63 protein-coding genes and 1 tRNA gene (2 of these 64 cut by a window edge) are annotated in these 53795 nt (G+C 59.8%); 25 read left to right on the top strand and 39 right to left on the bottom strand.

What is annotated here, in order from left to right; genetic code table 11:
* From ccoG to OOZ52_RS08410, 6 genes are all read right to left on the bottom strand, one after another.
* Positions 1 to 604, bottom strand: the beginning of a protein-coding gene (gene ccoG / locus OOZ52_RS08435) for a cytochrome c oxidase accessory protein CcoG (protein WP_274698067.1). 845 nt of this gene lie to the left of the window's left edge; 604 of the gene's 1449 nt are visible here — the first part of the coding sequence; its start codon is at positions 602 to 604; its stop codon lies beyond the left edge, outside the window.
* Complete coding sequence (gene ccoP, locus OOZ52_RS08430; protein ID WP_274698066.1) at positions 594 to 1523, bottom strand: cytochrome-c oxidase, cbb3-type subunit III; 930 nt, start codon at positions 1521 to 1523, stop codon at positions 594 to 596. Before ccoP ends, ccoG begins: the two co-directional genes overlap by 11 nt.
* Positions 1510 to 1677 carry a cbb3-type cytochrome c oxidase subunit 3 gene (locus OOZ52_RS08425; protein WP_274698065.1) on the bottom strand — a complete coding sequence of 56 codons (168 nt, stop codon included), beginning with the start codon at positions 1675 to 1677 and terminating at the stop codon, positions 1510 to 1512. The genes ccoP and OOZ52_RS08425 overlap by 14 nt, the downstream gene beginning before the upstream one ends.
* On the bottom strand, positions 1674 to 2426 hold the full coding sequence (ccoO, locus tag OOZ52_RS08420; protein WP_274698064.1) for a cytochrome-c oxidase, cbb3-type subunit II: 753 nt from the start codon (positions 2424 to 2426) through the stop codon (positions 1674 to 1676). The genes OOZ52_RS08425 and ccoO overlap by 4 nt, the downstream gene beginning before the upstream one ends.
* Positions 2427 to 2438: 12 nt before the next feature.
* Positions 2439 to 4115, bottom strand: coding sequence for a cytochrome-c oxidase, cbb3-type subunit I (gene ccoN / locus OOZ52_RS08415; RefSeq protein ID WP_274698063.1), 1677 nt, complete (start codon positions 4113 to 4115; stop codon positions 2439 to 2441).
* An 82-nt stretch (positions 4116 to 4197) separates the two neighbouring features.
* Positions 4198 to 4899 carry a helix-turn-helix domain-containing protein gene (locus OOZ52_RS08410; RefSeq protein ID WP_274698062.1) on the bottom strand — a complete coding sequence of 234 codons (702 nt, stop codon included), beginning with the start codon at positions 4897 to 4899 and terminating at the stop codon, positions 4198 to 4200.
* Between the two features lie 140 nt (positions 4900 to 5039).
* On the opposite strand from OOZ52_RS08410, the gene OOZ52_RS08405 reads away from it, so the two are divergent.
* From OOZ52_RS08405 to OOZ52_RS08395, 3 genes are all read left to right on the top strand, one after another.
* Entirely contained in the window at positions 5040 to 5708 is a 669-nt protein-coding gene (locus OOZ52_RS08405; protein ID WP_274698061.1) for an OmpW/AlkL family protein, read from the top strand.
* Positions 5709 to 5726: 18 nt separating this feature from the next.
* Positions 5727 to 6506 (top strand): DUF2189 domain-containing protein, encoded by a 780-nt coding sequence (locus OOZ52_RS08400; protein WP_274698060.1) that lies wholly within the window; start codon positions 5727 to 5729, stop codon positions 6504 to 6506.
* 92 nt (positions 6507 to 6598) lie between these two features.
* Positions 6599 to 7522: a DUF1330 domain-containing protein gene (locus OOZ52_RS08395; RefSeq protein ID WP_274698059.1), complete on the top strand. Its 924-nt coding sequence runs from the start codon at positions 6599 to 6601 to the stop codon at positions 7520 to 7522.
* A gap of 33 nt (positions 7523 to 7555) precedes the next feature.
* Here the strand turns inward: OOZ52_RS08395 and OOZ52_RS08390 are convergent, their stop codons facing one another.
* A complete protein-coding gene (locus OOZ52_RS08390; RefSeq protein ID WP_274698058.1) occupies positions 7556 to 8428 on the bottom strand; it encodes a LysR family transcriptional regulator in 873 nt (290 codons plus the stop codon).
* A gap of 75 nt (positions 8429 to 8503) precedes the next feature.
* Between OOZ52_RS08390 and OOZ52_RS08385 the strand changes: the two genes are divergently transcribed.
* Positions 8504 to 10573, top strand: coding sequence for a hypothetical protein (locus tag OOZ52_RS08385; protein WP_274698057.1), 2070 nt, complete (start codon positions 8504 to 8506; stop codon positions 10571 to 10573).
* Between the two features lie 28 nt (positions 10574 to 10601).
* On the opposite strand, the gene OOZ52_RS08380 is transcribed toward OOZ52_RS08385, so the two are convergent.
* The 4 genes from OOZ52_RS08380 to OOZ52_RS08365 form a co-directional block, all read right to left on the bottom strand.
* A complete protein-coding gene (locus OOZ52_RS08380) occupies positions 10602 to 12041 on the bottom strand; it encodes a Na+/H+ antiporter NhaC family protein (RefSeq protein WP_274698056.1) in 1440 nt (479 codons plus the stop codon).
* Positions 12038 to 13201 carry a trans-sulfuration enzyme family protein gene (locus OOZ52_RS08375; RefSeq protein WP_274698055.1) on the bottom strand — a complete coding sequence of 388 codons (1164 nt, stop codon included), beginning with the start codon at positions 13199 to 13201 and terminating at the stop codon, positions 12038 to 12040. The genes OOZ52_RS08380 and OOZ52_RS08375 overlap by 4 nt, the downstream gene beginning before the upstream one ends.
* Entirely contained in the window at positions 13194 to 14105 is a 912-nt protein-coding gene (locus OOZ52_RS08370) for an ROK family protein (protein ID WP_274698054.1), read from the bottom strand. Before OOZ52_RS08370 ends, OOZ52_RS08375 begins: the two co-directional genes overlap by 8 nt.
* A gap of 80 nt (positions 14106 to 14185) precedes the next feature.
* A tRNA-Ser gene (locus tag OOZ52_RS08365) sits at positions 14186 to 14276 on the bottom strand.
* Positions 14277 to 14451: 175 nt separating this feature from the next.
* Here OOZ52_RS08365 and OOZ52_RS08360 point away from each other — a divergent pair.
* Positions 14452 to 15681 (top strand): peptidylprolyl isomerase, encoded by a 1230-nt coding sequence (locus OOZ52_RS08360; protein WP_274698053.1) that lies wholly within the window; start codon positions 14452 to 14454, stop codon positions 15679 to 15681.
* A complete protein-coding gene (locus OOZ52_RS08355; RefSeq protein WP_274698052.1) occupies positions 15678 to 16007 on the top strand; it encodes a DUF1905 domain-containing protein in 330 nt (109 codons plus the stop codon). The genes OOZ52_RS08360 and OOZ52_RS08355 overlap by 4 nt, the downstream gene beginning before the upstream one ends.
* A gap of 3 nt (positions 16008 to 16010) precedes the next feature.
* On the opposite strand, the gene OOZ52_RS08350 is transcribed toward OOZ52_RS08355, so the two are convergent.
* Both OOZ52_RS08350 and OOZ52_RS08345 read right to left on the bottom strand, forming a co-directional pair.
* Positions 16011 to 18092 (bottom strand): RelA/SpoT family protein, encoded by a 2082-nt coding sequence (locus tag OOZ52_RS08350; RefSeq protein WP_274698051.1) that lies wholly within the window; start codon positions 18090 to 18092, stop codon positions 16011 to 16013.
* Between the two features lie 117 nt (positions 18093 to 18209).
* Positions 18210 to 20150 carry a M1 family metallopeptidase gene (locus OOZ52_RS08345; RefSeq protein WP_274698050.1) on the bottom strand — a complete coding sequence of 647 codons (1941 nt, stop codon included), beginning with the start codon at positions 20148 to 20150 and terminating at the stop codon, positions 18210 to 18212.
* 220 nt (positions 20151 to 20370) lie between these two features.
* Here OOZ52_RS08345 and OOZ52_RS08340 point away from each other — a divergent pair, with 220 nt between their 5' ends.
* From OOZ52_RS08340 to OOZ52_RS08325, 4 genes are all read left to right on the top strand, one after another.
* Positions 20371 to 21288, top strand: a complete 918-nt coding sequence (locus tag OOZ52_RS08340; RefSeq protein ID WP_274698049.1) for a hypothetical protein — start codon at positions 20371 to 20373, stop codon at positions 21286 to 21288.
* An 84-nt stretch (positions 21289 to 21372) separates the two neighbouring features.
* Positions 21373 to 22338, top strand: coding sequence for a hypothetical protein (locus OOZ52_RS08335; protein ID WP_274698048.1), 966 nt, complete (start codon positions 21373 to 21375; stop codon positions 22336 to 22338).
* Between the two features lie 45 nt (positions 22339 to 22383).
* Positions 22384 to 23340: a hypothetical protein gene (locus OOZ52_RS08330; RefSeq protein WP_274698047.1), complete on the top strand. Its 957-nt coding sequence runs from the start codon at positions 22384 to 22386 to the stop codon at positions 23338 to 23340.
* A 53-nt stretch (positions 23341 to 23393) separates the two neighbouring features.
* Positions 23394 to 24299 (top strand): glycoside hydrolase family 16 protein, encoded by a 906-nt coding sequence (locus OOZ52_RS08325; RefSeq protein WP_274698046.1) that lies wholly within the window; start codon positions 23394 to 23396, stop codon positions 24297 to 24299.
* On the opposite strand, the gene OOZ52_RS08320 is transcribed toward OOZ52_RS08325, so the two are convergent.
* Together OOZ52_RS08320 and hemF are read right to left on the bottom strand one after the other, a co-directional pair.
* Positions 24284 to 24760, bottom strand: coding sequence for a hypothetical protein (locus OOZ52_RS08320; RefSeq protein ID WP_274698045.1), 477 nt, complete (start codon positions 24758 to 24760; stop codon positions 24284 to 24286). The two genes, OOZ52_RS08325 and OOZ52_RS08320, sit on opposite strands and share 16 nt — an antisense overlap.
* The gene (gene hemF, locus OOZ52_RS08315) at positions 24757 to 25614 is read right to left on the bottom strand and encodes an oxygen-dependent coproporphyrinogen oxidase (RefSeq protein WP_274698044.1); all 858 of its coding nucleotides are present in this window, start codon (positions 25612 to 25614) and stop codon (positions 24757 to 24759) included. The genes OOZ52_RS08320 and hemF overlap by 4 nt, the downstream gene beginning before the upstream one ends.
* A gap of 115 nt (positions 25615 to 25729) precedes the next feature.
* On the opposite strand from hemF, the gene pdeM reads away from it, so the two are divergent.
* From pdeM to OOZ52_RS08300, 3 genes are all read left to right on the top strand, one after another.
* Positions 25730 to 26446: a ligase-associated DNA damage response endonuclease PdeM gene (gene pdeM, locus OOZ52_RS08310; RefSeq protein ID WP_274698338.1), complete on the top strand. Its 717-nt coding sequence runs from the start codon at positions 25730 to 25732 to the stop codon at positions 26444 to 26446.
* Between the two features lie 91 nt (positions 26447 to 26537).
* Positions 26538 to 27056 (top strand): translation initiation factor IF-3, encoded by a 519-nt coding sequence (gene infC, locus OOZ52_RS08305; RefSeq protein ID WP_274698043.1) that lies wholly within the window; start codon positions 26538 to 26540, stop codon positions 27054 to 27056.
* A gap of 24 nt (positions 27057 to 27080) precedes the next feature.
* Positions 27081 to 27623, top strand: a complete 543-nt coding sequence (locus OOZ52_RS08300) for a hypothetical protein (RefSeq protein ID WP_274698042.1) — start codon at positions 27081 to 27083, stop codon at positions 27621 to 27623.
* A gap of 5 nt (positions 27624 to 27628) precedes the next feature.
* Here OOZ52_RS08300 and OOZ52_RS08295 read toward each other — a convergent pair whose 3' ends face one another.
* Both OOZ52_RS08295 and OOZ52_RS08290 read right to left on the bottom strand, forming a co-directional pair.
* The gene (locus tag OOZ52_RS08295) at positions 27629 to 28828 is read right to left on the bottom strand and encodes a pyrophosphate--fructose-6-phosphate 1-phosphotransferase (protein WP_274698041.1); all 1200 of its coding nucleotides are present in this window, start codon (positions 28826 to 28828) and stop codon (positions 27629 to 27631) included.
* Between the two features lie 46 nt (positions 28829 to 28874).
* Complete coding sequence (locus OOZ52_RS08290) at positions 28875 to 29252, bottom strand: VOC family protein (RefSeq protein ID WP_274698040.1); 378 nt, start codon at positions 29250 to 29252, stop codon at positions 28875 to 28877.
* A 67-nt stretch (positions 29253 to 29319) separates the two neighbouring features.
* On the opposite strand from OOZ52_RS08290, the gene OOZ52_RS08285 reads away from it, so the two are divergent.
* The 4 genes from OOZ52_RS08285 (at position 29320) to OOZ52_RS08270 (ending at position 34271) form a co-directional block, all read left to right on the top strand.
* Positions 29320 to 30774, top strand: a complete 1455-nt coding sequence (locus OOZ52_RS08285; protein ID WP_274698039.1) for an SLC13 family permease — start codon at positions 29320 to 29322, stop codon at positions 30772 to 30774.
* A gap of 165 nt (positions 30775 to 30939) precedes the next feature.
* Positions 30940 to 32271: a cystathionine gamma-synthase family protein gene (locus tag OOZ52_RS08280; protein ID WP_274698038.1), complete on the top strand. Its 1332-nt coding sequence runs from the start codon at positions 30940 to 30942 to the stop codon at positions 32269 to 32271.
* 5 nt (positions 32272 to 32276) lie between these two features.
* A complete protein-coding gene (locus OOZ52_RS08275) occupies positions 32277 to 33170 on the top strand; it encodes an ATP-grasp domain-containing protein (RefSeq protein ID WP_274698037.1) in 894 nt (297 codons plus the stop codon).
* Positions 33171 to 33299: 129 nt separating this feature from the next.
* The gene (locus OOZ52_RS08270) at positions 33300 to 34271 is read left to right on the top strand and encodes a hypothetical protein (RefSeq protein WP_274698036.1); all 972 of its coding nucleotides are present in this window, start codon (positions 33300 to 33302) and stop codon (positions 34269 to 34271) included.
* A gap of 7 nt (positions 34272 to 34278) precedes the next feature.
* Here the strand turns inward: OOZ52_RS08270 and OOZ52_RS08265 are convergent, their stop codons facing one another.
* The 19 genes from OOZ52_RS08265 to hisB form a co-directional block, all read right to left on the bottom strand.
* A complete protein-coding gene (locus OOZ52_RS08265) occupies positions 34279 to 35919 on the bottom strand; it encodes a sensor histidine kinase (RefSeq protein WP_274698035.1) in 1641 nt (546 codons plus the stop codon).
* Positions 35920 to 36011: 92 nt separating this feature from the next.
* On the bottom strand, positions 36012 to 36545 hold the full coding sequence (locus tag OOZ52_RS08260) for a J domain-containing protein (RefSeq protein WP_274698034.1): 534 nt from the start codon (positions 36543 to 36545) through the stop codon (positions 36012 to 36014).
* A gap of 156 nt (positions 36546 to 36701) precedes the next feature.
* Entirely contained in the window at positions 36702 to 37220 is a 519-nt protein-coding gene (pal, locus tag OOZ52_RS08255) for a peptidoglycan-associated lipoprotein Pal (protein WP_274698033.1), read from the bottom strand.
* 70 nt (positions 37221 to 37290) lie between these two features.
* Positions 37291 to 38691 (bottom strand): Tol-Pal system beta propeller repeat protein TolB, encoded by a 1401-nt coding sequence (tolB, locus tag OOZ52_RS08250; RefSeq protein WP_274698032.1) that lies wholly within the window; start codon positions 38689 to 38691, stop codon positions 37291 to 37293.
* Positions 38691 to 39464 carry an energy transducer TonB gene (locus tag OOZ52_RS08245; RefSeq protein WP_274698031.1) on the bottom strand — a complete coding sequence of 258 codons (774 nt, stop codon included), beginning with the start codon at positions 39462 to 39464 and terminating at the stop codon, positions 38691 to 38693. Before OOZ52_RS08245 ends, tolB begins: the two co-directional genes overlap by 1 nt.
* 11 nt (positions 39465 to 39475) lie before the next feature.
* Entirely contained in the window at positions 39476 to 39997 is a 522-nt protein-coding gene (locus OOZ52_RS08240) for an ExbD/TolR family protein (RefSeq protein ID WP_274698030.1), read from the bottom strand.
* Entirely contained in the window at positions 39997 to 40695 is a 699-nt protein-coding gene (gene tolQ / locus OOZ52_RS08235) for a protein TolQ (protein ID WP_274698029.1), read from the bottom strand. The genes OOZ52_RS08240 and tolQ overlap by 1 nt, the downstream gene beginning before the upstream one ends.
* Positions 40692 to 41135, bottom strand: coding sequence for a YbgC/FadM family acyl-CoA thioesterase (locus OOZ52_RS08230; RefSeq protein ID WP_274698028.1), 444 nt, complete (start codon positions 41133 to 41135; stop codon positions 40692 to 40694). The genes tolQ and OOZ52_RS08230 overlap by 4 nt, the downstream gene beginning before the upstream one ends.
* 100 nt (positions 41136 to 41235) lie before the next feature.
* A complete protein-coding gene (locus OOZ52_RS08225; protein WP_274698027.1) occupies positions 41236 to 41613 on the bottom strand; it encodes a histidine triad nucleotide-binding protein in 378 nt (125 codons plus the stop codon).
* The gene (locus OOZ52_RS08220) at positions 41613 to 41930 is read right to left on the bottom strand and encodes a phosphoribosyl-ATP diphosphatase (RefSeq protein ID WP_274698026.1); all 318 of its coding nucleotides are present in this window, start codon (positions 41928 to 41930) and stop codon (positions 41613 to 41615) included. Before OOZ52_RS08220 ends, OOZ52_RS08225 begins: the two co-directional genes overlap by 1 nt.
* Positions 41931 to 41981: 51 nt before the next feature.
* The gene (locus OOZ52_RS08215) at positions 41982 to 42104 is read right to left on the bottom strand and encodes a hypothetical protein (RefSeq protein WP_274698025.1); all 123 of its coding nucleotides are present in this window, start codon (positions 42102 to 42104) and stop codon (positions 41982 to 41984) included.
* A 202-nt stretch (positions 42105 to 42306) separates the two neighbouring features.
* Complete coding sequence (gene hisF / locus OOZ52_RS08210) at positions 42307 to 43071, bottom strand: imidazole glycerol phosphate synthase subunit HisF (RefSeq protein WP_274698024.1); 765 nt, start codon at positions 43069 to 43071, stop codon at positions 42307 to 42309.
* Positions 43071 to 43304 (bottom strand): hypothetical protein, encoded by a 234-nt coding sequence (locus OOZ52_RS08205; RefSeq protein WP_274698023.1) that lies wholly within the window; start codon positions 43302 to 43304, stop codon positions 43071 to 43073. The genes hisF and OOZ52_RS08205 overlap by 1 nt, the downstream gene beginning before the upstream one ends.
* Positions 43301 to 43567: a hypothetical protein gene (locus OOZ52_RS08200; RefSeq protein ID WP_274698022.1), complete on the bottom strand. Its 267-nt coding sequence runs from the start codon at positions 43565 to 43567 to the stop codon at positions 43301 to 43303. The genes OOZ52_RS08205 and OOZ52_RS08200 overlap by 4 nt, the downstream gene beginning before the upstream one ends.
* A 3-nt stretch (positions 43568 to 43570) precedes the next feature.
* Positions 43571 to 43996: a hypothetical protein gene (locus OOZ52_RS08195; protein WP_274698021.1), complete on the bottom strand. Its 426-nt coding sequence runs from the start codon at positions 43994 to 43996 to the stop codon at positions 43571 to 43573.
* The gene (gene hisA / locus OOZ52_RS08190) at positions 43996 to 44721 is read right to left on the bottom strand and encodes a 1-(5-phosphoribosyl)-5-[(5-phosphoribosylamino)methylideneamino]imidazole-4-carboxamide isomerase (protein ID WP_274698020.1); all 726 of its coding nucleotides are present in this window, start codon (positions 44719 to 44721) and stop codon (positions 43996 to 43998) included. The genes OOZ52_RS08195 and hisA overlap by 1 nt, the downstream gene beginning before the upstream one ends.
* The gene (gene hisH / locus OOZ52_RS08185) at positions 44718 to 45344 is read right to left on the bottom strand and encodes an imidazole glycerol phosphate synthase subunit HisH (RefSeq protein WP_274698019.1); all 627 of its coding nucleotides are present in this window, start codon (positions 45342 to 45344) and stop codon (positions 44718 to 44720) included. Before hisH ends, hisA begins: the two co-directional genes overlap by 4 nt.
* Positions 45341 to 45625, bottom strand: coding sequence for a YciI family protein (locus OOZ52_RS08180; RefSeq protein ID WP_274698018.1), 285 nt, complete (start codon positions 45623 to 45625; stop codon positions 45341 to 45343). Before OOZ52_RS08180 ends, hisH begins: the two co-directional genes overlap by 4 nt.
* A 3-nt stretch (positions 45626 to 45628) precedes the next feature.
* Complete coding sequence (gene hisB / locus OOZ52_RS08175; RefSeq protein ID WP_274698017.1) at positions 45629 to 46222, bottom strand: imidazoleglycerol-phosphate dehydratase HisB; 594 nt, start codon at positions 46220 to 46222, stop codon at positions 45629 to 45631.
* A gap of 119 nt (positions 46223 to 46341) precedes the next feature.
* Between hisB and OOZ52_RS08170 the strand changes: the two genes are divergently transcribed.
* The 5 genes from OOZ52_RS08170 to OOZ52_RS08150 all read left to right on the top strand — a co-directional run bounded on the left by OOZ52_RS08170 (position 46342) and on the right by OOZ52_RS08150 (position 49211).
* Positions 46342 to 46854 (top strand): SspB family protein, encoded by a 513-nt coding sequence (locus OOZ52_RS08170; RefSeq protein ID WP_274698016.1) that lies wholly within the window; start codon positions 46342 to 46344, stop codon positions 46852 to 46854.
* Between the two features lie 21 nt (positions 46855 to 46875).
* Complete coding sequence (locus OOZ52_RS08165; RefSeq protein WP_274698015.1) at positions 46876 to 47310, top strand: hypothetical protein; 435 nt, start codon at positions 46876 to 46878, stop codon at positions 47308 to 47310.
* A gap of 58 nt (positions 47311 to 47368) precedes the next feature.
* A complete protein-coding gene (gene gmk, locus OOZ52_RS08160) occupies positions 47369 to 48004 on the top strand; it encodes a guanylate kinase (protein ID WP_274698014.1) in 636 nt (211 codons plus the stop codon).
* Between the two features lie 112 nt (positions 48005 to 48116).
* Positions 48117 to 48956 (top strand): 2,3,4,5-tetrahydropyridine-2,6-dicarboxylate N-succinyltransferase, encoded by an 840-nt coding sequence (gene dapD, locus OOZ52_RS08155; protein WP_274698013.1) that lies wholly within the window; start codon positions 48117 to 48119, stop codon positions 48954 to 48956.
* A gap of 102 nt (positions 48957 to 49058) precedes the next feature.
* Positions 49059 to 49211: a hypothetical protein gene (locus OOZ52_RS08150; RefSeq protein WP_274698012.1), complete on the top strand. Its 153-nt coding sequence runs from the start codon at positions 49059 to 49061 to the stop codon at positions 49209 to 49211.
* 129 nt (positions 49212 to 49340) lie between these two features.
* On the opposite strand, the gene OOZ52_RS08145 is transcribed toward OOZ52_RS08150, so the two are convergent.
* Entirely contained in the window at positions 49341 to 50603 is a 1263-nt protein-coding gene (locus OOZ52_RS08145; protein ID WP_274698011.1) for a dipeptidase, read from the bottom strand.
* A gap of 14 nt (positions 50604 to 50617) precedes the next feature.
* Here OOZ52_RS08145 and OOZ52_RS08140 point away from each other — a divergent pair, with 14 nt between their 5' ends.
* Together OOZ52_RS08140 and OOZ52_RS08135 are read left to right on the top strand one after the other, a co-directional pair.
* The gene (locus OOZ52_RS08140) at positions 50618 to 51340 is read left to right on the top strand and encodes a hypothetical protein (protein WP_274698010.1); all 723 of its coding nucleotides are present in this window, start codon (positions 50618 to 50620) and stop codon (positions 51338 to 51340) included.
* The gene (locus OOZ52_RS08135; protein ID WP_274698009.1) at positions 51337 to 51741 is read left to right on the top strand and encodes a DoxX family protein; all 405 of its coding nucleotides are present in this window, start codon (positions 51337 to 51339) and stop codon (positions 51739 to 51741) included. Before OOZ52_RS08140 ends, OOZ52_RS08135 begins: the two co-directional genes overlap by 4 nt.
* Before the next feature lie 65 nt (positions 51742 to 51806).
* On the opposite strand, the gene OOZ52_RS08130 is transcribed toward OOZ52_RS08135, so the two are convergent.
* Both OOZ52_RS08130 and OOZ52_RS08125 read right to left on the bottom strand, forming a co-directional pair.
* Positions 51807 to 52058, bottom strand: coding sequence for an SWIB/MDM2 domain-containing protein (locus OOZ52_RS08130; protein WP_274698008.1), 252 nt, complete (start codon positions 52056 to 52058; stop codon positions 51807 to 51809).
* 49 nt (positions 52059 to 52107) lie between these two features.
* Entirely contained in the window at positions 52108 to 52710 is a 603-nt protein-coding gene (locus OOZ52_RS08125) for a YbhB/YbcL family Raf kinase inhibitor-like protein (RefSeq protein WP_274698007.1), read from the bottom strand.
* Between the two features lie 228 nt (positions 52711 to 52938).
* Here OOZ52_RS08125 and OOZ52_RS08120 point away from each other — a divergent pair, with 228 nt between their 5' ends.
* On the top strand, positions 52939 to 53795 hold the 5' portion of the coding sequence (locus OOZ52_RS08120; RefSeq protein ID WP_274698006.1) for a S41 family peptidase. Its footprint extends 580 nt past the window's final position; 857 of the gene's 1437 nt are visible here — the first part of the coding sequence; its start codon is at positions 52939 to 52941; its stop codon lies off the right edge, out of view.

Below are 53795 nucleotides of genomic sequence, written 5' to 3'. Positions count from 1 at the left end.
TCAGAATACCGACCGTGGCATAGGCGACCGCTGCCGCCTCTCCCGCGAAGAACTGTGCAAACAGCGTTGGCGCGTCAGCGAAATAGAGGATCCAGGCACCGCCTGTGACAAAGCCAATGACCAGATAGATCAACCATTTGAAGCCTCGCCGGGTGACCTTCCCCCACGTCCACGGTGCCCTGTCAAGGCGCATGCGGGCGTTGCGATCTCCGTCAACGAAGCGGTCGATATGCTGGAACAGGTCCGTCCAAACCGTTTGCGGGCAGGCATAGCCGCACCACGCGCGACCTACCGCGCTGGTGACCACGAACAGACCGATGCCCGCCATGATGAGCAATCCGGCCACGAAGTAGAATTCGTGCGGCCAGATCTCGATATCGAACATGTAGAATCGGCGCCCGGCAAGGTCGACCAGAACAGCCTGATCGGGCGCATACTCGCCGCGATCCCAACGCAGCCACGGAGTGATGTAATAGATCGCCAGCGTGACGATCATCACCGCCCATTTGAAGCGGCGAAACGGCCCGTCGATACGCTTGTTATGGACTGCCCGCCGCGCTTCGTACAAGCTTTCGGGGTCTGGAGAGGCGGGGTTACTGGCCACCGCTCTCCACCTCGACCTCTGCCACTGCTTGTTCGTCAGCAGGAGGAGCCACGGCATCCTCACCGCCACCCAGCGAATAGACATAGGCAGTCAGCATCTTGACCGTGGACGGCCCCAGCCGCTCACCCCATGCAGGCATTGCGCCCATACGCGGGTGGAGTATCTGCTGTGTGATGTCCGCCGTGCTGCTTCCGCGAAGCCAGACGGCATCGTTCAGTTGGGGCGCGCCCAGATCGCGATCACCTTCGCCCATCGCTCCATGACAAACGGCGCAATTCTGCTCGTAAAGCCCGGCGCCTGCAGGGTCGGCATCGGCAATGCCACTCAGCGACTGAACATGCGAAGTGACTGCGGCAAGCTGCCCTGCATCCAGCAAGCCATCAAAGGAAGGCATAAGGCTTTGACGCTGGTCATTATTGTCGGGCTGGCGGATGCCGTACGTTATCGAATAGTGAATGTCTTCCAGTGTACCGCCCCACAGCCAGTCGTCATCGCTCAGGCTGGGGTAGCCAAGGTTCTGCACGCCTGCAGCCTGTGAGCCGTGGCACTGCGAACAATGCACCTTGAAAGCTGCTTCACCACCCGCGACGGCTCTACGGAAAAGCTCCTCATCGGCGCGCAGATCGGCGACCTCCACTTCGGCCAGTTCGGCTCGAAACGCCTGACGCGCCTCGTCAGCATTAACGAGTTCTCGCTGGAGATCGCCTCTGCTCGACCAGTTCAAAATCCCGGTTGTGGCACGATCTACCAACGGCCAGGCCGGGTAGAGCACGACATAGACGGCCGAAAACAGGATACACAGGTAGAAAGTCCACAACCACCAGCGTGGCATGGGAGTATCGAGTTCCTCGATCCCGTCCCACTCATGACCAACAGTTTCGGTGCCCGTGGGTTCGTCGATCCGCTTATTGGTCGCCATCGTCGTTCCCCTTGAAAATCGATGTGGCTGCGTGATGGTTGCGCTCGCCTGCGCCCGGCCGGAACGGGTAAAGGCACAGGAGCGTAAATAGCGCGAACATCACAATGAGTGCGTAGCTGTCCGCAAAGTGGCGAAGGGTTTCATAAAAGCTCATCGACCCAGCTCCTCCGCCAGTTCCTGCTGCGCAGCAGCGCTATCGACGTCGACCAGCGTTCCGAGCATTTGCAAGTATGCAACCAACGCGTCCATCTCGGTCAACCGATCAGGATCGCCATCGAAATCACGCGCCTGCGCATTGGGATAACGAGCATTGAAATCCGCCAATCCTGCACCAGGGAACTCGCTTCCCTGAAGGATCAGGTCCGCCATCGCCTGCGTTACGTCTTCATCGGTGTACGGGACGCCCAGCGTTTGCAGCGTTGCAAGGTTTGCGGACGGATCGTTTACGTTGAGCGTAGTGTCGGCAAGAAAAGCATAGGTCGGCATGATGCTTTCCGGCACCACCGCCTGCGGATTAATAAGGTGCTGGACGTGCCACTCATCCGAATACCGACCACCTACACGCGCCAGATCCGGCCCGGTGCGCTTCGAGCCCCACTGGAACGGGCGATCGTACATGCTTTCCGCTGCCAGGCTGTAATGGCCATAGCGTTCGATCTCGTCGCGGAACGGACGGATCATCTGGCTGTGGCAGACATAGCACCCTTCGCGGACGTAGATGTCGCGTCCGGCCAGCTCGAGCGGCGTGTAAGGCCGCATGCCGTCCACTTCCTCGATCGTATTGTCGAGATAGAAAAGCGGTGTGATCTGCACCAGGCCACCAATGGCAACCGTGATAAAGGTGCATACCGCCAGCAGCGTAATGTTGCGTTCGAGTTTCTTGTGTCGTTCGGTCATGCTCATGGCTGGTTGCCCTTATTCAGCGGGAACGGCAGAGGGTGCGGGATCGGTGATCGGCCTGTCCTTCTCGGGATCGTACGGCGTTTCGATCATGGCCTTCTCCTCACGGAGCTTGCCGGCCAGCGTCATCCAGATGTTGTAGGTCATCACCAGTGTGCCGGAGAGGTAGAGCACACCGCCAAAAGCACGCAGCACATACATCGGGAACATGGCAGCCACGGTGTCGGCAAAGGACCAGACCAGATAGCCGTCCGAACCATACTCACGCCACATCAGGCCTTGCTGGATCCCGGAGACCCACATGCTCGCCGCGTAAAACACGATGCCTAGCGTCGCGAGCCAGAAGTGCCAGTTGATCATGCGCAGCGAATACATCCGCTCGCGCTTCCACAGCCGGGGCACAAGGAAATAGACACAGGCAAAAGTGATCATACCATTCCAGCCGAGCGCGCCTGAGTGTACGTGGCCGATGGTCCAGTCGGTGTAATGCGACAGGCCGTTCACCGCCTTGATCGACAGCATCGGACCTTCGAAAGTGCTCATCCCGTAGAAAGCAAGCGCCATCACCATCATGCGGATGATCGGGTCTGTGCGTATCTTGTCCCAAGCGCCGTTGAGCGTCATCAGACCGTTGATCATACCGCCCCAGCTGGGCATCCACAGCATGACCGAAAAGACCATGCCAAGCGTCTGCGCCCAATCGGGCAGCGCGGTGTAGTGCAAGTGGTGCGGACCCGCCCAGATGTAGAGGAAGATCAGCGACCAGAAGTGAATGATTGACAGGCGATAGCTGTAGACAGGGCGTTCGGCCTGCTTGGGCACGAAGTAATACATCATCGCCAGGAAGCCCGCGGTCAGGAAGAAGCCGACCGCGTTGTGGCCGTACCACCATTGCACCAGCGCATCCTGCACACCGGCAAATACGCCATAGCTTTGCGATCCCACCATGCTGACAGGCAGCGCCAGATTGTTGACCACGTGCAGCATCGCAACGGTCACGATGAAGGCGAGGTAGAACCAGTTGGCGACGTAGATGTGCGGCTCTTTACGCTTGGCAAGCGTGCCGACAAAGACAATCAGGTAAGCCACCCAGACGATTGTCAGCCAGAGGTCCACATACCATTCAGGCTCGGCATATTCCTTCGACTGGGTGATGCCGAGCAGGTAGCCAGTTGCGGCCAGCACGATGAAAAGCTGATAGCCCCAGAACACGAACCGCGCGAGTCCCGGAAAGGCCAGCTGGGTGCGACACGTCCGCTGCACGACATAGAAACTTGTCGCGAGCAAAGCATTGCCACCAAAGGCGAAAATGACTGCGCTAGTGTGAAGCGGGCGCACCCTGCCGAAATTGAGATAGGGCTCTATATTGAGCTGAGGCCAAGCCAGTTGCAGCGCGATGAACAGACCGGCGGAAAGCCCCGCCAGGCCCCAGAACATCGTTGCAAGAACACCCCAACGCACCGGATCATCATCATAGACCGATGGCGCATCCGGCATCTTGAAGAAGCTGTTCAGGCTGGTTGTCGGATCAAACCGGGCAGCGCTCATGCACATCAGGCCAAAGCAGACGATTGCGACAATCGTGGCATGCGCGGCAAAGCCGGAATCAGCCGCCGCGACTGCGACAGCAAGAAAAACGAAAAACAGCAGGAACCATAGCCCCGCCCGCCCCAAGGCAGTTTCAGCTTGCATTAGAATTCACCCTCCAGTCGCGATGAAGTTAGCGGGCTCAGGAACAACCGCATTGATGCAGATCAAATTTCGAAGAAAAGCCTCATGCAGCATCGCGCAGGCTCCCGGAGCGTTGCTCAAGTGCACCACACGACCGGATCAGAACACCCGCTCGCCCATGAGTTTCTATCACCTTATCACCTCGCAGAATCGAGAGCTGGCGGCTGATTGTTTCGATTGTCAGGCCGAGGCTGTCTGCGATATCGCGCCTCGACATCGGGAGTTCGATCTCAACGCTCCCTCCGCGCGGGCGGCCGATGCGCTCTGCCATCGAGAGAAGAAAACTCGCTGTACGCTCCAACGCGGTCTTTCGACCGAGAGCAATGGTCTTTTCCCGACTGCGGTGCAGCGACAGTGCACTTCGGTCGAGAAGATAGCGCAGGATGGCGCAATCCTTCTGCGCCAGCGCTGCAAATTCCTCATACGGGAAAATCAGCACTTCGCTGCGCTGGAGGGCTTGCAGGGAAAAGCTGTGCTTGCCGTCCTCTGGAAGAATAAAAAGGTCATCAGAGAAATAGAACGCGATGACCTGCTCACGCTCCGCAGAGGCATGGGCAACCAGCTTGACTGCCCCGCTGCTGATAAAGACCAGACTGCTGACCGACGCGTCGAGCGGTTTGCCGCGTGCCGGGTCGAGCACACGCGATTTCGCCAACGCCGCGAAACGCTTGCGTGATTGTTCGGCAATCGCATCGGGGAAGACCAGCCGCGAGAACGCGTCGAAAGGCTCGCTTTGTATTTTCATGCGATCTTATTCGACCAGATCGAGTTTCTTCGCCTTGATCTGGATCAAAGCGAGAGCCTTGGATTGCCGCCAATGTTCGATTGACGCTGCAATCAACCTAGACCGCATGGTGCGGCCACTGCAGCGCCAAGGACAGACTGATGAAATGGATGATGACAACAGCCGCAATGGGATTGGCAATGGCTGCTGTACCGGCCCTTGCACAAGACACCGAAGGTCGCTGGCAAGTGCGAGCTTCCGCCACCGCTGTACTGCCTGATGGTGAGATCGAGCAGGTAAACACCGATCTGGTCGGCCTTCCTGCAGACACGCAAACTGAAGCCAATGACAATTTCGTTCCGACTCTGGCCGTATCCTATTTCCTGTCTGAGAATGTATCGGTCGAGACGATCTGCTGCCTGACTCAGCACGATGTCGATGGGACGACCGGCTTGCCTGGGGCAGAGCTGGTTTCCAACGCAACGCTTATCCCGGCTACGGTCACGGCAAAGTATCATTTTGATGCTGGTGGCATCACGCCCTATGTCGGAGCTGGCGCGACCTATTTCCTATGGGTGGACGTAGACCCGGGCGCGGCGACAATCCCGCTTGGCGTAACCGAAACCACGCTCTCGGATGAGTTCGGGTTCGTCCTGCAGGCGGGTGCCGACATTCCGCTGAACGACAATGGCTTTGCCCTGTCACTTGATGCGAAACGCTATTTTGTTGATACAACAGCGCGCTGGTTTGCCGGTGATACTCTGGCAATCGAGACCGAACACAATCTCGATCCGTGGGTCCTCAGCGCAGGTGTGAGTTTCCGCTTCTAACAAGAAAACGAGCAACATATGCACGAAGAAAGACAGGCCGAAACGCAACACATCACGGTTTCCAATAGCCTCACGATGGGCGACCTTGGTCGGGCCTTGAAGGCTGGCTGGCAGGATTACCGTGCGAAACCGGCGTTCGGCCTGTTTTTCGCCTCGCTTTTCGCAATCGGCGGCCTCATGCTGACCTACCTGCTCGGGAGTCGCGGTGAAACAGCCTGGCTGATTCCCGCAGCCGCCGGGTTCCCGCTCCTCGCGCCCTTCACCGCAGTCGGCCTTTACGAGGTCAGCCGACGAAGGGAGTTGGGGTTACCACTCACCTGGTCCAAAGTGCTGACCGCCGTGAAAGGGCGAGGTGACGACCAGATCCTGAGCATGGGCGTTATCATCTTCGTCGCATTCGGGTTCTGGATGATTGTCGCCCATGGTGTCTACGCGATCTTCCTCGGTGAAAGCGGACTGGGATCCGATCCGACGGAGATAGTGAACAGCATGGCCGGGCTTACCATGCTGGCTGTTGGTAGCGTCACTGGAGGATTGATGGCCCTGGCATTCTATTCCATCACGGTCTTCAGCTTGCCGATGCTGGTGGACCGAGATGTCGACTTCCTGACAGCGATCATCACCAGCCTTCAGGCGATGAGAGACAACAAATACGTGCTTCTGGTATGGGCGTTTCTGGTAGCAGCGATACTGTTCGTTGCGATGATACCGCTCTTTCTCGGATTGCTCGTAGCCCTACCCGTGCTCGGCCATGCGACATGGCACCTCTACCGAACAGCCATCCGCCCACAGAACTGAGAATTCCGGACTCTTGACGAGGTCTGTAAGACCTCAGCTCGTCTGGCAAAGGAAGGCTGACAGAAAAGACGATGTAGGATCGCGCACTGGATTTGAGCAGAAGCAAACTGTTCCTTCAGCCTTGTGGTGGTGGTGAGAATTCGAAACACACGACTTCAAAAACGATCCGTTTGTTCGCGCAGAAGCCAGGTATCTTCGGCCTGAAGCGTCCAACGGAGACAAGCATGAAAACCTACAGCCTTAAGCCTTCCAATCTCGTCATTGCCTGCGCGGCACTCCTTGCGACAGGATGCGCAACAACCGGAGGCACCCAAGCCGTAAGCGCGGTCCAAAATGAAGCGGAGCAGGAAACAGTGACCTCGGTCACGATCGATCTCCCGCCGCAGGCGCTCTTCACCTTCATCGGCTTCGATTACAAGAGTTCCGCAGCCGAGAGCGAGGAGCGTGAAATTTTTCAATCGCGCGCTTTGCCGATGGCAGCCGAATACGGGTTCGCGCGTCACGGAGCTCTCATACTGAATGGCACGGGCGTAGGATCCTTCCAGCCACAAGGATTCCTGTTGGCCAGCTGGCCCAGCCAGGCGGCATTTGATAACTTTCAGGCTGACCCGAGGTGGCCCGAATTCGACGCTCTTCGACCCGAGATCTGGAACGATATTCGGTACTATCGCGATGTCCAGGAGGATGGCTTGCAGCTCACCCTTCGGAGCGACAAGTTCTACACGCTCGCGATTGCCCATATCAATCAGGATAACCCCGACGATTACCAGACGTACCTTTCCAGCCTTGGCGGAGAAGTGGCCAGAAACGGCGGCGAGTTCATCTTCATCATGCGCGATCCAAGCCTGGAATCCCTTTCGAATGCCGCAGCTCCTGATCAATTGACGCTCATTGAATGGGATGATGTGAACGGGTTGGATAGGCTACTGGCTTCGGACGTCTATGCTGCGAACAGGCATCTTGCCGCGTCCGGCACGACAGACTTTGCGTTCTATCGTCTGCGCCCCGCTCTTTGAGCGGTGAACCTGCCTCATGTCCATCTTGATGGACTACGATAGATCGCCTTGAATAAGCGCGCGGTGCGACTGCATCACTTCAGCAAAATACTTCATTGCCACCCTGGCTCGTGAAGTCTTTGCAAAGTCGGGATGGGTCAAAAGCCAGAACGGGTCGGCTTTCATAACCGGGGCATCGGGTAGGCGTACAAGGTCCGGGTCGGGGTCCGCCATAAAACAGGCGGCCCACCCGATGCCAAAATGCTGCTTCAACGCGCCGAAACGACCGGAAATTCCTGCGACAGTCGGGCCGACAGGGTTGTTGCGATACGGCGTTTCCTTGAGCCAGAGCCACCATCTTGTCGCTCCTTCCGGTGCACCGATCCATGTAAGGTCATCCGTGCGTGTCTGGGCGAGATAGTCTCGGTGTGCGTAAAGTGACACCGCATATCGAAACAGTCGTCTGCCCACCCAGTGCTCTGGCGGGTTAGCGGAGGTCCGTAAAACGATATCGGCTTCAGCCCGATCGAGATCAACGAGGTTATCTGTTGAATCGATAGTCAGGTCGATATCCGGATATTGCTCCGCGAAATTCGCAACATCATCGAACAGGAAATGCTGCAGTACCAGCACGGGAAAGGAAATGGATAGTGGTCCGGACAGGTTTTGCTCGACCGCGCGCAGCTTCCGCAGCGCCTCTTGGCTATTCAGCTCCATCTTCTCCGCGGCTTCCACAATGGCTTCGCCCGCTCTCGTCGGCCAAAACCCTTGCGGCGATTTTTGAACCAATGGGCCCGATGTTCCACGGTTCAGATGGCTAAGCCGCCGGGATATCGTTGCATGGTTGACGCCAAGGCTGCGCGCTGCACCCCGAATGGTTTTCTCTCTTACGACGGCCAATACCAGCCGATAGTCATTCCAATCCATTGGTGCGCATTCGCACCATTCGCCGCGAATTACAATCCGCGACGCCCATGCGCCTCCTGATTAAGCACACCCTGATTGGAAAGTGTCATGTCCTTACGAAAACTGGTTCTTCTGGCATCTGTTGCCAGCCTCGTGCTGCAGGGAGACGATGTGCATGCTCAGGAAGAAGATCAACGCGTTTACGAACGATCATTCTTCGATCAGTTCGCACCCCAGAACGCGTTGGAGATGGTTGAGCGTCTGCCGGGCTTCAACCTGCAACAGGCCGATGAAGCGCGCGGTCTGGGGCAAGGAGGAACCAATGTTCTTATCAATGGTGAGCCGGTTACAGGAAAAGGAGAGACCGCAACAACACGCATCGCCCAGATCGTAGCGGGCAATGTCATCCGGATTGAGATCCTCGACGCGGGCACATTGGATCTCCCCGGCTTCAGCGGATCGGTAGCCAACATCGTAACCCGTCGCTCCTCGATCAGCGGAACAGTCCTTTGGGAGCCGACTTTGCGCGGTAGGGCGGATCCCGCCTACGGCAACGGCAGTGTAAGCGTGTCGGGAAGCAGCGGGCAAATCGACTATTCTGCAACCCTAAGCCACGCAATGGTCCGCATTGTTCTAGACGGGCCTGAAACCTTGTCCGATCCTGACGGCAACGTCTTCGAGACCCGCGACGAGGAATGGGCACTGCGTGGTGATCAGCCGCAGCTTTCCACCAGTGTCACCTGGAATCGGCCGAATGGGCATGTTTTGAATGCAAAGACATCGTTTGATCGACTGAGTTCCGCAAGAAGACAAACGTCAGTCAGCACCGCCACCTCCTCACGAGGGGATAATGGTTCAAGCATTGCCCAGAACTTCGGCGTCCAGAACAACCTTCGCTTCGATGCCGACTATTCATTGCCGGCACTCGGCGGCGACCTGAAACTGATCAGCCTGTTCGCTCGGCGGGACAGCAACGCCGACACGCGCCTGACAGCCGCGGATATTTCCGGAAACACTCTGGTCGATCAGGCCTTTGAAGAGGCCAGCACCGCCAGCGAAGCGATTTTCCGGTTCGAGCAGCAATGGAGCGGTTCTGATAATCAGAGCTGGCAGCTAGCGGGCGAAGGCGCCTTTAACTCGCTTGATCTCGAGGCCGATTTCCGGACCTTCAGTAATTCGGACCCGACAGAAGTAGCTACTCAAGCATCTACGCAAACGACCATAGAGGAACTTCGCGGCGAGGCGACACTGGCACATCGCCGGCGAATTGGCAGGAATGGTAGCCTCCAGATCTCGATCGGTGGCGAGCTGTCGCAGATCCGTCAGGGCGAATTCGAGAGGATTTTTTTCCGGCCCAAGGGCTTTGCGTCCTACACGCTTCAACCTTGGGAAGGCTGGACCGCCACAGCCCGGATTGCTCGCGAGGTCGGACAGATCAATTTTCGGGATTTTGCCGCGACCGTTTCCCTTTTTGACGGGACAACAAGTCAGGACAACCTTGAACTCGTGCCGCAGCAAAGCTGGGTCTTCTCCGGCAGGGCGGAGCGTGTCTTTGCAGACGGACATATCGCCTCGTTCTCCGTCACGCATGAGCGAATAAGCGATCTGGTAGACCGCATTCCAGTTGGAGAAAGCGGCGATGCTGTTGGCAATATTCCCAGCGCCCGCAGGTCCGGTGTGGAAGCGAACATCACTCTGCTCGGCGCGCCGTTCGGCTTGCGAGGCGCGCAATTGGATTTCAACGGCGCGTGGCAATGGTCATCGGTGACCGACCCTATTGAAGGCTTCACAAGAGATATCGGCGACCTGCGATTGCGCGATCTGACACTTAGCTTCAGACATGACTTGCCGGATACAGATTGGGCCTATGGATTTGTGCTTCAGGACATAAAGCTGGCACCTGTATTTCGGTCGACTTTAGCGGAGTATCGCAACGTACCACGCGGCGGGCTTACACCCGGAACAAACGCCATTTACGTAGAACACAGCGATCTTCTCGGTCTACGGGCCCGCCTTCAGGTATCCGAATTCCTTGGCCAACAAAGCCGGTTCAGGCGCGACATCCATGCCGGACGCCGCGATGTAGCTCTGCTCGACCGCGTTGAGGAGCGGGAGCGCTCTTTGAACGGCCCCGTTATCACTTTGAGTCTGGGACGAAGCTTCTAGCTCTTGGAGAGGGCGCACCCTGCGGCGATCATGCCGGGCGACGATCTCTGGCGATCACAACGGCGGCGAGCAGCGATGTCACCGGCCCCAGCCAGCAGAAGATCGCCCAAGGGGCAAGCGCAAGCGTCGGAACACCGAGCGTCGATGCCATGAACACTCCGGACACCGTCCACGGCATCAGCGGTTCGGTGACGGTCACCGAATCCTCTATGGTACGGGACAGATGTTCCGGGGCCAGATCTCGCTCGGCGAACGGCTTACGGAACAATCCGCCCAGGATCAGTGCGCTCACTCCACCATGGCTGGTCATGGCCACCATCATCATCCCCGCAACGATAGTCGCGCCCACCAGGCTGACGACCGAGCGCACGATGCCAAGCAGCGCGGCTAGCAAGCGATCGATTGCGCCCGAAACTTTCATCCCCGCAGCCAGCAAGAAGGCGGCAACGATGAACAGCAGCGTCCCCGCCATCGACATCAGCCCGCCACGGTTGAGAAGATTTTCCACGCTGGGCGAGAGTGACGTATCTGGCAGGTTCGTTTCAGCTGCGAAACCGTCGACAAAACTCGCGACCGCGTTAGCGAAAGAGAACCCCTGGCCCACGATCCCGATGAACAGCGCAAGCAATGACGAGAGAAGGATAACCAGCGCCGGCGGTTTGCGCATGACGATTCCCGCAAGCGCGACCAGCAACGGCAGTGCCGGAAGGAACCCCAAGTCGAACGCGCCGGAAAGTTCGCTTCTGATCAGAGCCGCATCGGAAGAGTCCAGCGCTGCACCGGCATCACCAGCAAAGCCGAGCGCCGCAAAAGCGAGGAGCGCTACTGCAGCTGCAGGCAGGCTCGTCCACAGCATGCAGCGTATGTGCCGGTACAGGTCCGCCCCCGCACCGATGGCGGCGATATTGGTCATATCCGAAAGCGGGGACAGCTTGTCGCCGAAGTAGGCACCCGAAACGACAGCCCCTGCAACGGGTGCCAGCGGCAGTCCCAGAGCTTCCGCCGCTCCCATTAGCGCCACACCGATTGTCCCGGCAGAACCCCAGGACGTGCCAGAAATGAGCGACATCAGAGCCGTCGCGACAAATGCCGTAAGGACCATGAAGTCCGGGTTGATCAGGTCGATACCCAGAACCACCATCAAGGGGATTGTGCCGCTGAACATCCAGCTGCCAATCAGCGCTCCGATCGTCAGCAGGATCAAAATGGCGGGTAGAGCGTCGGCAATTTGCCGCCCTGTCTCCTGCTGGATGGCATCCCAGCCCGCCCCCGCATGCTTCGCGACCAGGCCGGCCGTAGCAGCCGCAAACATGATCGACAGCAGCAGGGCTCCACCGCCAGTGCCCACTGTCGCCATGCTGATGCCGATGGCGGCGAACAATGCCAGTATCGGCAGCATAGCAAGTCCCAACGAAAGCGGCAGGCGTGCCTCGGTAGCCTTCATTTCCGGCGTGTCGGGTGTCGTCATGTCAGCGCTCGATCCAGATCTTCTACCAAAGCATCCACACCCTCGAAACCGATGGACAGGCGGAGCAAACCTGCGGGGATGCGCGGCGCGCTATCACCCCGTTCAACCGGATCGTTTTTGTGCCCGGTGATGACCAGGCTTTCCGCACCACCCCAGCTGACCGCATTGCCGAACAGGCGCAGGCGATTGGCGACCTCCACCGCGCTCGCAAAACCGCCTGAGGCGAGTTCAAAGGCGAACAGGCCGGAATGGCCGCGCCAGTTGCCCGACACGGTCTGCACGTCATCGCCTATCAGCGGGTGGAATACTTGGGCGACAGCCGCGTGACCGTGCAGGTGCTGCGCCACTGCCAGCGCGTCGTCATGATGCCGCCGAATGCGCGTCGGCAGCGTCATCAGGCCGCGCAGAAACAAGAAAGCTTCGAGCGGCTGCATGATCGCGCCCATCAGCATGTAGGCATTGTAGAAAACCCGCTCCACCAGTTCAGCTGATCCGATCAGTGCGCCGCCCACGGCATCACTATGGCCGCCGATATATTTCGAACAACTGTGGATCACCAGATCCACGCCCTGTCCAATCGGCTTCTGCAGCAGCGGTGTCGCAACCGTATTGTCGATCACGCTGATTGCGCCGTGTTCTCGCGCCAGCTTGGCGATGGCTCCAATGTCGAGCATCTGGAACAGCGCGGAACCCGGACTTTCCATGAATACCACGCGCGTTTCATCACGCATTGCTTCGGCTATCGCAGACAGGTCTGGCGAAAACACCTGGTCATGCGACACGCCAAAATCTTGCAGGCGACGCGCCAGTTCCAGCGTCGGGCCATAGGTATCGTTAACGAACAGCACATGGTCGCCTGCCTTCAGGAGGCCAAACAATGTCGCCCCGATTGCGCCCATGCCGCTTGCAAAGCACTTGCAAGCCTCGCCCCTCTCAAGCTCGGCAAGCGTATTTTCCAGGATCCGGACTGTGGGATTGGTGCCGCGGGAGTAAACGTTTGCTCTATTCTCGATCGCGAGATCGCGGTGTAATTCCTCCATCGCTTCCTTGCGGAAGATAGATGCCTGCGCAATCGCGGGCAGCACCATTCCCCCGCATTCCGCCAACGGTTCCGCCGAACGCAGACAGATCAGCTCGTCGAGCGGGTCCAGTTCAAGCATTCACGCCTCCGGTAACAGCGAGGTGATGCCGGGCTACTGCAGCACCGCCAATGGCGCCCGCATCGTCACCCAATCCCGCCCGGACGATGTAGGTCGATGCATCAAGCACCTCGGGCCGCGAGGCATAGCCGCCGACCACAGCATCGAAGTCAGAGCGGATGCGCGCTAACAGGCTGTCTCTCAGCATCAGTCCGCCGCCCAAGATGATCCGTTGCGGGGCAACAAGGCAAGCAATCGCATGGCACAGCTGAGCCAGGGCGCTACTGACCTCGACCCAGCATTCATGATCGTCGGGCAGTTCATGCGGCTGCGCCTTCCAGCGCGAGCGTATCGCCGTGGCGGAAGCAATCCCTTCGACGCAATCGCCGTGGAAAGTGCACGAACCGGCAAAGGCGGCGATGTCGGACGGCTCACGACGCAGCCGGACATGGCCGAACTCTCCGTGCCAGGGGGCACCGACCAACGCGCCATCGACAAGGGCTGCTCCGCCGACGCCCGTCCCGATGGTGAGATAGGCGGCATCGGATAACCCCAGCCCTGCACCCAGCTCGCATTCGCCAAGCAGCGCGGCATTCACATCGGTTTCAAGTGCGCACGGCAATCCACTTGACTGCGCCAGAGCACGGCGCGGGTTGGCGCCTTCCCACCCGTCCTTCGTTGTTACGCCGATGCGTCCCCAGTCGGGCGAGGCAGGGTCACGGTCAATGGGGCCGAAGCTGGCGATCCCTATAGCGGCGATATCGGGGTGTTCTGATTTCTGGCAGTCAATCCACTGGGCAACTTCGCCAAGTGTCTCCTGCGGAGACGTTGTCGCCACGCGATTGCGCGCGACGATTCCGTCGCTGCCATCGATCACCAGAACCTTGAAACTGGTCCCCCCTGCATCGATCCCGATAATTTTCATTCAACCGCAATAGGCCGAAGCAAGCAGACTAGGCAACGACAACCACAAGGCAAAACTGCAGTCGGTGCCGGCAGGGTGAATGGCGGAGCGAGAGGGATTCGAACCCTCGATACGGGGTTACCGTATACACACTTTCCAGGCGTGCGCCTTCGACCACTCGGCCACCGCTCCGCGTTCCTATTCGCACTATCGCTTCGCTACTTGAGTGCAGGGATGATCCCTTACTGAAGTTGAAAACGACTGGTCGGCTGCAACAGGAAGCGCGCGTCTAGCGGGGGTTGCGGGCAATGACAAGCGCGGGATGAAGGGTGTTTGCGATCGCGAGGTTTTATGCAATCTCTCAACCATGAAAAAGCTCTGCACCCTCACCGCCCTTCCCCTGCTGTTTGCTGTTCCGCTCGCCGCGCAGGAGGCTGAGCCTGAGTACGTCACCCCCGGATCGGTTGTCGCCAATGCCGCACCAGAGGAATGGGTGACCATCGCGCCGGAAAACCTGCTGGTGATGGAGCTTGCGCCGGATAGCTCGGGCAGAGCGCGCACCGTGGTTATCCAGCTGATTCCTGCGCCGTTCAGCCAGCCGTGGGTGGAAAATATCCGCACCCTCACCGAAGCGCATTGGTGGGACGGAACCTCCGTCAACCGCGTACAGGACAATTACGTCACCCAATGGGGCGATGTGACCGAGGAGAAGCCACTGCCGGAGGGGGTTGTGGCGCCGACCGCTGACTATGAGGCCGATGTCGAAGCCGTTGCAGATGCAACCCACGATTTTGGACCACCCCTCCCAGCATATGACGAGCTTCCAGAGTCAGTTCGGCAAGTGTTCGAAGATCCCAATTCAACGCACGAGGATCACATTCGGGCCATCGAAATGCTCATAGCTGAGCTTGGCCTTGATGGCAGCCTTGGCTTCAATGCGAGTGAGCAACTCGCGATGCTTTCTATCAACACAACCCAGACTAGGCTGACTGAACAAGGTTGGCATAACCGAGACGGATACGCGCCTTGGGTCGAATTCTGGCAGGGATGGCCTATCGCGAACGAAGAAGTAATCGTTGGCTGGGAGGACGAAGAGGGAAATGCTGTATCAGACCCTGGTCCCAGGCGACCACCCCACCAATTCGATCCTCCCTATAGCAATGTTGAAAGCAGTACTTTCTGGCCAATCCACTGCTACGGGTACGTCGGCGTCGGTCGCGGCTATGCACCAGACACCGGCACGGGCGCTGAACTCTACACCATTATCGGACAACCGCAGCGGCATATGGATCGCAATCTGGCGGTGGTCGGGCGGATCATCGAAGGGATGGAACATCTTTCCAGCCTGCCGCGCGGATCGGGTGACCTGGGATTCTACACAGATGAGGAAGCACATTTGCGCGTGCCGATCCTGTCTGTCCGCCTCGGCAGCGAACTGGAGAATTCTCCGGCGTTCGAATACCTCTCTACCGAGAGCGAAAGCTTTGCGCAGTACGTCCAGATTCGCGCTAATCGCAATGATCCGTTCTACACCGTGCCAGCGGGTGGCGTGGATGTGTGCAGCGTGCAGGTACCCGTGCGGCGAGTTGCGGAGTGAGCGACGGCGCCCCCGTCCAATTCACATCCAAACTATGGGTGTGGCAATCGACGAGCAGTCCGGGTGCATGGCATTTCCTCACGGCCGATGGGGAAGCAGGTGATGCTATCGCCGCACATGAAGCCATGCGGCGTATGGAACTGGGCAGCGGGCGCGGATTTGGCTCGGTCAAAGTCGAAGCGCAGATCGGCGAGACTAGCTGGAAGACATCGGTCTTCCCGAGCAAATCGCATGGCGGCTATCTGCTTCCGGTAAAGGCCGCGGTCAGGAAAGCGGAGGGGCTGGTTGAGGGTGACGAGGTGAAGGCGAGCCTCACCCTGCTCTAGCCCCTAAATCCGGTCCGCCTGCGCCACGGAATCGCTGGCGCGCAGCGCGCTCAAGATGCGGGTAAGGTGCGCCAGATCCTGCACTTCGATATCGAGCTCATATGTATGAAAGGGGTCGTCCCGCTGGGTCAGTTCCAGGTGCATTACATTGGCATTGCTGCGCGCAAATACGCCTGCCATTTCCGCCAAGGTTCCGGGCCGGTTGTAGAGCACCACGGTCAGTCGTCCGACCGCACCGTGCGAACGCTCACCCCATGACAGATCGATCCAGTCGGCATCCACGCCACTGGCCAGTTCAAGGCAATCGATAGCGTGCACTTCCACACCCTTTTTGGGCCGCCGCAGGCCCACGATCCGGTCACCCGGCACAGGATGGCAGCATTCGGCGAGATCAAAGCCTACACCCGGCGTCAGTCCCTTGATAGAAATCGCGCGGTCCAGCTGCGGCTCTTCGGGCATGTCTTTGGTGCTGCCCGGTACTATCGCTTCCATGACATCGCGGTCGCTGATCTTGGACGCGCCGATCGCGTACATCAGGTCTTCCGCGTCCTCCAGCTCAAGCGTTTCGGCCGCTTGGCGGATGGCCTTCTTGCCAACCTTGGCAGGCAATCGATCGGCAATCTCTTCAAACAGCTTGCGCCCGATCTCGGCAACTTCGTCGCGCTCTTTCAGCCTCACTGCGCGGCGGATCGCGGCACGCGCCTTGCCCGTCACCACAAAGCCGAGCCAGCTCAGCTGCGGTTCGGCATTCTTACTCTTGATGATCTCCACGACATCGCCATTGCCCAGCTGGGTGCGCAGCGGCATGTGCCGGCCGTTGATTTTCGCACCGACCGTCTGCGCGCCGAGATCTGTGTGAACGGCGAAGGCAAAGTCGACCGGCGTCGCACCCTTGGGCAGCTGGAACAGCGCGCCTTTGGGCGTGAAGGCAAAAATCCTGTCCTGGTAGATCGCCAGCTTGGTATGTTCGAGCAGTTCCTCGGCATCGTGGCTGCTATCGACAATCTCGATCAGGTCGCGCAGCCACCCGACCGCGCCATCGGCCTTGTCCTGCTGCTTGTAAGCCCAGTGCGCGGCGAGGCCGAATTCGTTGGTCTGGTTCATTTCGCGCGTGCGGATCTGCACTTCCACCCGCATCGACTGGTCATAGAAAAGCGTCGTGTGCAGCGACCTGTAGCCATTGTTCTTGGGAGTAGAGATATAGTCCTTGAACCGGCCCGGCACGAATTGGAAAGCGGTATGCAGGATGCCGAGTGCCCGGTAACAATCTTCAACGTTATCGGTCAGTACGCGAAAGGCCATGATGTCCGAAACCTGCTCGAACGGCAGGTGCCGTTCGGCCATCTTCTTCCAGATCGAATAGGGGTGCTTTTCACGCCCCCAGACTTCGACTTCCAGCCCCGCTTCGCTCAGCGCCTGCTTGATATCGAGCGCGATGCGATCAACTTCGCCTTTGTCGGTCTGGCGCAATTGCTCCAGCCGCTTGGTGATCGTGGTATAGGCCTCCGGCTCAAGCTGTTCGAAGGCGAGCAGCTGCATTTCACGCATATATTCGTACATGCCCACACGCTCTGCCAGCGGGGCGTAGATATCCATCGTTTCGCGCGCAATGCGCCGGCGTTTTTCCGGCTTCTTGATGTGGTGAAGCGTCCGCATGTTGTGCAGCCGGTCTGCCAGCTTGACGAGCAGTACACGCAGGTCTTCCGACATGGCGAGCAGGAACTTGCGCAGGTTTTCCGCAGCACGCTCGTTCTCCGGCATCTGCTCGATCTTGGATAGCTTGGTGACACCGTCGACCAACCGCGCGACCTCGTCTCCGAAGTTGGCACGAACATCGTCTATGGTGGCGAGCGTATCTTCCACAGTATCGTGGAGCAGCGCGGTAATGATGGTTTCCTGATCCAGCTTCAGGTCGGTCATCAGCCCGGCGACTTCTACGGGATGGCTGAAATAGGGGTCCCCCGATGCGCGCATCTGGCTGCCGTGCTTTTGCACCGTGTAGACATAGGCGCGGTTGAGCAGCGCCTCATCGGCGTCAGGGTCGTAGGATTTGACCCGCTCAACAAGTTCATATTGGCGCAGCATCGCAGCGCATTGTGCGGTGCGACATGGTTTTGGGCAAGCCCAAAGATGCGATCAGGGTGATCGGTAGTAATGATGGCGCGGCCAGAGAACCAGCCGCGCCATCATTACCTTTGCGGATCAGCCTTCGCTGTACCCCACAATCTCGTCTACATTGCCACGCGTATAGCTGTGATAGCCGGGCCGCGTCGTCTGATAGAGTTCGGTGGCGATAGGTTGGCCCCAGCTGCCCGTATCCCACATCGCGCGGAACAGTGGTGAGACAAACTTGTTGCGGCCCACTGTCGCCAGAAACTGGCGCGCCTGCGGTACTGCGGGATCGTAGGCATTGCGCAGTGCAGCTTCGAGCCACAGGAACAGCACTTCGTTGTTACCGCTTTCCGAAAGGCCCAGCGTTTCATTGAGCGCAGCGAGCTGCTCGGCGCTCATCGTTTCGGGCAGGGTTTCGAGGAAGCGGCGCTGCGATGCCGCGGTCCATTCACCCCATGACTCGGTTTCGGGCAGCGTGCCGTCGGCGGCATAGGCCTGTGCCGCTGCATCGGCATCGGCGAAGGCTGCAGGATCGGGTGCCAGGGCATTCTCGGGAATGCCGGTGCCGTAAACCCATTCGTCCAGCATCAGCTGCTCTTCCAGCTCGGCATTATCGCCGATCAGGTTTTCGCGCATATCGGCCAGCATCATTTCCGACGTGACCGGCTGGAAAGCGTGATTGTCAAACCACGCGGTCAGCCAGGTGTCGAAAGCTTCGCGCCCGACAATATTCTCGACGGTGCGCAGGAAGACGGTGCCCTTGTCATAGATCGCAGGGCCAACCGTATCGAACGGGCTGGTGCCATCGGGCGTGCGCATCGCGGTGGTCGGATTGTCGGCACCCGCTTCCTCCACGGCTTCAACCAGCGAGGCATAACTGAGGGTGTATTCCTGCTCTGCGCGCAGTTCACCGTATACCTCTTCGCTGATGCGGTTTTCGATGTAGCTGGTGACGCCTTCGTTCAGCCATCCGTCGCGCCAGCTGGCATAGGTGGTAAGGTTGCCCGACCAGCTGTGCGCCAGTTCATGCGCGATCAGGCCGTTGTTGGAACGGTCACCCGCGATGAATGTCGGCGTAAGGAAGGTCATCACCGGGTTTTCCATGCCGCCATAGGGGAAGGCGGGCGGCAGAATGATCATGTCATAGCGGCCCCAGCGATAGTCGCCGAACAGTTCGCTACCGGCATCGATCATTTCCTCGGTATCGCCCAGTTCCTGCTCGGCAGCGGCGATCATTTCAGGCTCGGCATAGACACCCGAACGCGGGCCGAGCTCGGCGAATTCAAGATTACCTGCAGCGATTGCGATCAGATACGGCGGCACCGAATTGTCCATGACAAACTCGAACGCGCGGCGATCGCTGTCGGCGCCCTCGACCACCTCGGGATCGCCGCGGCTGATGCCGGACATTACCACCGTAAGCGGATCGGGCGCAGTAATGCGGGCTTCCCACGTCTGGCGGATGCCGGGGCTATCCTGGGTGGGAATCCATGTACGGTTGAGGATCGCCTGCCCCTGGCTGAACACGAACGGATGTTCGCCGCCCGCGGTCTGTTCGGGGCTGAGCCATTGCAGCGCTTCGGCATCCGGGCCGCTGGCGTAGGAGATCACGACCTGCTGCAATTCCGGGCCGGTCATTTCGCCGAGCTGGATCGTGATGGGTTCACCCTTTTCGGCGTTGTCGGGATCGGCCTCGCCCATGGTGAATTCAAGCTCGTTACCCAGCCCGTCGGTCACGCCGCCGATGATCAGACCATTGCTGTCGAGCACGATTTCAGTCGCGTCCTCGGCCGCCTGCACATCGAGCGTTGCCGTGCCTTCAACCCGCTGCCCTTCGAAATCGAGATCGAGATCGAGCGCCACATGCGCCACTCGCGCCTCCAGCGGACGGGCGTAGGTGAACTCGTCAAACGCCTGTTCGCTGGTCAGGATCGGCGCGATTACACGCTCCTGATCAGGCAGGTCGTCAGCGGTGCAGCCTGCCAGCAACACGGCAGCGAGGGTGAGAGGGGCGAATGCGGAAAGGCGCATGGTATCTCCAAGAGTTTCGAACGGGCCGGGTGATAGCCCTAAGCGGTGCGACATAGAAGGGAGATGAACGATTGTCATCCGTCCAACACCACAGGTCTTTCGTCGAAAGGCCGCTGACGGACTCGCATCAGCAATGTATCGCGCTGATTATTCAACCCGATCTGGCCGATTTCCTGGCCTCTCCCCCCCTATGGTCGCGGTCTTTTGAAGGATTTTGGACATGTTTTTACCGCCACAACTCGCGCGCTCGCTTGGTGCCACCCTCACGGCGTGTTCGCTCTCGCTGCTTGCCCTGCCCGCAGCAGCGCAGGACGCAGGAGACCCGGAGGGCGACAATACAATCATTGTCGAAGGCACGCTGGATCAGGAAACCGTACGCAACCAGGCGCGCGACATTACCAATCGCCGCGGCACGACATCCGAACCGCTTTCGCGCTTCAACCGCCCGATCTGTCCCGGCGTATGGGGTTTGCAGCCTGAGAATGCGCAGCTGGTTATCGACCGGATTTACGACAATGCAGAACGTGCCGGCGCACAGTTGGGAGCGGAAGCAGGCTGCAGCGCCAACCTTTGGGTCATTTTTGTCGATGATCCGCACGCGACTTTCGCTCAACTGCGGGACGAGAACGCTTTTCTCGTTCGCGGACTGAATGTCTGGCAGCGCAACCGCGTGGCGGAGCAGCAGGGCCCCACTATCGCCTGGAGCACATCTGAAATTTCCAACTCGGACGGGATCACTGCCGCGCCCGATTCCCCGACCAATGAGAACTATACCATGTCGCGTCTTGATACCGGTGTGCGCAAGGACATGCTGCTTTCCGTTGTGCTGATCGATCGTTCGGTACTCGGTGAGCTCGATGCATATGCCGTCGCGGATTATGCCACGATGCGGTTACTCGCAGAAACACGCCCGCCCGAAGAGGGTGCAGAATTCAATACGATTCTTTCGCTATTCGATGGCGACATGGTGAGCGAAACCTCTCCGTTGCGTATGAGCGCGTTTGATCGCGCCTATCTGCAGGACCTTTATCGTGGTCGCGGCACAACGCCTGCCAATCGCGCACACAGTGGCGTTGGCGCTCTGATGGAGCAAGAGCTTGTACGCGAGTACGGCGAGGCATCTCCGCAGGAGCAATAATGCCAGCGGCGCCAATCGGTTAGACACCGGAGGTTCATAACTGTAACGTCATAGACGTTGCTTCACGATCCCCGGAGAAACCCTATGGCCTATCCTTTCAAGCTCCTTCGCTCAGCGTCGGCGGCAGGCATCGCCTGTGCCGTGTTCGGATTTCTCGCCTTGCCGGCAATGGCGCAGGACACCAATCCAGACCCTGATGAAGATGAAATTGTGGTCCAAGGCGTGCTTGAAGTCGACGGGGTCGGTTCCCGCCGCCAGGCACGCGATATCACCCAGCGCCTTGGTTCCACGTCCGAACCGCTCGCCCGCTGGCAACGCCCGATCTGCGCCGGCGTTTGGGGCCTGACTGAGGAAAACGCGTCGCTGGTAATCAACCGTATCTATGACGTAGCCGAAATCGCCGGACTGATGGTGGATTCGACAGAGGCCTGCGGAGCCAATGTCTGGGTTATCGTGGTCGATGATCCGGCAGCTACCTTCGAATCTCTGCGCGATGACAACAACTGGATGGTGCGCGGCCTCGGCCGCTCCGAACGCAACCGTGTTGAGCGACAGACCGGCGCCGTCCGCGCCTGGAACATCGCCAGCTACCGTGACGAAAACGGCAATGCCGTGCGCACCGGCTTTGATGCGGTGGGAGACAATCAGATCGCCCAGCAGACCAATGGCAATGCCGGCGGCGCGCCGGTGGTGCAATCGAGTGCGATGTCGCGCCTGCGCACCGCAGTCCGTCTCGATATCGACATGTCGGTTGTACTGATCCAGCGCAGCGCGATTGGCGAATTCGACGCCATCACCATTGGCGATTACGCCGCGATGCGCGCACTGGCCCGCACGCAGGAGCCCTCCCGCGAAGGCCCTTACGGCACGATCCTGACCGTCTTTGAAGATGACTTGTCACCGCACCGCATCACCGCTTTCGACCGCGCCTATCTGCGCAGTCTCAACCAGGGCAGCGCACATCGCCCAGGCACCCGCGCTATGGCGAGTTTCGACGAACTGATGGAAGAGGAACTGCTGCGAGAAGCGGGGCAACTGCTTAACGAATAGCGCGCACCGGCCAGCGAGGGGAAACTGCAAAGGAGCCTGAACGACATGAAGCCACATTGCCTGCTTTTCTCTACTATGATCCTGACACTGCTCGGCACCACCACTTCTGCACAAGCGCAGGATGGTGATGGCGAAACGGGTGACCCAGAAATCATAGTCGAAGGCACCATCGAGGTAGATGGCACGGTCGTGCGCCAGCAGGCACGCGAGATCACCCAGCGAGCCAATTCGTCATCAGAGCCCGTTGCACGATGGCAACGACCGGTCTGCGCCGGGGTCTATGGCTTGTCCCTGGAAAACGCGATTGCGGTCATCAATCGCATTCATGACGTGGCTGAGCTCGCCGGGCTTGAAGTCGATTCCGACCTTGAATGTGCAGCGAACCTGTGGGTGATCATCGTCGATGATCCTGCAACTACCTTTGCCGAGCTGCGCGATGAGAACGGCTGGATGGTCCGCGCGCTTCAACCCTCAGAACTTGCCGCGATCGGGCGGCAGACCGGACCAGTCAGAGCGTGGACACTTACCAGCACACGCACGCGCGATGGCCGCCCCGTACCTACCGGGCATGATGCGGTGAACATGCATCTTGAAGAATTGATGCGGAATGGCGGCGTGCCTGGCGATGGCAGCATCCCGTGGAACACTGTCTATACCATGTCGCGCGCGCAGACGGCTATCCGACGCGATATCGACGGCTCTTTCGTATTGGTGCAGCGCTCCGCCATCGGGCCGCTCGATGCCTATGCGCTAGCGGATTATGCTGCCATGCGGGTGCTTGCGCGGACCGATCCGCCCACTAGCGAATTTGCCTACAGCACAGTTCTGGCGGTGTTCGATGACGAGTTGGCTCCACAACGCGTCACCCCATTCGACCGTGCATACCTGCGCAGTATCAACTACGGAAGCGCCTACCGCCCAAGCTCGACAGGCCTGCCCAGCCTCGACGAACTCATGGAAGAGGAATTGCTGCGGGAAGCCGGGCAACTGGTTGAGGACTGAGCATAGCAAAAATCTCCAGTGACAAGCGTCTCTTATGAGGGTAGAGCGCCCATATGAGAACGTTCACATTCCTATCCGCCGCGCCGATAACGCTTCTCGCTGCGCTGACACTCAGCGGCTGTGAAGCGGGCACTTCCGCGCCTGAAGACACGGCCGCGGCGGCGAGCCCGCGCGTGGATCGCGAGCTGATCTTTGCCGACGAATTCAACAACGGAGAGCTGGATCGTAGCAAATGGTCCGTCATCGGCATGGATTTCTGGGTAAACCGGGAAGAGCAGGCCTATGTGGACTCCCCCGAGACCATCCAGTTTGCCGATGGTGTGGACGGTGCTGATGGCGGCGTTCTGGTACTGCGCCCGATCTACCAGCCGGGGCAGGACACCAACGAAGAGCGCAATGCCGATTTTCTCTCGGGCCGGATCGAGAGCATCGAGCAGTTCACCTTCACCTATGGCCGCGCCGAAGCCCGCATCCGCATGCCCGATGCACGCGGCGTCTGGCCCGCCTTCTGGCTGCTCGCCGACGCACCGTGGCCCAGCGAAGGCGAAATCGACATTATGGAATATGTGGGCGAGGCTGACTGGACTGGCGTCGCCGTGCACGGGCCGGACTATTCCGGCGATATGGGCATCGCCGACCGGCAGTATTTCACCGACGGATCGGACGTGACCGACTGGCACGTCTACTCGGTCGAGTGGAAAGAGGACGTGATCGAATTCTTCGTTGACGACGTCCTCACCTTCCGCATTCCCAAGACCAACACCGAATTCTTCGGCGAATGGGTGTTCGACAACCCGCAAGGCGTGATCCTGAACTTCGCCGTGGGCGGCATCTACCCCTACAAGATCAACGGCATCGAAGAGCCCTATGTCGGCATGCCGCAGGAAACGGCAGACCGGATCGCCGCGGGCGAGATCGCGATGGAAGTGGACTGGGTGCGGGTTTACGCGCCTGAGTAACGGGCGTTCTCGACCACTTGGCCCGCAAACCATGCCCAAGAAAGTCCAATAGAGACGCCAATCGGTCCGCCAAGGAACCCGGCGTTGAACAAATCCCAATAGATTGGATCGGACAACGCAATGGCCGATAGAGGAACGCTCACCAGCGCCCCCATTGTGCCACCTGCTAAAGCTGCCGCGACAAAGAACCACCATTTCCGGACATAGCGGCGCAAAAGTAATGTCGCGGGAATGCCGAGAATGGCGAGGATCGGCACGGCGCACAACATTCCGTATCCGACTAGAAGAACAATTGTCAGAATATAGATTTCGCCCAAGATTCGCGGCTGCAACTCCGCCCCAAGTGCCATGCCTCCGGTGAAGAGGGCGGCGACGTAGAGTAGAGCGACAATCAGACTTCCGCTGAAAGCCGACATTAGAATGGTGCCGCACCATTCCTTGACAGTTTGGATCTTTATCAACTCCAAACTGCCTCGGGCGGGAGGCTCATCAGGATGGCGTCGATATTGCCGCCGGTCTTAAGGCCGAACAGGGTGCCGCGGTCGTAAACGAGGTTGAACTCAGCATAGCGACCGCGCCATTCGAGTTGCTGGAGCTTCTCTTCGTCGGTCCATTCGGTCTTCATCCGACTACGCACCAGTTGCGGGTACACGTCGAGGAAGGCCTCGCCCACGTCCTTTGTGAAAGCGAAATTGCGGTCGAATGACGGGTCGTCATCGCATTCGAGGTGGTCGTAGAAAATTCCGCCCACGCCGCGGTGGACATTGCGGTGCGGGATGAAGAAATAGTCGTCCGCCCACTTCTTGAACTTGTCGTAATAGGTCGGATTGTGCGCCGAGCATGCCGCGCGCAGGCGGGCATGAAATCGCTTGGTGTCATCGTCATAGGGGAGCGCAGGATTGAGGTCCGCCCCGCCGCCGAACCATGCGGCCTGCGTCGTCAGGAAACGCGTATTCATATGCACGTTGGGCACGTGCGGGTTGCGCATGTGCGCGACGAGCGAAATGCCAGTGGCGGTGAATTCGGGCTGCTCCGCACTCGCGCCATTGATCTGATCGGCAAACTGCGGACTAAACGCGCCCGAGACGGTCGAGACGTTGACACCGACCTTTTCGAACACCTTGCCCTTCATCAGGCCCTGCGTGCCGCCGCCGCCATCGGAGCCATCGCCTGTGTCGCGATCCCACTGTTTGTATTCAAAGCTCGCGTCCGATCCGGCCTCGCGCTCGATCGCTTCGAATTCGGCACAGATGCGGTCCCGCAGACTTTCGAACCACGTGCGGGCAGCCTGGGTCTGCTTGCTCAAATCACTCATGAAAATACTCCTTCGGCGCGCGCGATGACCGCTCGTGCCCAATCCCGCTATGCACGAGATCAAAATCCTTGCGGCCACACTTGCCAAACGCGTGGGCAGGCGGCAAGTGACACTTATGGTTCCCGTTTCGTTCGCCTTCCCGTTTTGCGATGACGAGTTCGTGCTCGTGCCGCAGCAGGGCGGTGCGCGGGCAATGTTCTGGCCGCGCGAGAATGCGCTGCTGGTGGCAGACCTGCACCTCGAGAAAGCGAGCTTCTATGCCCGCCACGGGCAGATGCTGCCGCCTTATGACAGCCGCGAAACGCTGGAGCGGGTGGCCGATGCTATCCGCATTACCGGCGCGCGGCGGCTTTACACGCTGGGCGACAATTTCCACGATTCAGACGGATCGCAGCGGCTGGAGGAGCATGCAGCGGGGATGCTGAGCGCCCTCACCCGAGCCGTCGACTGGGTGTGGATCACCGGCAACCACGATCCGGCGATGGAAACAAAGAGCGGCGGCACCGTGGTCGAGGAACTGGAGGTCGGCGGAACGGTCCTCCGCCATATCGCCAAACCGGGAGAGACGCGGCCCGAGCTTTCCGGGCACTTCCACCCGAAGGTTCAAGTCGAGATCCGCAAACGCCGCATTCGCCGCGCCTGCGCCGTGGTTTCGTCGCGCAAAGACGGTGCCGGACGCATGATCCTTCCCGCCTTCGGAGCACTCACCGGTGGGATGAACGCGGCCGATCCGGCTATCCTCAAAGCGCTGCAGCCCGCCAGCGCGGTCGATGCACTGGTTCCGGCGGGCAAAAAGCTCGCTCGTTTCCCCTTGTGGCGTGAAGCAGCGTAATTACTAGCGTTTGCGGGCGTTAGTCCTTACATAGACCCCAGAATCAAATCGCTACAGGAGCAGCAACATACCACGTCCACCCCGCCGCAATATGGCACCGCCGGTCAAATCCGGCCCGAAATATGACCAGTTTATCCAGTCCGAGAAGGTCCGCGTCATCGATGACGAAGGCGAGAATCTCGGCGTTATGTACACCGAAGAGGCGATCGAGCAGGCCGCAGACAAGGGCCTGAATCTCGTCGAGGTTTCGCCCAATGCGAACCCGCCGGTGTGCAAATTCCTCGATGTCGGCAAGTACCGCTACGAAGCGCAGAAGAAGGCGAACGCCGCGCGCAAGACGCAGAAGACGCAGGACATCAAGGAAGTGAAGATGCGCCCGAACATCGACACGCACGATTACGATGTGAAGATGCGCAACGTGAACAAGTTCATCGACAATGGCGATAAGGTGAAGGTCACCCTGCGCTTTCGCGGACGTGAAATGGCACACCAGCACCTGGGCATGGATCTGCTCAAGCGCGTGCAGGACGACGTGGCGGAAATCGCCAAGGTCGAAGCCTTCCCTCGCCTCGAAGGCCGCCAGATGCTGATGGTGCTCGCACCGAAGTAAGAGGATTGCGAAGGGGAGGATGCGATGAAAGCGAAAACGCTGCCGCCGCTCCTCCTCCTTGCTTCTCTGGCAGGCTGTGCTGCCGAGCACTCGGATAACATTCCGCTCTTGATCTCACCCGTCCAGATCGTGGACGGCGAAGTGGTGCCCAGGGCACCACAATGTGGTTTGTCCGCAATTCATCAGACTGATGAGAACGGTCGTTACCGTCGCGCCAGTAGCGGTGACCGCGTGCGTGCTTGCGAACAGATAACGCCCGCAGCAATTGCTCGCGCGTGCGCCTTTGAAGAAGGTGAGGTCGTGTACGACCCCGACCATCCGTATGACGACGAATTTGCTGACTTCGTAACGCCAGAGCTCGCCGTTGACAGCGCCAGCTGCCGGTTTACCGGTGACGATCAAACTAGCGCTATCTGTGATTTCACCTTGCTGCGCGAGGGCGCTTTTCAAAGCGTGCAAGGCCAAGAATTCGCTTTTGTGTTCCGAGACCTGTCAGATGGCATCGCGCATGACTGGTTCCACGTCACTTGGGAAACGCGCTCAGCCTGCGTACCGCGCACAGAATAGACGCGCTAACCCTGCCCCAGATCGCGCAGCAGTTCGACGAACCATTCCTGACCCGGATCAAAGTGCTTGCCGCCCTTGATCCGCTCGAATTCGATGGCGCGCAGTTCGTCGCCGCGCTCTTCATCCTGCCCCACTACGCCGGACTCGCCGCGCAGGGCTGCGCTGACGGCAAGGTTGGTGCAGGCCTTGATGAGCGCCAAGTCAGCTTCGTTCGCCGGGGCCGATCGTGAGAAGTATCCGCTCTTCTGCACCAGCACTTTTTCGGCGCCCACTTCGCTGGCGATCTTCTCGGCAAACCACTGGCCAGGGTTCACCTTGTCGAGCTTCACATGGCCGAAGGCATCGCGCGGCACGTCTTCGCCAGCAGCTTCCATCGCGGCGACGATTTCCTCGACCCCCGCGCCTTCGGACACGAACAGGTTCACGCCGTCGTTTTCGTCCATCACGGCTTTGAGACGCTCGGCCTCGGCAGCGATGTCGATGGGGCGTTCGGGGACGTAGACGCCGTGCACGTCCCAACGCGCAGCAGCGTTTTCTGGCCATTCGGCAAAGGGTGCGCTTTTTACCCATGAATGGTGCGCATAGCCCGTCGCCGCGGTCAGCCAGCCGCAGTGGCGCCCCATCACCTCGTGCACGATCAGCATGCGCGGATTGGCCGAGTGTTCGGCGATAATGTTGCGGGCGTAGACCGCGCCTTGCTCTGCCGCCGTGTAAGCACCGAGTGACTGCTTGATCGGTATCACATCGTTGTCGATGGTTTTGGGCAGGCCAACCACGGTCAGGTCATATCCGTTGGCTTTCAGGTAAGCAGCAAGGTCTGCCGCCGCCGTATTGGTGTCGTCCCCGCCGATGGTGTGTAGCACGTCCACACCATCGCGCGTCAGTTGCTCGGCGGCGACCTTGAGCGGGTTCTCGCCCGGCTTCACCAGCCCGCGCTTTACGCAGTCATCGACATTGGTGAGCTTGACCCGGCTGTTGCCGATGGGACTACCACCAAAGGCATGGAGGCGCCCGGCAGTCTTACGAACGCGGTCCGGCACCTCGACATAATCACCCGTCAACAACCCCGCATAGCCATTGCGATAAGCAATCAGCCGGATTTCCGGCGCGACCTCGGTATAGCGTTCGATCAGCCCGCCAACGGCGGAGGAAAGACAGGGCGCGAGACCCCCTGCGGTGAGCATTGCAACGGTTTTGACAGCCATGCGCGGTGTTGTGCCAAGCGACGACGCAGCGCGCTAGAGTGAATAGCTATGCAGGCTCCCACAACTCGATGGGATTGCCCTCGCAGTCTTCGATCCTCGCAAATTCGCCAACGCCTTCCATGCCCTCGCGGTGCGTGTGTTCGACACCCGCATCGGCCAGCCGCTCGAGCAAAGCTTCGAGCCCCTCGACACGCAGGTTGAGCATCACTTGCCGTTCGCTCTGCCAATAGTCGGTATCCGCCTTGAACCCGGCGAAGACGGTTGGTCCGGCGTCCTGCATCCATACCCATTCGCCATCGGGCGTGGGCTGGCCGCTCTCGGTCGCCGCGATGCCCAGGTGATCACGATACCATGCAGACAGTTTCGCCGGGTCCTTTGACCGGATAAACAATCCGCCAATCCCCAGAACCTTGCCCTCTGCCATGCGCACCTCCTTGCCCAATTCTCACATCCAGATAGAACCCTAGCCCAGAGAGGACGCGAGGGGAAATATGGCAGCCACACGTATCGGCTTTTGGCTTGGCCCGGCACTTTTTGCGCTGACCATCCTGTTGCCCGCTCCGGCCGGGATGGAAGCTCCTGCATGGAACGCCGCCGGCCTTGTCGCGTGGATGGCAACCTGGTGGATGACGCAGGCAGTGCCGCTGCCGGTCACCGGTCTGCTGCCCTTTATCATCGCACCATTCTTTGGCGGCGGAAGCGCGCGCGAAGTGGCGGGCGATTACTACTCCCCGATCATCTTCCTGCTGCTGGGCGGAGCTTTCCTTGCGCTCGCTATCGAACGCACAGGGCTGCACAAGCGCCTTGCCGCATGGATCCTCGACCGGATCGGCGGGCGTGGAGGGGAATTTGGCCTGCTGCTTGGCTTCATGGTGGCAGCGGCGACCCTCTCCAACATCATTTCCAACACCTCGACCGCGCTGATCATGATGCCGATGGCTCTTGCGGTGCTGGCTGGAGGCTCGACACTGGAAGGAAAACAACCGGCCTCAAGTAGCGAGGCGGCAGGCCAACAAGAAGGCCTCTTCGGCGCACTACCTATGGGTCTCGCTTTCGCCGCGAGCATCGGCGGACTTGGAACAATCATCGGCTCACCTACCAATGCCATTGGCGCAGACCTGCTGCGCGAGATTTCAGGTGTGGAGATCACCTTCGCCGTGTGGGCGATGTTCGGCATGCCCATCGTTGTGATCGGCATTCCCATCGCCGCCTTCATCATCGCCAAGGTGCAGCGCATTTCCTCGCACCCGTTCGATATTCCTGCCGCGCGTGCCGCGATTGACCCCCCTGGTGAATGGAGCAGCGCGGAAAGGCGACTGGTTCCGGTGATCGTGGTGACATTCCTCGCCTGGATGCTGCGCGGATTTGCAGCCCCCTACTTGCCTGAAGGCGCGATGACAGATGGCACCATCGCCATTGCTGCAAGCCTCGCCTTGTTCATACTTCCGGATGGCACGGGTCGCCGAATGCTCGAATGGCACGAGGCGGATCGTGCGCCGTGGGGCGTGTTGCTGATGTTCGGCGGTGGCCTCGCACTGGCAGGGGCAATGATGCGGACAGGGTTGGCAGACTGGCTGGGCAATGCGTTGCTGCCGCTCGCCGGAGTGCCACTGTTCCTGATCGCCATCGCGCTGGTGGCGATGGTGGTACTGATTACCGAGTTCGCCAGCAACGTCGCGACGGCAAGCGGCATCATGCCTGTGGTCGCTGCTCTGGCTGTCGCGATTGGCGGCGATGCGGAGACGGTGCTTCTGCTCGCCATGCCCGTGGCGCTCGCGGCAAGCTGGGGCTTCGTGCTTCCAGCCGGAACAGGGCCGAACGCCATTGCCTGGTCGACCGGAAGGATCGCGCTTCCGCGCCTTATCAAAGCCGGTCTCACGCTCGATGTGGTCGGTGTCTTCGTGATCGTGGCGGTCGTCTTTGCCATCGCGCCATTGCTTGGTTGATCGACGCCGTACAGGCTCTTGCGAAGAATGACGCATCGCGATAATCACGCCATCGATTATCGCCGTTGGCGGAGAAGCGTTTCTGCGGAGGTTAGAAACGGGCGCCCTGGCGGCTATTTTTGGCCCCTGCCTTCCTAGGGGTGAGACCCGAGGAAGGAGCCACTTATGGCCAACAATACGCACGACCCCATGAATGCGGTCGATACCCCCACACCGCGCCGGAAGCCCAAGCCCGAGGTCACCGAGATCGGTGGTCGGAAAATGAAGCCGGCCACGCTGATGATGGGGCACGGCTATGACCCGGCGCTTTCCGAAAACTCGATCAAGGTTCCCATCTTCCTTACCAGCACCTTCGTGTTTGAAAATGCCGCCGCGGGCCGGCGTCATTTCGAAGAACAGACCGGTATGCGTGAAGGGCCGAAGGACGGACTCGTCTATTCGCGCTTCAACGGACCGAACCAGGAAATCCTCGAAGACCGGCTCGCCATCTGGGACGGCGCAGAGGACGCACTGTGCTTCTCCAGCGGGATGAGCGCGATCTCCGTGCTGATCCTCGCCGCTTGCAATTCGGGCGACGTGATCGTGCATTCGGGTCCGCTTTACGCCGCATCGGAAGGCTTCATTGCAAAAGTCATGGCCCGCTATGGCGTCACCTATATTCCATTTCCTGCCGGCGCTTCTCCGGAAGAGCTGGATGAGGTGATGAAGGCAGCCAAGGCCAAGGCAGAGGAACAGGGCGGCGAAGTGCCGCTGATCTATCTGGAAAGCCCGGGCAATCCTACCAATGCGCTGGTCGATATCCAGGCTGTGAAAGAAGCACGCGATGCGCATTTCGACCCTGCGCGTTGTCCCATCGCAATCGATAACACCTTCCTCGGCCCACTTTGGCAGCGTCCGCTCGAGCACGGCGCTGATCTGGTGGTCTATTCGCTCACCAAATATGTCGGCGGCCATTCAGATTTGGTCGCAGGCGGCATTACCGGCGGCAAGAAGTGGATCGACGCGATCCGTGCCATGCGCAACACGATGGGGGGCATTGCCGATCCCAACACCGCGTGGATGCTGCTCCGCAGCCTTGAAACGGTAGAGCTGCGCATGCAGCGCGCGAGCGAGAATGCCGAGAAGGTCTGCGCTTTCCTGAAGGGCCACCCCAAGGTTGAAGGCCTTGGCTACCTCGGCATGATCGAGGATGCCCGCCAGCAGGATATCTATGATCGCCACTGCCTGGGTGCAGGTTCAACGTTCTCGCTGTTCATCAAGGGCGGAGAGCCAGAAAGCTATCGCTTCCTGGACGCGCTGAAAGTCGCTAAACTGGCAGTGAGCTTGGGCGGCACCGAAACTCTCGCCAGCCACCCGTTCAGCATGACGCACATCTCTGTACCGGATGAGCGCAAGAAGATGCTCGGCATTACCGACAATCTTGTACGTGTATCGATCGGCATCGAAGACCCGGATGATCTGATCGCCGACTTCGATCAGGCTCTCGCTGCCGTCTGACCGGCGTGAAGCGGATCGGCTTCCTCGCCTGCGCCGAGACCTTGCCCGGCGGCAAGGATCGGCGCGGCGATGCCTTCGAGCACGATCTGCAGGTTGAGGCACTTCGCCCTGCGCTTGCGTCGCAGGGATTGAATCTGGTCGAGATAGATTGGCGCGCACCCATCGAAGAGTTCGACGGGTGCGCGCTAGTCCTACTCGGCACGGCGTGGGACTATCAGGACCATCAGGCAGAGTTCCTCGCGCGGCTGGAAGAGCTGGAAGCGCGCGGAATCATTATTTGCAATCCGCCCGATGTGGTGCGCTGGAACAGTGACAAACGCTATCTCGCCCAGCTCGCCGAAGCCGGGGTGAGCACTGTCCCCACGCTCTGGCACGATGATGCGGGGTGCGAAGAGATACTCGCGGCGATGAAGCACTTCGACACCGACAGGGTGGTCGTAAAACGCCAGGTGGGCGCAGGTGGTCTGGACCAACACAGTTTCACCCGTGCTGCCCTGCCCGAACGCAGCTGGCGCATGGGAAAGCCATGCATGATCCAGCCGTTCCTCCCCGCTATCGTGGAGGAGGGAGAGTTCTCCTTCATTTTCGTCGATGGCGAATTCTCGCATGGCGTCAGCAAGCATGCCGCCGAGGGCGAATATCGCATCCAGTCGCTGTTCGGCGGAACCGAGCGCACATTCACCCCTTCACCTGGTGACCTCATTCGCGCGCAGGGCGTGGTCAATGCTCTGCCGTTCAGCAATCCACTCTATGCGCGGATCGATATGGTGCGCGTTCCCTCGGGTGAATTGGCGGTGATGGAGGCCGAGCTAATCGAGCCTTTCCTTTACCCCGAACAAGGCCCAGGCTGGGGCGAGAGCATGGTGAAAGCCCTTGCCGCGCGTCTGCAACGCGGTTGAAGGGGGTAAAATCGGGCTAAAAAGCCCAGCTTTTCGCTTCGCACCTTGCCCCGCCGCCTTTCAGACAGCTAAGGGAAAGCTTTGATAGCGCATGATCGCAAAAACTTCAGGAATCGGACGGGAAATAGCGTGATCCGGAAAATCGGTCTTCTCATCGGCGTTGCAGCTTGCGGCGCATTGGTCACCTCATGCGGCGGTGATGACACGCCAACCCCAACGCCAACGGATACGAGCACGGCGACACCGACTCCTACGCCAAGTTCCGGGACGATTGACTTTGATCTGACGGCGGGTTTCGAAGCAAATTCCAACAACGCGAATGCCATTTTCGCCTATTTCACGCCCGATGGCTCAACGGACCAAAATTTCAACGGCGCATCGCGCGTAAATGGATCGGCCTCGGTTCTGCTTCAGTTCTCTCCGGAACTGGCTCGCTTCGCCTTCCCCGACCTCACCAATCCGGTCGAATTCACCGATGCGGATCTCGATTCCAGCACGGCCAGCACTCGCACCTATGCACGTACGGGTGAATCGCTATTCCTTGACCGGCCATTCACTCACGTCTTGCGCGTGAACTATTCGCGTGACGATGCATTCACGCGCGATACGGTTGATGGAACGCTCAACGCCAATCGCTCGACCGTGTTCTTCAACACCGTCACGACGACGGACGATCTGGATACCGATCTAAGCTACACTGGCAGCGTTCTGGTAGAGGGCGGCACTCCTGGCACGACCATGCGCGGCGATCTGTCCGCCGCAGACATCACCTTTACGGTGGATGCGGACGATGCCGACGGCGACGATGCCGTATCCGGCACAATCGAGATTATCGATTCGAGCAGTGGCTCACCGGTTGTCGTAGCCACGCTGGTGATGGAGAAAGTCACTACAACAACGAATGGCACCACGACGACGCGCGGAGTCGTCAACAATGAAGGTTTTGGTGGCGCGCTCACCGACACGGCCAATTCGCTTGAGGGCACCTACGCAGGTGCGCTTGCCGGCCCCGACCGAGACGAGGTCGTGATCCTGTTCTCTGTCGCCAGCACAGAGACGGACAATGACACCGTCTACATCGGCAGCTTCATCGGCAATTGATGCATGATCAGGCCGCAGAAAGCGCGGCGGATGGCAGCGTCGGGGTAAGCGTGACCTGAAAGGTTGAACCGACACCGGGCTCGGATTGAACGCTGATCCGCCCGCCCATCAGCCGCACAAGGTCTGCTGAGATCGCCAGCCCCAGACCCGATCCACCAAACCGCCGCGCGGTGCTTTGATCGACCTGTTCGAATGTGCCGAAGACACGATCCAACCGGTCTTCCGGAATGCCAATACCAGTATCCTGAATGGCGATGCACAAATGCGGGCCCCGCATCTGCGCACGCACACTAACCGCACCTGTTTCTGTAAACTTCACCGCATTGCCGACCAGGTTGGACAGCAGCTGCCGCAAGCGCAATGAGTCGCCCTCCATCATCGGCGGTACGTTCGCGCCGATCTTGCAAGACAGCGCAATGCCCTTGGTCTGCGCTGCCCCGCGGAACAGTTCCGTGACAGCTTCCAGCAGGTGATGCAGGTCCACAGCCTCTTTTTCGAGTGCCATTCGGCCACTTTCCAGCTTCGCAAAATCGAGGATGTCATTGAGCAGACGGGTCATACTCTCGCCCGAGTCTGCAATGCGTTGCACGTATATCCGCTGGGTCTCGTCGAGGTTGGTCTGCATCAACAGATCGGTGAAGCCGATGACACCGTTCATCGGTGTGCGGATTTCGTGACTCATCACTGCCAGGAAGCGGGATTTTGTCTCTGCAACCTCAAGCTGGCGCCGCAACAGCGATGCAATCGGCAGACAGACGACAAAACTGCTGGCGAGGAAAAATTGCAGGACCATCGCCTTTTCGGCAAGCGAGCCTTCGATCAGGTGAATTGGTCCATGCCCCAGCGTTGTGGCAATCGTTGATACGATGGCGAGATTAAGCAGCGCGATCGAGTTTCCCGCCGGCCCCAGTCGCATGGCGTAAAGGATTACCAATGGTGCACCAAGAAACAGAAGGGGGTATTCGCTCTGCCAGAAAGCATAGGCGCTCGCCCCGGTACCAAAGGCTATGACAAGCAGTGCTTCGATCAGCTTTTTGCGCGTAACCTGGCGCCACTGCTTTGCCGCATCTATCAGGATCATGATTGATGGCACGATGAGCAGAAGTCCAAGGCCATCCGCCCTCGTCCAGGTCCACCATTGCGCGACAACATCGGACGGTGCCCCTGCGCGTATGACAGCAGATGCTGCCAAGCCGGAAACCGCTGCTGCTGCCAATGCCGCACCGACAAAAACAACAATGTCACGCGAGCGCGTGAAATCGGGCTTTGTACACCGCAAACGGGCCATGACGTAGAGAAGCGTGAGCATCTCGATCTGGTTGGAAAGCGCCAATCCAACGGCAAACCACGGATCGTCTCCCACAAACAGGTTGGCACAGATATTGCCGGCAAAGGCGGCGCCAAGATAGAACGGGATATGCTCTTTCCGACCCCGCAGGAGCAGAACGAGTAAAACGGAATTGGGCACCCAGACCGCCGCTATTCGCCCTCCATCGCGGGTCAGTTCGATAGAAAAAGATGCCAGCGCAAAGAAAGCGAGTGCCACCACGATCACAGCCGCTGCCAGCCGGATTGCCGATGCGCACATCACATCGTTGGCTGGCTGAGACAACATAAAGCCAGATTTACTACGGGTATTTCCGATCATGCGCGCTCCGTTCTGCGCGTGAGGAATACCCAGGAGCGGCAAAAACCGGGTGTTGTACAGTCTACGGGTCAGCCCTTAGACTGCGGGAGGATTTATCCCTTCCACTCGCGCCGCTCTTCAGCAGCTTTGAGCACTTCATAGGCGAGCTGGAGCTTCTGGAATTCTTCCGCCGCTTCCTTGTCGCCCGGTTTCACGTCGGGGTGAACCTTCTTCGCCCGTGCGCGCCATTCGCGCTTGATCGCTTCGAAATCGGCATCGGCTTCCAGTTCCAGCACCTCCAGCGCGCGCATTTCATCTGCCGAACGCGATCCGTCACCGCTGCCGCTCCAGCCATAGTGCTGCGCCTCGGCGTAGCCCGCGCTTTCGGCTTGCTCCGCCTTCGCACGTTTGGCCGCCTCTTCCTTGTCGAGACCTTCAAAATAGTCCCAACCTTTGTTGTATTCAGCCGCATGGCGCTGGCAGAAATACCACTTGTCCGGGCTGTTGGGGCTCTTGGGCGCCGGGCAATCGCCTTTCTCCTCGCATCCGTGGCGATCGCACAAGCGTACGGTCGCTGCCTCGCGGCTATCCTCATAGCCACGCCAGCGCGGAAAGCCCCAGTCGTTTGAACGACCTGACCGGGCCATTACAGATTGTCCCAACAATTCAGCACGCCGCCCCTATAGGCGCTCTTCACCGTTTCGTGAACCTGCCTCTTGGCCGGAAGCAAAAAGGGCGCGGTAGCCGAAGCCACCGCGCCCTGTCTGGCCGTTGCTGTACGGCCTTGCGCCCACGCATACGGATCAGGGAGTGATCATCACCGTCACCGCGCGGCGATTGCGCGCCCAGGCGCTTTCGTTCGATCCAGTCGCTACGGGCCGTTCCTCACCGTAGCTGACGGTGCGGAGCCGGCTTTCAGGCACGCCAAGGCTGACGAGATAGTTCTTCGCTGCATTGGCACGGCGCTCTCCCAGCGCGAGGTTATAATCCCGCGTGCCACGTTCGTCGGCATGGCCTTCCACAGTCGCGCGACTGCCGGTGTATTGGAGCATGTATTCGGCCTGACGGCGCAGTGCGGCCGCATCCTCGCTATCGATGTTGTAGCGATCGGTATCAAAGTAGATCGTGTCCGCACCCTGCATGGCCTGCGCGAAGTGCGTTTGCGAACCCGGCTGTGGCCCCATCGGGGTCGGCGTCGGTGTAGGCGCGGGAGTTGTGACGACATCCTGCGGCGGATCGGGCGTTACTTCGGGTGGCGTACGGCTACAGGCACCAAGTGCCAGAGCACTGGAAACGGTAACGGCAAGAACGATGCGATTCATCTTGTGGCTCTCCTTGAACCTATGAATGGGTACTCTTTGAACTTTGCGGCCCCACGAGGATATAACACACTTACGGCAAAACCGGTCCCCAAGCCGGGTCTGACGCGCCAACCGGCGTGCGCAAACGGCGTTCGTTTTCACCTGTCAGGTCCACCTGCCAGATGCTCGTATCGCCCGAATTGCGCTCGGTCCGGAAGAACTGGATGATGCGGCCATTGGGTGCCCAGCTGGGGCCCTCATCGTGCCACGCATTGGTAAGCTGGCGCATGTTACGCCCATTCGGGTTCATCACCGCGATGCGGAAATCGCCGGCGATGTGCGTGAAGGCAATCTGGTCGCCACGCGGGCTCCATTCGGGCGTGGCACAGCGCCCGCCGAAGAAGCTGATCCGCCTCTGGTTCGATCCATCAGCATCCATGATGTAGCACTGTTGGCTGCCCGACTGGTCGCTTTCGAAGACGATCCGACTGCCGTCGGGCGAGTAAGAACCGCCTACTTCAATCGCCGGGCCAGAGGTCAGGCGCTGTGGCGAGCCGCCGCCGGAAGCAGAGACGCGGTAAATATCCGTATTCCCGGCCACGGCCATCGAATAGAGAATCCAGCGGCCATCCGGACTCCAGCGCGGGGCAAAGGTGGGATTGGGACTGTCGGTCACCAGCGTCTGACGTCCGCTGTCAATCTCGTAAACGTAGATACGCGGGTTGCCGTCAACATAGCTAAGGTAAGCGATACGCGAGTAGTCCGGCGAGTAGCGCGGCGATAGCGCGGTAGACTGACCATTGGTGATGAAGCGATGGTTCGCCCCGTCACTATCCATAATAGCGAGGCGCTTGACGCGGTTATCCTTGGGACCAGTCTCGGCGATGTAGGCAATGCGGCTATCAAAGAACGGGCTCTCACCCGACAGGCGCGAATAGACGAGGTCTGCACAGCGGTGCGCCGCACGGCGCCACTCGGCGGGCGATACGACCCAGCCCTCGCGGACCAGCTCGGTCTCCAGCGCCACGTCATAAAGATAACAGCCGACGGTCAGACGGCCGTCACCATTGGCGCGGACAAAACCGTGCACCAGCATCTCTGCCGAACGCCCGCGCCAGGTGCCAAAAGCAGGCGCGGTTATCTGGGCGTAAGAAGGGCGCGGCAAGGCGTCGGGGCCGACAGGGCGGAACAAGCCGTTGAAACGCAGATCGTTGTAAACAACGCGCGCGAGTTCGAGGCCGAGCGCCGCGGTGCCGGACGCATTGGCAGGTGTGGGTACGTCATCATTGGTAGCGAAAGAGGCAATGGCGATGCCGAGGTCCTGCCACGCGCTATCGTCCGTTACCGTGCCACGCAGTGGCCCGTCATCATCCTGATCCGCCGTCGCGACAGGCTCCTGCTCATCCATGCCCGATGGATCGAGATCATCCTGCGCGGCAACCGGAGCTGAGAACAGCAACGCGATAACGGTGAGAAGACTAAACTTACGCATTACAATCTCCGGTCGAAGTCCCACTCGAGGTCGTCCCAACGACTATAGAACTGGTCGGGCAAGTTGAAAGGTGCGGCAAGCTGAACCGCGCGAATTGCGCGCTCGCAGTGAAGCGAGGCCTGCGGACGGTTGGAATCGTTGATACCGCGCTGGGTGACGCAGCGAGGGCGACCGGACAATGAACCATCGCGGTTGAGCCTCCAGGAAACGACGCTCACCAGCTGGTCGACATCGACACCCGATGGCGCGCTCCAATGCGGTCGCAACTGGCGTGTGATGGCAGAAGCAAGTGCAGCGCGTTCGCGCGGCCCGAATGTCGCAGCCGGAGATCCGCGATTGCCATCAGCGGTGCTCGTCCCTTCAAGGAAGTTGTCGTTGAGTCTGCTGCCCTGCGGCCTTTGCGTAGCCGTTGGCGTCGGCGCGGGAGTGGGTGCAGAACGCGTGGTCGGCCGGCTTGTAGGAGCGACGCGCGGGGTCCGCGTCGGGCGGACTTCTGGAGCGGGTTGCGGGACCACTATAGCTTCTGGCGGAGTAGGCAGATCACTTAGTTCCGGCGCCATGCTTGCGGCTGGCTCTGCCGAGGGATCGGGCGCGGTGGACTCGAGGCTGACTTCGCTCGCCAGGCTCACCGCAATGCGTTCGGGCGGAGCATTCGGAGCCATGTCACGCTGCTGTGCCACCCACGCCAGTCCGGCAGCGAGCGCGACATGCGCAACCACTGCTGCACCGATGCCGATGCGCTCTTCCGTGGACTGGTGGGCGAGAGCAGCCATAATCGCTTGGGCTATTCAGCCGCGCCTGAACCGGGCGTTACCGCCACGCTCTCAAGCTCACCACCGCTGTCAGGCGCAGTGGCTTCCAATGGAGCGGCAGCACTGGCGGTGATCAGAGAGATCGAGTTGAAACCGGCGCTGTTCAGCTCTCCCATCACCGCCATTGCGCGGCCCCAGTCAATATTGCGATCGGCACGTAGATTGACGAGTGGGCGCTCCGCACCCTCCGGTCCTGCAAGCGAGTCGAGCGCCTGTGGCAGAGCGCCAGTCTCAATCCGCACATCATCGATATAAACGAAGCCTGCGTTATCGATGGCGACGGTTATCTGGTCAGGCTCCTGATCAACCGGATTGGCGCGGCTTTCAGGCAAGTCAACGGGCACGCCGCTGGCAAGCAATGGCGCGGTGACCATGAAGATAATCAGCAGCACCAGCATCACGTCCACGAAAGGCGTGACGTTGATCTCGGCCATCGGCGCACGCCGGTGGCCATGCCGCCGCCCGCGCCTGCCGCCTGCCATTCCCATCGCCATCAGACAGCTTCCATTTCGCGGCTGATCTGTGCGGAGACACGGTCGGCAAAGCGGGTCAGGCGCGCCTCAAAGCCGTTCACGGTGTTCGACAGGCGGTTGTAAGCGATCACCGCAGGGATCGCGGCGAACAGGCCGATAGCGGTGGCGAACAGCGCTTCCGCGATGCCGGGGGCCACCACGGCGAGCGAAGAGTTCTGCTGCAAGCCAATCTGGAAGAAGCTGTTCATGATGCCCCAAACAGTACCGAACAGGCCAACAAACGGCGCGACCGAGCCGACGGTGGCGAGGAAGTTCAGCCGGTTCGCGAGGTTGTCGGATTCATAGGCGACCTGACCTTCCATTGCCTGCGCGATCCTGCCGCGCGCGGCTTCTCGGTCTTTCAGCCCCGCCTTGTGGCTGCGACGGAATTCGTTGACTCCGGCGGAGGCTACTCGGGCAGACGGATTGTCCTTCGTCCGCCGCGCATCGAGCAGGCTGTCGAGATCATCGTTCGACCAGAATTCATCCTCAAACGCATCGCATTTGCGCCGCGTATTGCCCATGCGTAGACCGAAACCGAAGATGATCGCCCACACCCAGATCGAAGCAAATACCAGTCCGGCAATTACCACCTGCACGACGATGTCGGCCTGCATAAACAGCTCGATCGGATCGAGCCGTGTCGGGGCACTGACAGCAAGGATGTTCAAAACGCTCATTCGCTCTCTTTCGTCACAAAGGTCTCAAAGGCATCCCGCCACGCAGCAGGTTGCCGCTTGGGGCGGCCGTCGGCGGCAAGGAAGGCCGCAACAATATCAATCTCGCACAGCAATTCACTGCCGCGGAACACCTTCTGCGCCATATTGCAGCTTGCCGCGCGCACCTGATCGCAGGTTGTCACCACGGTCAGCACGTCATCCAGCTTCGCTGGACGGCGCCATTTGATGTTCGCTTCTGACACGGCATAGAACCCCTCGCCCGCCTCGTTGGCAGCGCGCTGGTCTATGCCGAGCAGTCTCAAAATGTCGGAACGCGCACGCTCGCACCATTTCAGATAATTCGCGTGATAGGCGATGCCGGACAGGTCTGTATCCTCAAAGAAAACACGCACCGGATAGAGGTGTCGTGACCCGTCGATCTGGCCGGAGGGTGGCTGCATTTGCGCGTCCATAGATGAACGCGTGCTTACAGATGTAAAGCTGCGCGCAAAAGAGGGTTAATCGCCCAAGCGAATCTTTGCCGCGACGGATGGAGTCACGTTAGCGCGCGAGCATCGGCCCCAATGGCCCGCCACCGAACAGATGCGCGTGCAGATGCGGCACCTCCTGCCCGCCGTTGCGGCCGATATTGGCGAGTACACGATACCCGCGCACCACGAGGCCGCGATCACGCGCCACGTGGCCAACTGCGCGGACGAAACCGGCGATTTCCTCGTTAGATGCCTTGGCAGAGAAATCATCCCAACTGACGTAGGCGCCCTTGGGAATGACAAGGATGTGCACATCGGCCTGCGGGTTGATGTCATGGAAGGCGAGCGCGTGATCGTCTTCATAGACCTTGTTGCACGGAATCTCTCCCCGCAGGATCTTGGCGAAAATGTTGTCCGGGTCATAAGCCTCGGTCGGATCGATTGGCATCAGTCCTGCTCCCTCGCGGCCTTTTCATCGAGGCCTGACACGCCTTCGCGACGGTCCAGCTCTGCCAGGACGGCGGATAGCGGAATGTCCTTTGCGCCCAGCAACACCAGCAGGTGGAAGAGCAGGTCGGCTGCCTCTCCGGTCAGCTCTGCATCGCTACCGGTCAGCGCGGCGATGACCGTTTCGGTGGCCTCTTCTCCCACCTTCTCAGCAATCTTGGGAAGGCCCTTTGCATTGAGCTTGGCAACATAGCTGGCATCTGGCGACGCGACGCGGCGCTCTGCAATCGTGCTTTCGAGGCGGGTGAGTGTATCCATCGGGATTGGCAATGCGCGAAGCCGCGCGTCTGCGTCAACCGCCGAATGGTGTCAGTCGTCCTGACCGTCCGATTTGCGCATTGAAAGACGCCGCCCGATGATCACTCCGATAACGCCCAGAGCGAACAGCGTGACGCTGGAACCTTCGGGGACCTGCGCGGTCCCCGCGGCCATCGCAGGAGATGCTATCAAGGCGAGCACAGCGGGGGGAATGATGCGAAGGAGCATGGGTTACAAAATCCGCCTTTTTTCGGCGTTGCACAATGGTACCAATAGCACTGTCCCGCTGCGGGACCTGACCGCTGGCAAGTGTAAATACTTGTATTGCCAAGGGAGTGGCATTCGTAACGGCACCTAAAAAGTTAACGCCTAATTATCAGCTACTTCGCGCCGGAAGTCCTGCCGAACGAAGTGCCGCGTGCGCCTCTGCAATGGTGTAACTACCGAAATGGAAAATGCTGGCAGCAAGCACCGCACTCGCCCCGCCCTTCACCACACCATCGACCAGATGCTGCAAATTGCCCACGCCGCCACTCGCGACAACGGGCACCGAAACCGAATCAGCAATCGCGCGCGTCAGCTCAAGGTCGTATCCCGCCTGCGTGCCATCGCCATCCATGCTGGTCACCAGAAGTTCACCCGCACCAAGCTCCGCCAGCCGCACGGCATGATCCACCGCATCAATGCCGGTTTCGCGCCGACCACCGTGGGTAAAAATCTCCCAACGGTCCGCTTCCACCTTGCGCGCATCGACCGAGGCAACCGCGCACTGGCTGCCCATCTTGTCGGCAATGTCGGCCATGATTTCGGGTCGCTTTACAGCCGCCGAATTCACCGCAACCTTGTCAGCCCCGGCCAACAGCAGTCTGCGCGCATCCTCCACGCTGGACACACCGCCGCCAACGGTCAACGGCATAAAGCACACTTCTGCCGTGCGCCGGACAATGTCGAGCAAAGTCCCGCGCCCTTCATGGCTGGCGGAGATATCAAGGAAGCATAGCTCGTCCGCTCCCGCAGCATCGTAGGCCTGCGCTTGCTCGACCGGATCTCCGGCATCTTTCAGATCGACGAAGTTAACGCCCTTCACCACGCGGCCATCGGCCACGTCGAGGCAGGGAATGACGCGGATACGAACGGTCATCAGATCACCGACGCGATGTAGTAGGCGCCAACCAGAAACACGAAAGCAATGAGCAAGATATTGACCGCGAGCGCGATGGCGTAGGCGCGCGGGTTCTCCCGCTTTTCGATGTGGTGCATCGGCGTGATCCGAACGCGACCGGCACGCGCATCATACCAGAGGAACCCGGCTTGGATGATGCCAATCAATGGCAGGCCAAGCGCAAAGAGCAGGTCGATCTGATAGCCACTCATGTCGGTTCTCCGGGTGCAATCGTAAAGGTCACTGTGTGCTCTTGCGGCTCCTCATCAACCGCCGCTTCAAGGGCGCGCCCGCTCGCCCAGAACAGCAGGAACGCCATGTTGAAGTAGAGCACAACGGCCATCCAGAAACGATCAGGTGAGCGTTCCTTCGTCAGCCGATATTTACCGAGGCCTGATCGCCCGCGCACCGCATCCATGATCGCCGTCGCCAACATGACACCGCTACCAACAAATCCGGCGTCGGTAACAGTCATGGCTTAATCCGCCTCAACCGTAGCGGTGATCGACAGAGAGCCGACATCGACGCGCAATTGATCGCCGATAGCAAAAAGGGGGATCGCCTCTCTCGACATGCCCTTCCACGCGAAATCAATCGCGCTTCCCGACACGTCAAATTCAGACACCTGTTCACCATTGCGGAAAAGCTGCAGCTTGCCATCGTGATCACTGCCAAGCTTGCTCAACCGCAGCGAAAACCGTTCCTGCCCATCGCTCCAGCGATCCTGCCCCAGCTTGCCGTGATACCCGGTATCACTGCGGAACTTGGCCTCGACATTGTGGGTTTTCAAAACCCCTTTGCCGGTGACCACTACGCTAGAGCTGTTCGCAAGCTTGTTCCTCAACCCGGCGATCACGATTACCGTGACGACCAACGCGAGTATCCAGAAGACAAGCCCGCCCATTACCGGTTCGCCATCGCAATAGCGGTCGCAAGGTCCAGCCGCCCTTCGTAAAGCGCGCGCCCCGTGATCACGCCTTCGATGCCCTGATCGGCCTGCAGCGCGAGCATATGGATATCGTCCAGTCCCTTCACCCCGCCACTGGCAATCACCGGGATATCGACCATGCGCGCCAACTCTACCGTTGCCTGTACGTTGCAGCCTTTCAGCAAGCCGTCACGCCCGATATCAGTGAACAGTAGGCTGGCGACGCCTGCGTCCTCGAACCGGCGCGCCATGTCCTCGACCGGAACGTCGGATACTTCAGCCCAGCCTTCGGTCGCGACCATACCATCGCGCGCGTCCACGGCGACAACGATGCCGCCTTCCCATTCGCGCGCCATTTGCCTGACGAAATCAGGGTTCTTGAGCGCTGCAGAGCCAATCACCAGCCGCGCCACACCAAGGTTGAACCATCCTTCGACTGCCGCCGCATCGCGAATACCGCCGCCCAGTTGCACGTAGCCGGGGAACCGCTCGACAATCGCTTCCACCGCCGCGCGGTTGCGGCTTTCGCCGGCAAAGGCGCCGTCTAGATCGACGACGTGGACATGCTCGGCACCCGCCTCAGCAAAAAGCATCGCCTGCGCCGCCGGATCATCTCCGTAAACGGTCGCGCGATCCATATCGCCCTCAGCAAGCCGTACGACTTCGCCGCCCTTGAGATCGATGGCTGGAAAAACAATCATTGCGGATCCCAATCTAGGAAACGGCGGAGCAGGTCCAGCCCGTATTGCTGGCTCTTTTCCGGATGGAATTGCACGCCGAGGATATTGCCGCGCGCGACTGCGGCGACAAGACCGCCGCCGTGATCGGTCATCGCGGCAATGTGGCGACCTTCGTCGGGCTGGAAGTGATACGAGTGGAGGAAATAGGCCTCGCCCTCGTCAATCAGTTCGCTGCCATCGCCGTGATGCGCGTGGACGACATCGTTCCAGCCCATATGCGGCACTTTTATGGCCGGATCGGTCCGCTCAATCCCTTTGACCTCGCCCGGAATCCAGCCAAGTCCGTCATGCATGCCATGCTCCAACCCGCGAGTTGCGAGCAATTGCATGCCCACGCAAATGCCGAGGAAGGGCACGCCATCCGCGATCACCCGCTCTTCCAGCGCCTCCACCATGCCGGAGATTGCCCACAAGCCATCTCGGCAAGCCCCGAAGGCACCCACCCCGGGCAGCACAATGCGCCGTGCACCACGCACCAGATTGGGATCATCGGTGACGGCAATCTCCTGCGCCCCGGCAGCCTTCAGGGCGTTGTGAACCGAGTGCAGATTACCGGCGCCATAATCGATCAGCGCGATGGTCACGCCAGCAGGCTTTCCAGCCCCTCGGCGGCGAAAGCGGGAGCGATTTCGGTCACCGTCACACGCGCAGCGCCTTCGGTAACGAAGGGATCGAGATTGGCGAGGCTCTCCACTTCCGCGCGGTCGCCGCTCGCGAGGATGACGCCGCCGGTGCGCGGCTGCTTGCGCCCCCAAAGCAGGAAATGACCGCTGGCATGCCCGGCTTTCAAATGGGCTTTATGCGCATCGAGCAGCGCATCGACCTGTTCGAGCGGGACGACGTATTCCAGATCGATTACGAACATCGCCTAACCGCCCAGCTGTCCCTTGGTGCTCGGCACCGCGCCACCTTTACGCGGATCAAGCTCGACCGCCTGTCGCATCGCGCGGGCAAAACCCTTGTAGATGCTCTCGCAAATGTGGTGGTTGTTGCTGCCGTAGAGCTGCTGCACGTGCAGCGTCAGGCCCGCCGTTTGCGAAACCGACTGGAACCAGTGCTCGATCAGCTCCGTGTCCCATTCACCCAGCTTTTCCTGCGTGAAGCGCGCCTTGAACACACACCACGGGCGGCCCGACACATCGACAACCACGCGGCTCAGAGTTTCGTCCATCGGCGAATGTGCTTCACCGTATCGGCCGATGCCGCCCTTGTCGCCCAGCGCCTCTGCCAGAGCCTGGCCCAGCGCGAGCGCGCTGTCTTCGGTGGTGTGGTGCTGGTCGATATGAAGATCACCATCGACCTTCATCGTCACGTCAATCAGCGAGTGGCGGCTGAACTGTTCGACCATATGATCGAGAAAACCGATCCCGGTGGAAATGTCATAGCTGCCCGTCCCGTCGAGATTCACCTCGACAGCGATCCGGGTTTCCTTGGTATTTCGTTCGATACGGCCTGTTCGCATGGGTGATGCCTATAAGGCGAATGTGACAGGGTGCAAACCGCCTAAAGGCCTAATGATAGCGGGGATTGTGCGCCGATTGCGGCTTGACCTCCCACGCGCCCCTCGCCACCTAGCGAAGCATGAGTGACGAAACGCCCGATAGCCTGATCCCCTATGACGAGATCGTGCAGGAAGCCCTGCGCGCTGTCGTCGGACGCGTCCTGGGCTCGGTAGAGGAATCGGGTGGCACCCTACCCGGCGGCCATCATTTCTACATCACGTTCAAGACCGCAGCGCCGGGCGTGGACATCCCCGCCAGCCTGCACGAGCGTTTTCCGGACGAGATGACGATTGTCCTGCAGAACAAGTTCTGGGATCTGAACGTCACCGACACGGGCTTTTCGGTTGGCCTCAGCTTCAATCAGATCCCCTCAAAACTATCGATCCCCTTCGCGGCCATAACCGCCTTCGTTGACCCGGCAGTCGATTTCGGCCTGCAGTTCCAGGCAGCTGTCGATGATGCGGAACCCGCAGAACACGAGGATGCCGAGAACGACGGGAGCGGCGAAGCGGAACAAGGCGGCGCGCCAGACATTGCCCAGAGTGAAGACGGCTCCAATGTCGTCACGGTCGATTTCGGTCGCAAGAAGTAACGCCGGGGCGCAGCTCGCCTCATGAACGGGGGCAACACCATGTCCGACAATCACATCACCGATCAGGCTGCGGACGCGCTGCGCGAAGCCGGCGGCGATGATCACACGACGGGCGAGCCGGTTCCCGGCCCCAGCCCCAACGCCGCTACCAACCTGATGATCAACGACATCATCCTGCGCAGCGTGGGCCGCATTTCACGGATGACGGTCGAAAAAGCGATCCTCGGCAAACAGTACGGTAAGGAACTGGCACAAGACGCGGTCGACAACCGCTCCACCATGAGCACGCTTGCCGCCTTCGCAATCACCAAGGTTGCCACCCGCTCGCTCCCAGGAGCGGCGCTCGTGACCACGGGCCTGATCGCAAAGACGCTTTTTGACCGCAGCCAGCGCCGCCGCGAAGCGATCCGGCAGGGCAACAAGACCATTCGCGACATGGCCAACAGTGAAGACTAGCTGACGACAATTGCGGTGAAGGCTTGATTGCCCCCGCCCCATCGGCCAATTGCAATGCATGGACGTAGCACAAAGCCTGCACCGCCGTGGACTGATGTTCATCCTTTCCTCGCCATCGGGCACGGGAAAAACGACCATTGCGCGGCGACTGCTCGAAGAAGATGGCGAGATAGCAATGTCGGTCTCGGTCACCACGCGCCCGCCGCGCCCCGGTGAAGTCGATGGCAAGGACTACCATTTCGTCGATCAGGCCGGATTTGATCGCATGGTGGAAGCCGGCGAGCTCGTCGAATGGGCCGAAGTGTTCGGCAACAATTACGGCACCCCGAAAGCACAGATCAAAGCGGGCCTGAAAGAAGGGCGCGATTTCCTGTTCGATATCGACTGGCAGGGCACCCAGCAGCTTTACCAGCGCATGGAGACAGACGTTGTCCGCGTTTTCCTTCTACCCCCGAGTATCGAGGAACTGGAAGATCGCCTGCGCGGTCGCGGCACCGATAGTGACGATGTGATCGAAGGCCGAATGGCCCGCGCGCGCAATGAAATCAGCCACTGGGACGGGTATGACTACGTCGTGGTAAACGATGATATCGACCAGTGCTTTGCCAAGGTCCGCATGATTCTGGAGGCAGAGCGTATGCGCCGCGCGCGCCAGACAGGCCTTGTCGATTTTACCCGCGATCTGATGCGCTGAGCCTGTTCGCCAAGAGGGTTCGGTGTCCGGCTACGTATGCGCCGGACGTCGCGTCTTGTGCATGCCTTGCGAAGAAGCTAGCCGCATTCTGCATCAAAGGAGACCACGTAGAATGACTGCCGAACTCGTTTCAGCCATCGAAGAAGCATGGGAACGTCGCGCCGAGCTGACCCCTGCCGATAGTGACGTTCGCCGCAGCGTCGATAGCGCCATCGAAATGCTCGATAATGGCAGCGCGCGCGTGGCAGAGCCCGATGGCAACGGCGGCTGGCAGGTCAACCAGTGGCTGAAGAAGGCGGTCCTCCTTTCATTCCGCCTGCAGGATAACCGGGTGATGGAAGGCGGCAGCGCAGGAAAGCCCGCCTTTGACAAGGTCTCCTCCAAATTCGCTGGCTGGGGCAAGGATCGCTTTGCCGAAGCGGGTTTCCGCGTCGTGCCGGGCGCGGTAGCACGCCGTGGTTCCTACATCGCGCCAGGCACGGTGCTGATGCCCAGCTTCATCAATATCGGTGCCTATGTCGATGAAGGCACGATGGTCGATACATGGGCCACAGTCGGCTCGTGCGCGCAGATTGGCAAGAACGTGCACATCTCTGGCGGCGCCGGGATTGGCGGTGTTCTCGAGCCGCTACAGGCAGAGCCCGTCATCATCGGTGATGGTGCCTTTATCGGTGCGCGTGCCGAAGTCGCCGAGGGCGTCCGCGTGGGCGAAGGCGCGGTGCTTTCGATGGGCGTATACCTCGGCGCTTCGACCAAGATCGTCGACCGCGCGACGGGCGAAGTCCATCGCGGCGAAGTACCACCCTATGCCGTAGTCGTGCCCGGATCGCTGCCCGGCAAGGCATTGCCCGATGGCACGCCCGGGCCGAGTCTGTACTGCGCTGTCATCGTCAAAACGGTCGATGCGCAAACACGCGCAAAAACAGGCATTAATGAGCTGCTCCGCGAGTAACCGGACGCTCCGCCCCTACCTGCTTTCGACCGTGTAACGGAACCTTCGCCTCGGACATCCGTAAATTTGATACGGATCAACAAGCGACGAAGGGCGAAAACCATGAGTTACAAAGAAGGCGACGAAGTGCACATCGAAGACGATGATGCAAAGGCTGGTGAAACCACGGGCCATGTCCGCTGGATCCTGGCAATCAGTCTTTTGGCAGCGTTGGTGGTTATGTCCCTCGTCTGGATTATCCCGGCTTTGAGCTAAGGCGATGCCGATGACACGGTGGCGGATGACGCTGATGTGACGCCGGAAAACGGCGAAGTGACCGGCTGAGCAATCCGGGATTTGAAAAAGCGCAACGGGCTTGGCCTGCCGCCCTCTTTTGATGCGCTTTTACCGCTCGTCGCTTTCATAAGGCGGCACATCCGCTTGCGATGCCGCATATGCCTCCGCCTCGCGCATCACGCGCAGCATGTTGCGAAAGGAAATCTTCTCCAGATCCTCTTGCGTGTATCCGCGCCGTGCAAGTTCGGTGAACAAGGGTGGGTAGCCTGTAACGTCTTCGGCACCGACCGGCCCGCTCCGCATCCCGTCATAGTCGCCGCCGATGCCGATATGATCGATGCCGGACACTTCGCGCACGTGGTCGATATGGTCTGCCCAGTCGGAAATAGTCGCCTCGGGCATGGCATTGGCCGCGTCCCATGCTTCCATACCAGCCTCGACCTGATCAGGCTGGCCTTGCCACCACGCCTCGAGACGCGCTTGCTCTGCCTGCCGCGCGGCATACCACACGCGCTGGGCTTCGCTCAGGTAGCCAGGTAACCCGACCACCATTACGATGCCGCCGTTGTCGGGCAGCCGTTCAAGCACGCTATCGGGCACATTGCGGGCATGGCCGTTCACCGCGCGCACGCCCGAATGGCTGAAGATCACCGGAGCGCCGACGGCATCGAGCGTATCGTGCATGGTCTCCTCGGACACGTGGCTGAGATCGACCAGCATGCCGAGCCGTGCCATTTCCTGCACCACCATCACGCCGAATTCGGTGAGGCCGCCGTGCTCGGGATCGTCCGTTGCACTATCCGCCCATGGCGTATTGAGATTGTGCGTGATCGTCATGTACCGCGCGCCAAGATCGTACATCTGCCGCAGCACCGAGAGGCTCGATCCGATCGAATGACCGCCTTCCATGCCGATAAGCGAGGCGATGCGCCCTTCCGCCATTGCCGCCTCGACATCGTCGGCAGTCAGCGCCAGCGCAAGGTCATCGGGATAGGCATTGATCAGCCGGTGCGTGACATCGATCTGCTCGAGCGTGGTCTGCACGGCCTCGGGCTCTTCGAGAGCGGTTGAAATCCACACAGACCACCACTGCGCGCCTACGCGCCCTTCGCGCAGACGCTGCAGATCGGTGTGCATCTGTCCCGGCGTCCATTCGTCGCCTTCCAGGGTATCGTGGAAGTCGAAGTGACCGATCACATTGCCGAATTGTCCGCGCAACCGCCCTGGCACATCGTTGTGCCCGTCCCATACAGGCGCCGCCTCAAGTGCGGCAGCGGCTACCTCCTCCGGCGTATCCTGCGCCAAAGCGGGCGCGGTACACAGGGCAAAGGCCAGAGCGGTTGTTACGGCAAGGCGGCAAGTCTGGCGCATGGCAAAAACTCCTGATGCGATCACGATTGTTGGCGTGCTTATGCCGCAGCCTGCTGCGTAAGCAAGAGACGCTGCCACTGCTTGACCTTGATAGCTACGCCGCGCAAGCTGGCCGGATGCAGCTGTTTCGCCCACTTTTCCCGTTAGTTGTCACAGCACTGGCTGCCGTAATTCCTGCATCATCGGTGGCGCAGGAGGCCGAAGACCCGTGCGCCCGGGAGGGTGCGTGCCGCCATATTGCAGAATATGTGCTTCAGGGACCTGACGGGACCACGGCACGCTTGCCTGCCAGAGTGGACCTGCCATGGGTGTTTCAAGGCAATGTCATCGTCACACCGGGAGAGGCGGTGGTCGTAGAACTGGTGGAAGAAGACGGCACCCTGACACCGTACCTGCGCCGGACAGGCGAAGACGCGCGTACCACTCCGATGGCAGAGGGCGAAGTGCGCTTCGATTTTGCGCCGGTCGAGAACGGGCGCGTGATGGTTCGTGCTGTCAGCCAGTATCCGGAGGCACTCGAATATGCGGCGCTTATGGTCGATGCCAATGTCGGCCCGGAACGAACCAGCGTATGCACCCTGATGCCGGGTGTTACAGTGTTCGAGGCCTGGCAGCAGCCGATTTACCAGCTCGCCTTCTGGAGCTTCCGCCCCGCTACTAACGGTTACACCTGCAGCATCATCGACCCTGATGCAGGGATCAACGAGGCGGACCGAGACGCCGCGAATAGCAAGTGATCCGCGCCGCTCTGCGCTGGGTGCTGGCGCTCTTCTACGCCTATGCCGGGTACAAACACCTGGTCGATCCTGCACCATTTCTGCAGATAACGCCGGATTGGGTTCCCTTCCCGCAAGAGGTTGTGTTCTGGACAGGCGTGGCGGAGCTCTTGGGCTCGCTGGCGCTGCTCCAGCCGTGGTCGAAGCGAGTGCGCATGGCTGGCGGCATTGGGCTTGCCCTCTATGCCCTGTGTGTCTGGCCAGCGAACATCAATCACATGATGATGGACATGGCACAGCCCGACGGTGGCTGGGGCATGGCCTATCACGTACCGCGTATGATCGCGCAACCGCTGATCATCTGGCTGGCTCTGTGGGTGAGCGGCGCGGTGGAATGGCCGTTTGGCAAAAAGCGCGCCTAAAACAAAACGGGCGAGAAGCATGTCGCTTCCCGCCCGCTTCGCGTGTCTTCAATGACAGGTGAGCCTTAGCTCATGTGCTTGGAAACAGCACCCGTCATCTTGAACATGCTGATCTGATCGTTGCCGATCACCGCACCAAGCTTGGCATCGGGATTGATCATGCGCTTGTCCTTGGAATCCTGCAGACCGTTGGCCTTGATGTGATCCCAAACCTTCTTCGTGACCTGTGCACGGGTCATAGGACCCTTGCCGACCACATCCTCCAGAGCCGAGGTAAGATTCACCGGCTTGTTCAGAGCATTGTTCTTGGCAGCCATTTCACACTTCCTTTCACACAAAAATAGCTGGCTGAAAGCCTAGCACCGTTCAAATGTCTTCGTCTTCGTCATCCCAGTCGTAATCCCCACCTTCTTCGCGGGCATAAGTGCCTGTAAGGATTGCCAAACCCATTACATGGCCCTCCATGGCGGCCATCAACTCGTCGCGACTCGCCCCCGGCATGAGCGTAAGTGGCAGATCCAAAGCGAAAAGCTGGAATACATAATCGTGCGGTTCGTCGCCTGTTGGCGGGTCCGGAAGAAGCCATTCGGAGTTACCAAAAGCGTTCTTGCCAACGCGCGGTGGAGTCTCCCCTTCAAGGATCTGGCCCTTCTGCCCGGGCAGACCCCAGACAAGCCAGTGACAGAAGGGTTCACCCGTCTGCCAATCGGCATCTTCGACCACCAGAACCAATTCCTGTGTGCCCGGAGGAGGCGCAGTCCATTCGACCGGCGGGGCGACGGCGTCTTCTTCATCGGCGGTGAAGCACGGATCCAACTCGCCCGCATTGCGGAACGCGGCGGAAGACAGGGTCATGCCTCCTTTGCCCAACAGCGCCTCGCTTCCCAGCTTGGCCGCCACGATTTTGCCATGCCCCGGGCGCAGCTTGCCAATTGCGGCGCCGAGCCATGCAGGAGCGGTATCAGACATAAGGTTTCCTCAAACTGCGCGATTTACGGATAGTTGCAGGCGATGTGCCGATTGCAGCGGCGCATTGCAAGGGCTGGTCTTGTTCATCTTGTCGAAGGTTTCGATCTGCCAGAGTGCAATTGGAAAATCCTGTCACGCATCGCGTGGGCCAGCTTGTCTGCCGATTGCGATGCAGGTAGCATTCTCCCTTGCTTTGGGTCTGTCCGGATAACTGGAAAGCTGGAAATCATGCGCACTTCGAAAATCGCTCTATCGCTAGCCTGCATCGGAATGCTGGTATCGTGTGGCGGAGGCGGAGGTGGCGGAACACCCACTCCTACAGCGGGAACCGGAGGAGGTGGAAACACCGCCGATTGCAGCATTGGCGGAAGGCTTACCTTTACGGAATCCGTCTTCAACGAATGGTATCTGTTCCCGAACCTGCTCGACACGTCGCTGAACCGGAACAGCTTCAACAATGTGCAAGACTATATTGATGCATTGGTTGCTCCGGCGCGCGCGCAGAACCGGGACCGGTTCTTCAGCTTCGTTACCTCTATCGCGGAAGAAACCGCTTTTGCGAATAGCGGATCTACTGCCGGCTTTGGCATCCGGCTGACCTATGACACGGTCAATCGGCGTGTGTTTGTGATCGAATCCTATGACCGTTCACCCGCGGTGAACGCCAACATCGAGCGCGGAACGGAGATCGTAGGCGTCGGCACCACTTCGGGGAATATCCAGTCCACGGACAGCTTGCTGGCTAGCGGCGGACCGCAGGCCTTTATCGATGCGCTTGGGCCGTCAAATCCAGGCGTTACGCGCGTGCTTGATATCATCGATTCCAACGGAACACGTCGCCAGGTCAGCGTCACAAAGGCAGATTATGATCTCGATCCGGTGCCACGCTACGGCGCTCAGATCATCAACGACGGCGGCAAGCAGGTGGGCTACATTCGTCTCACGAACTTCATCAACCCGGCGATAGCGGACTTGCAGGCGGCTTTTGCCGATTTCCGCGCGGCGGGTGTGACCGAAGTCGTGATCGATCTTCGCTATAACGGCGGTGGTCGCATCAATGTGCTGGAAGAATTCGCCGACCTTTT

Origin of the sequence: Aurantiacibacter sp. D1-12 (assembly GCF_028858515.1) — a bacterium.
GTDB lineage: Bacteria > Pseudomonadota > Alphaproteobacteria > Sphingomonadales > Sphingomonadaceae > Alteraurantiacibacter.
The sequence above is the reverse complement of the archived record's forward strand: the minus strand, read 5'-3'. Positions and strand labels throughout refer to the sequence as shown.

What these genes read in the sequence shown, in the direction of transcription:
- ccoP (WP_274698066.1), bottom strand. Translation starts at nt 1,523, where the DNA reads ATGGCGACCAATAAGCGGATCGACGAACCCACGGGCACCGAAACTGTT.
- OOZ52_RS08425 (WP_274698065.1), bottom strand. Translation starts at nt 1,677, where the DNA reads ATGAGCTTTTATGAAACCCTTCGCCACTTTGCGGACAGCTACGCACTC.
- ccoO (WP_274698064.1), bottom strand. Translation starts at nt 2,426, where the DNA reads ATGAGCATGACCGAACGACACAAGAAACTCGAACGCAACATTACGCTG.
- ccoN (WP_274698063.1), bottom strand. Translation starts at nt 4,115, where the DNA reads ATGCAAGCTGAAACTGCCTTGGGGCGGGCGGGGCTATGGTTCCTGCTG.
- OOZ52_RS08410 (WP_274698062.1), bottom strand. Translation starts at nt 4,899, where the DNA reads ATGAAAATACAAAGCGAGCCTTTCGACGCGTTCTCGCGGCTGGTCTTC.
- OOZ52_RS08405 (WP_274698061.1), top strand. Translation starts at nt 5,040, where the DNA reads ATGAAATGGATGATGACAACAGCCGCAATGGGATTGGCAATGGCTGCT.
- OOZ52_RS08400 (WP_274698060.1), top strand. Translation starts at nt 5,727, where the DNA reads ATGCACGAAGAAAGACAGGCCGAAACGCAACACATCACGGTTTCCAAT.
- OOZ52_RS08390 (WP_274698058.1), bottom strand. Translation starts at nt 8,428, where the DNA reads ATGGATTGGAATGACTATCGGCTGGTATTGGCCGTCGTAAGAGAGAAA.
- OOZ52_RS08380 (WP_274698056.1), bottom strand. Translation starts at nt 12,041, where the DNA reads ATGACGACACCCGACACGCCGGAAATGAAGGCTACCGAGGCACGCCTG.
- OOZ52_RS08375 (WP_274698055.1), bottom strand. Translation starts at nt 13,201, where the DNA reads ATGCTTGAACTGGACCCGCTCGACGAGCTGATCTGTCTGCGTTCGGCG.
- OOZ52_RS08370 (WP_274698054.1), bottom strand. Translation starts at nt 14,105, where the DNA reads ATGAAAATTATCGGGATCGATGCAGGGGGGACCAGTTTCAAGGTTCTG.
- OOZ52_RS08360 (WP_274698053.1), top strand. Translation starts at nt 14,452, where the DNA reads ATGAAAAAGCTCTGCACCCTCACCGCCCTTCCCCTGCTGTTTGCTGTT.
- OOZ52_RS08350 (WP_274698051.1), bottom strand. Translation starts at nt 18,092, where the DNA reads ATGCTGCGCCAATATGAACTTGTTGAGCGGGTCAAATCCTACGACCCT.
- OOZ52_RS08345 (WP_274698050.1), bottom strand. Translation starts at nt 20,150, where the DNA reads ATGCGCCTTTCCGCATTCGCCCCTCTCACCCTCGCTGCCGTGTTGCTG.
- OOZ52_RS08340 (WP_274698049.1), top strand. Translation starts at nt 20,371, where the DNA reads ATGTTTTTACCGCCACAACTCGCGCGCTCGCTTGGTGCCACCCTCACG.
- OOZ52_RS08335 (WP_274698048.1), top strand. Translation starts at nt 21,373, where the DNA reads ATGGCCTATCCTTTCAAGCTCCTTCGCTCAGCGTCGGCGGCAGGCATC.
- OOZ52_RS08330 (WP_274698047.1), top strand. Translation starts at nt 22,384, where the DNA reads ATGAAGCCACATTGCCTGCTTTTCTCTACTATGATCCTGACACTGCTC.
- OOZ52_RS08325 (WP_274698046.1), top strand. Translation starts at nt 23,394, where the DNA reads ATGAGAACGTTCACATTCCTATCCGCCGCGCCGATAACGCTTCTCGCT.
- hemF (WP_274698044.1), bottom strand. Translation starts at nt 25,614, where the DNA reads ATGAGTGATTTGAGCAAGCAGACCCAGGCTGCCCGCACGTGGTTCGAA.
- pdeM (WP_274698338.1), top strand. Translation starts at nt 25,730, where the DNA reads ATGGTTCCCGTTTCGTTCGCCTTCCCGTTTTGCGATGACGAGTTCGTG.
- infC (WP_274698043.1), top strand. Translation starts at nt 26,538, where the DNA reads ATGGCACCGCCGGTCAAATCCGGCCCGAAATATGACCAGTTTATCCAG.
- OOZ52_RS08300 (WP_274698042.1), top strand. Translation starts at nt 27,081, where the DNA reads ATGAAAGCGAAAACGCTGCCGCCGCTCCTCCTCCTTGCTTCTCTGGCA.
- OOZ52_RS08295 (WP_274698041.1), bottom strand. Translation starts at nt 28,828, where the DNA reads ATGGCTGTCAAAACCGTTGCAATGCTCACCGCAGGGGGTCTCGCGCCC.
- OOZ52_RS08290 (WP_274698040.1), bottom strand. Translation starts at nt 29,252, where the DNA reads ATGGCAGAGGGCAAGGTTCTGGGGATTGGCGGATTGTTTATCCGGTCA.
- OOZ52_RS08285 (WP_274698039.1), top strand. Translation starts at nt 29,320, where the DNA reads ATGGCAGCCACACGTATCGGCTTTTGGCTTGGCCCGGCACTTTTTGCG.
- OOZ52_RS08280 (WP_274698038.1), top strand. Translation starts at nt 30,940, where the DNA reads ATGGCCAACAATACGCACGACCCCATGAATGCGGTCGATACCCCCACA.
- OOZ52_RS08265 (WP_274698035.1), bottom strand. Translation starts at nt 35,919, where the DNA reads ATGATCGGAAATACCCGTAGTAAATCTGGCTTTATGTTGTCTCAGCCA.
- OOZ52_RS08260 (WP_274698034.1), bottom strand. Translation starts at nt 36,545, where the DNA reads ATGGCCCGGTCAGGTCGTTCAAACGACTGGGGCTTTCCGCGCTGGCGT.
- pal (WP_274698033.1), bottom strand. Translation starts at nt 37,220, where the DNA reads ATGAATCGCATCGTTCTTGCCGTTACCGTTTCCAGTGCTCTGGCACTT.
- tolB (WP_274698032.1), bottom strand. Translation starts at nt 38,691, where the DNA reads ATGCGTAAGTTTAGTCTTCTCACCGTTATCGCGTTGCTGTTCTCAGCT.
- OOZ52_RS08245 (WP_274698031.1), bottom strand. Translation starts at nt 39,464, where the DNA reads ATGGCTGCTCTCGCCCACCAGTCCACGGAAGAGCGCATCGGCATCGGT.
- OOZ52_RS08240 (WP_274698030.1), bottom strand. Translation starts at nt 39,997, where the DNA reads ATGGCGATGGGAATGGCAGGCGGCAGGCGCGGGCGGCGGCATGGCCAC.
- tolQ (WP_274698029.1), bottom strand. Translation starts at nt 40,695, where the DNA reads ATGAGCGTTTTGAACATCCTTGCTGTCAGTGCCCCGACACGGCTCGAT.
- OOZ52_RS08230 (WP_274698028.1), bottom strand. Translation starts at nt 41,135, where the DNA reads ATGCAGCCACCCTCCGGCCAGATCGACGGGTCACGACACCTCTATCCG.
- OOZ52_RS08225 (WP_274698027.1), bottom strand. Translation starts at nt 41,613, where the DNA reads ATGCCAATCGATCCGACCGAGGCTTATGACCCGGACAACATTTTCGCC.
- OOZ52_RS08220 (WP_274698026.1), bottom strand. Translation starts at nt 41,930, where the DNA reads ATGGATACACTCACCCGCCTCGAAAGCACGATTGCAGAGCGCCGCGTC.
- OOZ52_RS08215 (WP_274698025.1), bottom strand. Translation starts at nt 42,104, where the DNA reads ATGGCCGCGGGGACCGCGCAGGTCCCCGAAGGTTCCAGCGTCACGCTG.
- hisF (WP_274698024.1), bottom strand. Translation starts at nt 43,071, where the DNA reads ATGACCGTTCGTATCCGCGTCATTCCCTGCCTCGACGTGGCCGATGGC.
- OOZ52_RS08205 (WP_274698023.1), bottom strand. Translation starts at nt 43,304, where the DNA reads ATGAGTGGCTATCAGATCGACCTGCTCTTTGCGCTTGGCCTGCCATTG.
- OOZ52_RS08200 (WP_274698022.1), bottom strand. Translation starts at nt 43,567, where the DNA reads ATGACTGTTACCGACGCCGGATTTGTTGGTAGCGGTGTCATGTTGGCG.
- OOZ52_RS08195 (WP_274698021.1), bottom strand. Translation starts at nt 43,996, where the DNA reads ATGGGCGGGCTTGTCTTCTGGATACTCGCGTTGGTCGTCACGGTAATC.
- hisA (WP_274698020.1), bottom strand. Translation starts at nt 44,721, where the DNA reads ATGATTGTTTTTCCAGCCATCGATCTCAAGGGCGGCGAAGTCGTACGG.
- OOZ52_RS08180 (WP_274698018.1), bottom strand. Translation starts at nt 45,625, where the DNA reads ATGTTCGTAATCGATCTGGAATACGTCGTCCCGCTCGAACAGGTCGAT.
- hisB (WP_274698017.1), bottom strand. Translation starts at nt 46,222, where the DNA reads ATGCGAACAGGCCGTATCGAACGAAATACCAAGGAAACCCGGATCGCT.
- OOZ52_RS08170 (WP_274698016.1), top strand. Translation starts at nt 46,342, where the DNA reads ATGAGTGACGAAACGCCCGATAGCCTGATCCCCTATGACGAGATCGTG.
- OOZ52_RS08165 (WP_274698015.1), top strand. Translation starts at nt 46,876, where the DNA reads ATGAACGGGGGCAACACCATGTCCGACAATCACATCACCGATCAGGCT.
- gmk (WP_274698014.1), top strand. Translation starts at nt 47,369, where the DNA reads ATGGACGTAGCACAAAGCCTGCACCGCCGTGGACTGATGTTCATCCTT.
- dapD (WP_274698013.1), top strand. Translation starts at nt 48,117, where the DNA reads ATGACTGCCGAACTCGTTTCAGCCATCGAAGAAGCATGGGAACGTCGC.
- OOZ52_RS08150 (WP_274698012.1), top strand. Translation starts at nt 49,059, where the DNA reads ATGAGTTACAAAGAAGGCGACGAAGTGCACATCGAAGACGATGATGCA.
- OOZ52_RS08145 (WP_274698011.1), bottom strand. Translation starts at nt 50,603, where the DNA reads ATGCGCCAGACTTGCCGCCTTGCCGTAACAACCGCTCTGGCCTTTGCC.
- OOZ52_RS08140 (WP_274698010.1), top strand. Translation starts at nt 50,618, where the DNA reads ATGCGATCACGATTGTTGGCGTGCTTATGCCGCAGCCTGCTGCGTAAG.
- OOZ52_RS08130 (WP_274698008.1), bottom strand. Translation starts at nt 52,058, where the DNA reads ATGGCTGCCAAGAACAATGCTCTGAACAAGCCGGTGAATCTTACCTCG.
- OOZ52_RS08125 (WP_274698007.1), bottom strand. Translation starts at nt 52,710, where the DNA reads ATGTCTGATACCGCTCCTGCATGGCTCGGCGCCGCAATTGGCAAGCTG.